Genomic DNA, 57,671 nt, shown 5'->3' on the forward strand with positions numbered 1-57,671 from the left:
GAATAAGGATGAGCAAGATATTAATAATCGAAGATGATGCCGAAATAGCGATGCTGGAGAAGGATTATCTGGAGATCAACGGTTTTGAGACGGAGATTATTGCAGACGGGAAACAGGCGGTCGCCGCTATCCTTGCGCATGCCTATGACTTGATCCTTCTTGATGTCATGCTCCCGGGGCAGAACGGATATGATATTTGCCGTGAAGTGCGAGGCAAGACCGATGTTCCGATTTTAATGGTAACGGCAAGGACGGAGTCGATGGATAAGATTCGTGGTCTAGGACTTGGAGCGGATGATTATATCGCGAAGCCCTTTGATCCCGCTGAGCTTGTCGCGAGGGTTAAAGCGCATTTAGCCCGATATGAACGGCTGGCCGGTTCAGCGAGGAAAGCTGATCTTGATGATGAGATTATCGTGGCCGACTTAATCATTAAGCGAAAAAGCTGGAAGGTCTATAAGGCAGGGCAAGAAATCCGGTTTCCGAACCGTGAGTTCGAGCTGCTGTTGTTTTTGGCGGAGCATCCGAATATCGTGTTTTCGAAGGATGTGCTGTTCGAGAAAATTTGGGGTTATGATTATTCAGGCGACAGCGCTACCGTAACGGTCCATATTAACCGGATCCGCGAGAAGCTTGAGAATGATCCGGCAAACCCGGAAATCATTGAGACGGTTTGGGGAGCGGGCTATAGGTTGAATCGCTGAGAACATACTATGAAACCATGTGGAGCCGTTATGCCGCATGGTTTTTTAATGAATTTATAAATTGTTAATATGTTGTTTGCGGACTTGTTATACCTTTCTGGTATCCTTTAATGGGTACCATACCAAAATAAGGTTTAGGTGTTCCACTAACAGCTCCCTTAAGCAAAATAACAAAAGTGTGGTGATGATCAGTTGTCCTTACGGTTCAGACTGTTGCTTTCTTTTACCTCCGTAGTCATTGTATCGGTCATTCTATTTGTCTTATCGTCTTATTTGCTGTCCGTTGCTGTAACCGGTGATGTGCGCAGTCTTAACAACTTTTATAACATTCATTATTCGCTTCATCCGCTGTCCGAAGAAGAAGAGAGCCTCTTCCTGGACCTCAAGTACCTGGCGAAGAATGATCCGGAACAATTGAAAAATAAACAGCTGCTGGAGCAATACAACATAAAGCTGAAAATGGAGCAGGCTGCTCTTGTTGTCCGTGAGAAGGATTCGATTTTCTATACGGCGCCTTCATTAAGCGGCGTGGATTTCTCGGCTATCCTGCCCGCCTATGATATGGGCAACAACGTCATCCGCAATACGCTTAATGCCGGCAGCCGGTTCTTTTCTTATTCCAAATTTGATTTCTATTTCTCCTCCGACAAAAACGAGAAGGGCAGCATCTTTGTTATTCACGAGAGAAGCCCATTCGCTCAGGTTATCCGCAGGCTGCTTCCGATCCTGATTGGCTTGTTTGCGGTCATTTTATTGTTAACCGGCTTTCTGCTGTATCGTTACGTGACCCGGAAAATCATTAAACCGCTGGAGCAGCTTAGACGTTCTGCCGAGCAGATCAAGGCTGGAGATTTAACTTACGAGCTTAAGGCTGTCTCCAAGGATGAAGTCGGGCAGTTAGTTCAGACCTTTGATCAAATGCGCCAAAGACTGTACGATTCGATACAGCTCCAGCTTCATTATGAAGAGAACCGCAAGCAGCTGATCTCGAACATATCTCATGACTTGAGAACTCCGATCACTACGATTAAAGGTTATGCCGAAGGAATCCGCGACGGGGTTACGAATACGGAGGAAAAGCTGAATAAATACGTGGCCGCTATTCATACCCGAGCATCGGATATGGAACGGCTCGTTAACGAGCTGCTGTTCTTCTCCAAATTGGATTTGAAAAAAGAGCCGTTTTCCTTTCAAAAATTAGAATTAAATTCTTTTCTCTATAACGTTGCAGATGAAATGTCGATTGAGTTTCATAATCAGGAGGTTGAGGTTGTATGGGAGAACAGGCCTGAGCAGCCTTTGTACGTTCTTGCGGACCGCGAGAAGCTGAAGCGGGTCATTATGAATTTGCTGGATAACTGCCTCAAATATATGAATCAACCGCCCAAGCAAATTACAGTTGCCACAGAGCAGCAAGCGGAGTATGCGGTTATTACGATTAAGGACAACGGACCCGGTATTCCTGAGGAAGCACTGCCTTTTATATTTGAACGCTTTTACCGGGCGGAGCCTTCACGTAATCAGACGGTGGCCGGCGGCAGCGGGCTGGGTCTTGCGATTGCCCAGCAAATCGTGGAAGGACACGGAGGCAGGATTTCCGCCAGCAGCGAGCTTGGACGGGGCACCAGCATTGCTTTTACACTCAAATTATTTGAAAACAGGCGGGGCGGTAATAACAATGACACGGATATTAATTGTTGAAGACGATCCTTATATTGCTGAATTGCAGAAAGATTATTTCGCGCTGCACGGATATGAGGCTGAAATATGCCATGACGGGCACGCAGGTCTCAGCCGGGCGTTAAGCGGCGACTTTGACTTGATTATTCTCGATATTCAGCTTCCGGGCATGAATGGCTTCGAGATTTGCAAAACGATCCGGGAACGGCTTGATGTACCGATCCTTATTGTCTCCGCCAAAAATGAAGAGCTGGACAAGATCCGCGGCTTTGGCTTTGGGGCGGATGACTTTGTAACCAAGCCTTTCAGCCCGAATGAGCTTGTTGCCCGAACGAAAGCCCATCTGGCGAGGTATGAACGTTATAAAAACGGTCAAAAGAGTGATCCGGACGAAAGTCTGCATATTCGCGAGCTCACAATCAACCCCTCCTCCCACCGCGTATTTGTCCATGAGCAGGAGGTTTTCCTTACAGCCAAGGAGTTTGAAGTGCTTGTTTTTATGGCAACCCATCCCAACCGGGTGTTTAGCAAGGATCAGCTGTTCGAGAAAATTTGGGGCTATGATTCAAATGGCGATATTGCGACCGTGACCGTTCATATTTCGCGGATCCGGGAGAAGCTGGAGGCCGATCCTTCCAATCCGCAGTTTATCGAAACGGTTTGGGGAGCAGGCTACCGCTTTACGGTCTAAGTGCATGTTGTAAAATGTTATCGAACTATTTATATTTTGTTTATACTTTCTTTTCAGCGAATTTAGAGCGGTCGCCTAAGATAGATTCAGCAACAGCAATCACTCTAAATAACGGGAAGGAAAGATGAAATATGAAGAAGATGCAGCAAAAGGCGGCTATTGCAGCTCTAACGGTACTTATTGGAGGAGGAGCGCTCTTGCCGGTGCAATCGGCCAAGGCAGCCAGCTTCGATCAGCCATTGGAACAAGTCATTCAGCAGCTTGTCAGCCAAAAGGTGCTTCAAGGTTATGAAGACGGAACATTGCGCGCTGAGAAAAAGATCACAAATGCCGAGCTGATCAAAATGATTGTTCTCGCGCTTGATTTGCCCTATACAGCGGAAAGCCAGTCAGGCAAAGATAAATGGTATAGCTCTTATGTCAATTCAGCCGTTGCTTCTGGGCTGCTCGATAACCCGCAAAGCTTCCAGCCTAATCAGCCGGCAGCAGGCAGCGATGCCGCCCTGCTTATTGCAAAAGCCTTGCAGCGCGACGCGAAATCGCTGCAATACTGGATGTCGGAGATGAGCATCGAAGGCAAACAACTGACTCGCGGTGATGCGGCTAAACTTCTCGTTTATTCCGAACAAGCGATCCGTTCGTCGAATGCTGAGATTGTGTCGATCAAGGCGCTTAATAAAATCACTTTTGAAGTTACCTTCTCCGCACCGCTTGCCTTGGAAGATGAAACAACGGATCAAGCCAACATCAATTTCGCTTTCAGCGAAGGGTTAAAGCTGGTTAATCAGCCGCGTCTCAAAACAGGCTCTGTCGCAACCTATGTCATCCCCGTGCAAACGATGAAGCCGGGCACAACCTATTCCTTGAATTATAAAGGCAAACAAAATTTTACGGTTGCGGCAAGCGATGAGATTATCCAGCTCCAAAACGCGCGCCAAGTATCTTTTGATACGTTTGAAGTAGAATCGTTCCGTTCGGACGGCGTCATTGATTACGGTTATCTGATTTCCGCTTATGCCGGCGGCCGGGGTGCCGATGCTGTTGTTGTCGATGAGAATAACAAGCTGAATGGTCAGCCGATGCAGATTATTTCGTCCCTCGCGAGCAGACAAGCCGTTCTCACATCGGAGACAGGAGAGCAGATGACGGTCAATTATGTTGGTTATACGCAATCCACAGACGGCAAGCAAGAGCCGAAATTCCGTCTGCCGGCAGGCAAGACCTTGCAGCCTGGCGTGAAATATTCGGTAACCTCGGACTGGTTTGTGCTTAGCAATAACACATTTACTGCGCAAAGCACGGAGCCGCTTGTGATCGGGGCAGTGGATAAAGTGAATGATACAACCCTGAACGTTACATTAACGGCTGATCCTGGAGACGAGCTCTTTGCATACCGCTCCATTCAGCTCAAAGGCTCTGACGGTACAACCCTTACCGCTCAATATAAAGTGCAGTCCCGTAAAGGTGCGGTCGGCGTATTTGAGCTTCAAAATAACGGCAAGCTTCAAGCCGGCGTTCAATATGACATTGCTCCCGTGGGCAACTGGGCAATCGCAAGCAACGTCAAACTGAGCTCGAACTAAATCTTTGAACGGCAACCATGCCATGCGGATCTTCATTCCGCATGGTTTTTCTTTTTTGTTTAGAAATCGTTTATCTTTTCTCATCCGGATATTTAGCTCTCCTGATTACAATTAGGCTATCTCATCAAACGTAATCGGAGGCGAAACCGTGAAATTGACAGTTGACCGTATCAGCAAAAACTACGGGAAAAAGCAGGCGCTCACCGGCGTCAGCTTTGAAATGGATAACGGAGTATACGGCCTGCTTGGCCCAAATGGGGCAGGGAAGTCCTCTCTTATCCGCATATTGGCCGGCGTGATGGAGGCAAGCGAAGGAGAAATACTCGTGAATGGGGTGAACCGGAAGCGATGTGAACGCGAGTATCGCATGAAATTGGGTTATTTGCCGCAGTCCCTGGATTTCTACCCCGAGTTCACGGGACAGGACTATTTGCGTTATATCGCTGCCCTCAAGGGGCTAAAGGGTGCGGCGGCTGAGTGGAAAATAAAGGACCTGGCGGAGCAGGTGCGTCTGTCAGGTGATTTGGAGCGCAAATGCGTTCATTATTCAGGGGGGATGAAACGCCGTCTCGGAATCGCCCAGAGCCTGCTGAACGATCCGGAAGTTCTCATTCTGGATGAGCCGACAGCCGGACTTGACCCCTATGAACGAATCAAATTCCGGAACCTGATCTCCCTGATCTCCCGCGACAGAACGGTGCTTCTCTCTACCCATATCGTTTCGGATATTGATTCCATTGCCAAAGAGACCGTTATGATTAAAGCCGGGAAGATTGGCAAAATGCAAAGCAACCAGAGCTTTGTGAATGATATGGAAGGCAAGGTATGGCTGGCCCGCATGCCGGTCGACGAGCTGGTTGAATACCAGCATGACCATATTATAAGCAATGTTATTCCGGTAGGCGACCAGCTGGAGGTGCGCATCGTTTGTGAAGACAAGCCTTTTCCGGATGCAATTAAAGCCTTGCCAACGCTTGAAGATGCCTATTTATTTGAATTCCACTCCGAGGTGTACTGATGAAATTATTCCATTATGAGATGAAGAAGCTGCTGTTGAATCGAAACCGGCTTGTCCTGCTTGCTGTCTTGTTTGCCCTTTATTTGATTGTCGCGTGGGTTTCCGCCAAGGGAGTATTTGAGCTAAGCGGAGCAGCAGGGAAGAAGGCCACAAATGAATATGTAAGATTGATCACGGAGAACAGCGGCAAGCTGAATCCGGAGCAGCTCGAGCAATCTAAGACGGTCCTTGATGCTGCGATTGCCCAATACGGAACAGGTGAAGGACTGATGGTAAAGCTTAACCGCGATCCTGTCCTTAAATTCCATAGGCAATATGTCAGCTTTGGAAACAAAGTAGATGAATATTGGAATGGGCCGCAAGGCATTTATGCGCTGCAGGAAAAGCTGAAGCAGCTTGAGGAGTCCGGTCAGACTAAAACCTATGAATACCGAAATGCCTCGAACCGGCTTGATACGGAGCTCTCGATAGGTGAGCCTGTTTTCAAGAATACGGTCTTCTGGAATTTCTTCTTTATCCGCTTTGACGGATTTATGATTATCTTCCTGCTGCTGCTTGTCCTAACTTATTTCATTGCTCCTTTATTTACGCAGGAGGTCAGGACGGAAATGGACAGTATAGTGCTCAGCACGGTTAAGGGGAGAAAGGAAATTGTGACAGCCAAGCTGCTTAGCGCCGGTCTATCAGCGGCAGTTGTTACGGTTGTTTATCTTGCAGGCTCTTTTATAGGCACATGGATGGGATACAGGGATTTGAGCGGCATTCATGCTTCGCTGCGCAGCCTCGATGGCTTTGGGTCTTCCACGCTGCCTATTTCGATTGGAGGTGCCGCTTTATTTGCGGGATTGTGGCTGATTTTTGCTGCTGTCGGGTTTAGTATGGCGCTTGCCCTTATCTCTTCCAAGCTGAAAAGCCAAAGCGCTGCATTTGGGATTGGCATGGTTCTCCTCCTGGCAGGCTCCATGTCCAATTATTTCAGCAGCGCGATTAAGAAGCTCATTTGGCCTATCGTTGATTTCAACTTTGGATCACTTGCCATGTTTTCAAGCATCTTTGGTCAAGCGAGGACTTACAATTTATTTGGATTCCCGTTAACCTACGGACTAGCCGCCAGCATGGTTTGTCTTCTGCTTGCACTTGTTTCGCTGCTGCTCACTTATGCGGCACAGAAGAAGCGATCGGCTGCCTAGCTTCTTCCTTCGACCATTCAAACCGCAGCGTTGGCTTGCCGGTTGGACCGGTCGACATGGAGACCGCCTTCATGCCGAGTCGGAAAAAAAGGGTCAGGCTTGGCACGTTGTCGAGCGCGACCTGGCAGGTCAGTCTTCCGAGCCTGCTCATAATCGCCTCCATCACGGCAAACCCGATCCCGAGGCCTCGCGCCTCGGGATGGGTTACGATGATGCAGCTTTTCTCGCCGGCTTCCGCCGCGTAGCCCAGCCCGACAATCCGGCTGCCTTGCCGCGCTACCGCGATGACCGTATCGCTTGCCGATAGCAATTCGGGCGGCAGACGCCGAAGGGAATGGATAGCTGTAACTGTCAGCCGCTTCTCCCCGAAGCGGACGGCAAAATCAATGAGTCTCTTGCGTTCCTTCGCCCATTGTTCGGGGGTAAGCAGCTGCAGTTCCATCTATCTCATCGCCTCCTGCTTGACTCGCTCATTCCTCATTCTTGCCAGATAGGTGCTGTATTGAAAAATCCGCTCTAGCGACTTTTCCCGGATATGCGGCTCATCAAATTTCATCGGCTTGGAGTTTGCTTCGAAAAACCAGATATGGCCCTCGCTGTCTATGCCAAGATCCATCGACATTTCGCCAAGCATAAAGCCGGAGCCTTTTTCGATCTGTCTGGCGATCATAATCGATGTTTTTTTCGCCTTAATAAGAATCCGCCTTGCCTGATCCGCGTTGAAGGAGCTCTTGAGCAGCTTCTCCGGATCTTCGATGGAGCCGCCTCTAGGGACATGGGTGGTGATGCTGGAGGAACCGGCAACCCGGGCGCCAATGCCGGTCAAATCCCATTTGCCCCGTTCATTTTTTTGCACGAGAGCCCTGAGATCAAATCGCCTGTCATTAAAGGAAGCGAGCTGAATCCCTTGCTGGGCGATATACGGTTCTCCGGAGCATTCCTTTTTGATGCGGTTCCACAGCTTCTGGAAATCCGCACAGCTGAAGGTGGAGCTTTTTTTGTTCTCCTGCACCTTAAGCAGATAGGGAAGCGGTTTGTCTGGCTGCACCCTTAAGGTCATAATGCCTTTGCCCGCTTTGCCGCTTTCCGGCTTCAGGTAGAGGAAGGGATGCTTCTGCAGCATTCTCTCCAGCCTTGCTGCCGTAACCAGCTTGCGAGTAGTCGGGATATAGGGCTTTGTCAATTTGCTGTCGCGCAGCCATTCAAACAGGTACCACTTGTTGAAAAAGGACGGATTGAACAATTTGACTCTCGGATCCCGCATGCAAGCGGCGATTTTGTTCCGTACAGCCGGAAGCATCTCGTCCTCGCGGAGCGGAATTCGGTTATAGATAATATCCGGGAAAGGCAGCAATCGCTGCTGCCATGTATCCTTCTGCTCATTGTAGACAAAGCCCTGCAGGCTGGTACGTCCCAATATCAGGCTTTTGACCGTAAGCACATAAACAAGGAATCCTTTATTCTGACCCATTCGTATCAGGTCGGCAAAGTTATTGCGATTCCCCCGGAATAATTGTTCGTCATTCTCAATCGTGAGTATAGCAAGCACCGGGCGTCCAGCCGGCCGATCATGCACCTCTTCTTTCTTTGATGCTGCCCTAAGATCCATTAGCTGTTCCCTCCTTGAAACTTGCTGAGGTACAAGCAATGATCAACGATACATTCTACGGAAGCGCGGCCTTCTGCCTCAAGAGAAGGGTGCTTGAAAATCGAGCGTCCCGGCTTCGCATTTGCTTCAAACATCCAAATCTCGTTGTCTTTGTCGATGCCGATATCGAGGCCCAGCTCGCCTAGCCGGTGAGGATAATTACGTTCAATGGCCTCAGCCATCTTGATGGAGACCTTCTTCGCATTCTCCAGAATTTCTTTGCCTTTTGAACCGCCGAAAGCACGGCTCAGTGCCTGCTCAGGCGTCATCAGCGAGCCGCCGTTTTTCACATGGGTCGTTACGCTGCCTTTGCCGGCTTTCTTCGCGCCGATGCCGGCAGGCACCCATTCGTTTTTGCCGTTCTTATGCATATGGAAGCGGAAGTCGAGCGGGCAGCCGTCAATCTCAACCAGCCTGATCCCCTGCTGTGCGACATAGCTGCTGAGATTTGCCCCATGACGTGACTGAAGCATCTTGAACAGGCTGTTGAAGGAGGAGAAGCGCAGCAGCACATTGCGTCCGCTCTTCCGGTAACGGGCGAAGTAGCCGCGTTTCGGGTGGTACGTCAGCCGGTATATACCTACGCCTAGACTCCCTGCTGTTGGCTTGAAGTAGACAAAATGATGCTTCTCCAGCAGCTGCTTCAGCTTCTCGCTTGTTGGAGCGGATACCGATTCCGGCAGATGATGGAGTGCCTCCGGATCGTTATCCAGCAGCTTATACACATCTGATTTATTAAAGAAACCCCAGTTGAAGAAAGGAATCTTCTTGCGAAGCAGCCTTTCGCGGAGTGACCCGATATAATTCGACGTCTCTGCCTTGCGGCTCCGCAGTCGGTTATAGATAACGTCCGGCAGCGGAACGGTTTTGCGGTACCAGCCGCCTTGCGAATTGAGGAAGTAGCCGTGTACCGTTTCCTGCTGCCAGTTAATATCCTGCGGGGTGAATCCGAACAGAAAAGCTTTCCGGTCGCCGGTGCGGATAATCTGCTTGATAAAGTTAGTTCTCATGCCAAAGGGCAAATGATCGGAATTGGAGTAGCCCGCGTCGCTTAAGACACCAATGAGCGGACCGATCTGAACCTCATTGTCGCCGTTTGTATGGACGAAGATGCTGCCCGTTTTGGGAATCCGGATATATTGTCTGACCCCGGCGGATAAATAGAGATGGTTGCCCTGGCGCCGGACAGGCCTGACGGCTGTTGTTATCACTTCTTTGCCGAACTTAAGGTGAACGGTTTTTTTGCCGGACAGTTTCAGTTCTTTCAGAAGCGTGTTGGATAAGTAAATGACTTTATCCGATTGTTGAGAGAAATGAACGTTACATGTTGTCAAGCTCATGGATGAACCTCCTGAACGTTATCAGAGCAGATCCTTCTGCCCTGAAAGAAGCTTTGGATCCGGCCTGTTGCAGAGTCGTTAGTTATTAATGGATTGTTGAACCGCTGCGAGAGCAGACGTGCATAACGAAGCGGTCGTTCTACTGACATCTGTTCCGCCGAGCGGTCGTCAGACTGCTGGAAGGAGGAACGTCCCGGCTTGGCGTTAACTTCCAGCAGCCAAATCCGTCCGTCAGGCTCAATGCCAAAATCAATGCCAAGCTCAGCTAATCGTCCGTAGTTGTTCTCCAGCCTCTCAGCTGCATGTAAGCTGGCCTGTTGTATTCTATGAATGATTTGTTCGGCTTTTGCAGCTCCAAACAAACGGGTGAGATATTCTGATGCCTTTGTGGCCGTTCCACCGCCATGCAGATTCGACGTGACAGAGCCGGACCTGCCGGTCCGGATGACGGCGCCGGTAATGCCCCAGCGTCCTTTACCGGTTTTCTGCACAAGTACTCGAAGGTCAAACGGATTGCCTTCCGGATCCGTCAGCTGCAAATAGGGTTGAGCAATATAAGAGGCACGGCCAATGAATCGTCCGATCCATTCGGCGAGCCCGGAGTAATGGTCGAAGCGTTGGCGGAAGGGGCGGTTGTCTCTTGTTCTTCCCGCAGCAATCCATTGTCTCGTTAAGAGAGATTGCTGGAGATGCAGCGCGCCTTTCCCTTGCATGCCCGCAGAGGGCTTAAGGAACAATTCCTTGTTATGGCTCTTAAGCTGCTGCAGGAGAGCATCGGGGCGGTCGAGTCTGGTTGTATGCGGGAGGAGCGGCGCCAGGATGAAATCCTGACGAAGCGTATTATAAACCTCCCACTTTCCAGGCAAGCTGCCGTTTAGAGTCAGAACGGATTTTCGTTCCCGGATAGCTGTCAGTACGGCATTGCAGGCGTTACGCTCCTCGGTATTCCTGTAGAAGCAGCGGTCATAGATGATATCCGGAAGCGGACACAGCTCTTCGGTCCATCCCCCGCTTCGGAGACGGTAGCCGGATAGCTGACCGGTTCGCGGTTCATACCCGGCAGGGGAAAAGACAAACAGGTCCAAATTCAGCCGCCCGGCTGCTTCGCTTAGCATGCGGGCAAATACAGGCTCCGGCAGCTTGATGCTGCAGCCTTTGTCTGATGCATGGCTCTCCGGTGTGGTTTCGACATCTATAGAAGCGACTAACAGCCCTACTCTCGCTAACGTTGCCTTCATAAGGCCCTCCGGTTAGAATCCCGATAAGAACCGGGAGTATTGGATAACATTCCTTACCGACGGCCGGATCTTGTTGTCATTTTCCTGATTAAGCGGTGTATTATCGCTCTTCGAAGGCTTGGAGTTGACCTCCAATAGCCATACACGCCCATTGGTGTCCAGCGCCAAATCGATGCCAAGCTCGCCGAAATGAGCCGGAATATGCTTATCAATGCCTTCGGCAATCGTCAGGGCAGCTGTCCGCAGACGCTTGGCGGCTCCTTCTTTGCCTGCAAATATATTAGAGCGTGCGACAGCTTCGCTAACCGTGCTGAGAGTTCCGCCGCGTGCAAGGTTGGATACGAAATGCTGGCTGCTGGCTGTGCGTGCAACGACCGAAGTTAATGTCCATTTGCCTGTTGCGTTCTTCTGAACCACCGCCCGGAAGTCGACAGGCCGCTTCTGGATTTCGATCAGAGTCAACCCTTGCTGAATTTGATAACGAATCGTCTTCATCTTGGTTGAAATGTTTGAGAACAGCTTCACAAGGTTCGGGTAGACCTGCCGTCTTGTTCCCGTGCCGGTCGTAAACAGGGCTTGATAGGAATCGCCTTCGTGTCTTGAGACTCGGATGATGCCTTTGCCGAGACTGCCTTTGGAGGGCTTGAGGAATACATTGCTGTACCTTGAGCACATGGATTTAAGGGTGGTGTAATTGCGTAAGAAATGCGATTCCGGCAAGTAGCGGCTGACACTGGCGTCTTTCTTCAGCGCGTCGAAAACTTCCATTTTGTCCAGGAACTTTTCGTTAAACACGCTGGCATGATGCGTATTCTTCATCTCTTTGAAAAACTGCTGTACACTGGACCTGCTCTCCAGCTTCCGCGACGTTAAGCGGTTATTCACAACATCGGCAAGCGGAAGCTTTGCCTTTTTCCAGCCGTTCGCAAAAGTCCAGCCCTCGATTTGTTTGTCGCTGCTTCCCGAGATATGGTTCGGGGTGAAAAAATAAACATGTGCTCCCTGATTCGCACAACCGTCGACCAGTTCCTTGCAGAACATCGTAATGGTGCCGAACGGTCTGTCTGGCGTGCTCGCATAATCGCGGCTGATCAGAACGCCGATCAGAGGCCCAAGCCTGAGGGTCTGGGTAGAGGATTCGTAGTTCAGGCGAAGGGCGGTGTTGCTGAGAATTCCCATCTGTCTGGCAAGCGACTGGTTGATACGCATTCCATCGTACTTCGGTACCGGGATAATCTTCACCGTCTTCCGGAATGTCCCGAATCGTAATACGATAGACACGCTGTGAGAAATATGCCATTGCTTCAAGTAGGCTTCACCGAGCATAATCGTATCTTCCGGAAGCATGCCGGAGCTTATGAGCTGAACGGCTACTTTCGATTTGAGCATTGTGTAAATCTCCTTCCAAGCAGGAGGATGACGAAAAGCGGATAAAGGCCCATAGGTGTTTTACACGAATTACTTCATCATATGAGGACATCTATCCCTTGGTGATTGGCCAAAGAAATAAGTGGGGAAGGTTATATCCGGCTGGTTGTCTTCATAGGATAGTGGTACGGACAAGCAAATCGGAAGCGGGAGTTGAGAGGAATGAAGGGAAAAGCTAAGCATGTTATTTATTTGGTCGTTGCTTTGGCGATGCTGTTCATTGGGGTGTCAAGATTGGAGCTTAATGGTCCATGGAACGCCGTGACGATATTCGGGGTAGTGTGGACATTGTTTGCCCTGGTGGTCATTGCCGCTCATTTGAACGCGCTTCTCTGGATGAATGAGCAGAAGAAGAAGGAGCTGGACCGTATTAAGCAGATGAAGAGAAATACCTGGGAGCGCAGGCTGCAGAAGGCTGTGAACAGGGGTTCAAACCGAAGTGCAAGAGGATAAGGAAAGACGAAGCCTGTGCCCCCGTGAGGGGCTTTTTTGTTGTTAATCGATGTCTTTGAATTGAACCAGCTGCTTGACGAATTTGTACACCGCTTCCTGTTCCCTCACGGATAAGCCCTGCAGCTGATAAGCGATCTTATCGGCGTAGCTGCTCTCTTCAGGAGGTGCACCGTCCACATGGACAAGCTGCTCAAGCGGACATTGGAGCGCAAGGGCGATTTTGCTTAAGACATCGATCGTTGGACTCTTCTCGCCGCGTTCCACCTGACCCATATAAGAGCCGTTAATTTCGGCGCGAAGAGCCAGCTGCTCCTGGCTGAAGCCTTTTTGCTTGCGTATTGCCCGTATATTCTCGCCTATATTTCGACTGATTTCGTTCACATTCGTCACCTCAGCCTTAAGATAGAGCTTTCCTATCCCGGCAACAACGTCTTATAGTCCTTATTAAAAATAGTGCCTATAGTCATTGACTAAAAGTTATGCTTTTTATTATAATTGTGTAATAATTAACATGATTTCCTAAATAGGAACTTTTTAACAAGGAGCAACGCTTATGGTTGATGAGTTTGAGTTTTTCCGAAACGTACAAGCTTATTATCAGCATATGCGGTTTCAGGTGCAGTTCACGTACCGCATTTTACATAAGACTAATAAAACAGCAAAAGCGTACGGCAGCTTTAACTGCAGGGTGAATCCTCGCACGCAGCAAGTGGAATATCAAATGAGCTTGAAGTCGGAGACAATCGCAAGACCTTTCAGCGAGAAGGGATCCTTTTTATTTTCCAGCCAATATCCGGAAATCCCTCCGCAGTCTGTCCTTATTGAGCATTATCCGATTCTAAAGCTGCGTTACCCCGTACCTATTAATTATGACTGGTACTCCTTTATATTTAAAGGAACGCAAGAAGCATTTACCGTGCAATCCCTCCAGCAGGTGTTCGACAAATATCGTTGTACCGGCGCAAGCGGCGAAGAGGTGGACGCGGGACTAAAGGTCGCAGCCGTATCCATCGACTGGTATAATGGAATGAGACGGACAAAGGTTTAATAGAGGAGGGCGGTGCCGATGGCATCCGTTTCCGGAATGGATACGAGCACAAAGCGCGAACAAATTTTACAATATATCGAAACGCTTAATATCGGCGAGAAGATCTCCGTCCGGGCGATTGCCAGGGCACTTGGCGTCAGTGAAGGAACGGCTTACAAGGCCATTAAGGAAGCAGAAGCATCCGGGCTTGTCAGCACCAAGGAAAGAATCGGAACCGTCCGGATTGACCGGAAAAGACGCGAAGCGCTGGATCAGCTTACGTTCGGCGAAGTGGCGGAGATTGTGGAAGGGCATTTATTCGGAGGTGCTTCGGGCCTCGACAAGTCTCTTCACAAATTTGTAATTGGCGCGATGGAGCTGGATGCCATGCTCCGATACATTGACGTAGGCAGCCTGCTGATAGTCGGTAACCGGGTTGGCGCACACCGCTGTGCCCTGGAGCAGGGTGCTGGCGTTCTGATTACGGGCGGCTTCGAGCCGAGCCAGGAAGTGAAGGCGCTGGCAGATGAGAACGGCCTGCCTATTATTTCATCCCGGCATGATACCTTTACGGTCGCATCCATGATTAACCGGGCGATGTACGATCGGCTGATCAAGCGTAAAATTATGCTGATCGAGGATCTGATGACGTTCAGCCGGCCCGCTGATGTGCTGCGATCCGGCAATACGCTGCTCGACTTTCATAATTTGAGCCGGGAGACCGGCAATTACCGTTTCCCGGTTATTGATGACCGCGGAAGAGTAGTTGGCATGATGACCTCAAAGGATGCTACCGGTTCGCCGGATGATTATCCCATCGACAAAATCATGACCAGACATCCAATTACCGCCGCGCCTAATATTGCGGTAACCTCGGCCGCGCATACGATGGCGGCAGAAGGCATTGACCTGCTGCCGATCGTGGACCGCCACCGGAAGCTGCTTGGAGTCGTTACGCGCCAACAGCTGCTGGAGGCGCTCCGGTTCGCCGGGAAGCAGCAGGAGAGCGGTGAGACGTTTGATGATCTGATGTGGGCCGGCTTTGAAGCGGTGGAAGTAGATGGCACACCGGTCTACAAGGGGGCCATTACGCCTCAAATGTCCGGCTCTCTTGGCATGGTATCCGAGGGGATCCTGGTCACTTTAATGACCCAGGCCGGCCGGCGGATGATTCGTGATGCCGGCAAGCGGGATTATCTAATAGACGGGATGACGGCGTTCTTCATTAAACCCGTGCAGATCGACAGCCAGATCACCATCGTCCCCCGCGCGCTCGAAATGAGCCGCAAAGCGACCAAGCTCGAGATCGAGCTTATTGATCAGACGGGGCTGGCGGCGAAGGCTATGATGACGGCGCAGATGATTGATTCGTATTAAGGTCGGGCGGGATTACAGAAATGTATCTCCTTACGGCCGCTGTTGTAATCGTGAATTTTGAATCAACTCCCTTAAGCGATAATTCACGATTACAAAGGCGAGCGCTAAAAAGCTTTCTGAAAGAAAGCTGCTTCGGAAGCATACACTTTCCTCCATGAGATACATTTCTTCCATCCCACCCTCCCATACGAATCAATCATCTTTATAGGAGAGAGTTAAAAAAGGCTGCCGTTTGCTTGGCAGCCCTTTTTTTGAACGCACAGAAAATGAGCTATGAGGTGCGAAATGACCTTATATTTGTATCACTATTATGATGAACGGACGGGTCCGTTTCGGAACCTGTCAGATTTGGAAGAGCATGAAGCGGAAAGGGTTCTTGACGAGATAAGACAAGAAAACAAAGGCTTTGCCAGTAAAAGATCGGATGATTATTTGGTCATACGTCGAGGGCTGGAGGAGAAAGCGCGGGAGCTCTTTATAGGAAAAGGCGGTCAGCCTGTTCGTAAGTACCCACACTACATGACTTTCGGAGAATGTCCTTGGTTATTGGATTGGTTTGAAAACGGGAAGCAGCTTTCCATTCCAATTGGTAAATTCGGAAAGAACTCGATTAGCTTTACCTACGGTGATTTGTTTCCGGCGATGAGATACGATGACGGAAAAAAGTACCGAGGCCAAGTATATACCTTAAGTGAAATTGTAGAGGTTATAAGGGAATTTGGTCTTCCTCAGGAGTGGAATCCTCTCGGTGAGCATGGACCGGAAAGGTATATTGAGTTGCAAGTTTGGGACGATGCCCCTTTAAGACATGATTAAGTGGATAGGCCTCCACCGAAATAATTGAAAGCTTCAGCGAAGGCTTAACCCTTATTTTATATTATTCGTTGTCCCATTTTGTTCCGCGTTCGTTTTTGCGGGGCGAAGAGCCGGCTGCTTTTTTCGCTTTTTTCGCAATGCTGTTCTCTTTGCGCGCGATATAGGAGAGCTCTTTGGCCGTCTTCTTATAGTTGTGAAGGCGATTTGCTTCGAGTGTTCCATTTGCAATCGCCTGCCTAACTGCACAGCCGGGATCTGATTCATGGCGGCAATCGCGGTAGCGGCATCCGGCAGCCAGCTCTTCGATATCGGAAAACGTCTGCTCCAAGCCTTCATGCGCATCCCATAATTGAAGCTCGCGCATACCCGGCGTATCCATGACAAGAGCTCCGTCAGGCAGCAGGAACAGCTCCCGGTGCGTTGTGGTATGACGGCCGCGTGCATCGTTTTCGCGGATACCCTGCGTCTCCATGATATTGTCGCCTGCAAGCCAGTTCAAGAGCGTCGACTTTCCGACGCCGGACGAGCCTGTGACGGCAATCGTTTTGCCAGGCTGCAGATAAGGGAGAAGCTGCTCTTTGCCTTGATCTTGCAGGGCGCTGACCAAATGTACTGGCACGCCCGGCGCTGCGCTCTCCATACGCGAGGCGAAAGCTTCGGGGTCCTCGCACAAGTCGGCCTTCGTCAGCAAGATAACCGGAGAAGCGCCGCTTTCCCAGGCTGCAATCAGGAAACGCTCCATTTTGCGGACATTGAAATCCTGGTTTAGCGCGTTTGTAAGGAACAAATAATCCATATTGGCGCCAACAACCTGATCGTCCACCGTGCTTCCGGCCGCTTTGCGGATCATTGCGCTTTGGCGCGGCAGCAGGGAGTGAATGACGGATCGCGTTTCGCCCGGCAGCTTCTCGGCCATGACCCAGTCGCCAACGGCGGGAAAGTCGCTTTTAAGCGCAGCATTAAACTCGTATTTGCCGGTGACTGTAGCGGTGTGCTCGCCTTCCGGAGTCATGATCTGATAGGAGTGGGAATGCTGAGCGATTACGCGTGCAGGAGTAAGCGGGCGCGTGCTAGCCGGCACTTGCGCCAGTTTATGTTCCCAATTAGAGTTCCAGCCGTAAGCTAGATGTTGATTGTGCTGCTGTATATCCGTATTTTTCAAATCGAATGCTCCTCTTTAAGTGTATTGGTTGATTGAAAAAACAAAAAAACCGCAGGGATACCCTGCGGTCGGCACAAAAAAAGCCGCAAGGACCTTTCGGTCCCGCGGCGCGTCTCTAAAGGTTAGAAGGCGGTCCGTAAAGGCCGAAAGAGATAAATAGAATTGATCATTGTTGTATTCGAATGGTTTCTCATTTCACATCAGCCTCCTGTAGTAAGATGTGCTTATTATATGGAGAAGTGGACATTATTCTCAAGGTTATTTTTAATTAAAAGAAAAAATTCCCGCCGATCGGCAGTACGGAGAGGTGCTATGCAAGATACAATAAAAAGATTGCGGCATGTCGCTTTTCTTATTCTGATTATCGTGTCATTAGCGGGATGCAGCTGGAATAAACCCAGCAATGAGCGTGTAGCGAAGCCTACGCCGGATGCAGATGCCGTGTTTTTCGAAACGGCCTCGTCGCTTAGAGAAATCGCGTGGAACCAGCTTAGCGAGCAATCAAAAAAGACGGTCGTAGGGGATTGGAAGGAAGCAAAGGTCACGAATGTGAGATGGGATGATGTTCCAATCAAGGAAACGGAATCTATACCTGAATCCGTTTATAAAATCACATTCAACACCAAGCAAGACGAATTATTAGGCCCGATTGGTATCTATTTCGACCCGGCAGCCAAAACAATTATCGGCCACGACGCAAGAAAATAATCAATAACAAAACAGCCGACCGGCGAAAAGCACCGGTCGGCTATTACTGCTGCCAAAAGGACAGGCAGGAAGGATTTTTTGTAAAAATGCGAACGGAGTGGACAAGTATTTCTGGAGAAGTGAAACGCTCGCCTTTGGTTACCGGATTCCTACCTTCTCCAACTTCAAATGAGAGGAATCCGGAACCAACAGCGATCGGAAGAAATACTTGTCCACGCAGTTCCATCCATTTTTACAATCGAATCACTGCTGCATCGTCCGAAAAATACTATGGTTCCGCAATCCCGCAAACAAATTAAAAAATCCGATAACGAGGAAGATCGCCCCTATCACGATTCGTGCCGTTGAAGTGCCCGAGAGGAACAACTGCACGCCGGCGATAAACATAAGCATAAAGCCCATGCTGATGTTCATGCGAGATGCGTTCAGACCGCGTGTCCGCGTATCCGAAGAACGGCGGGATTTAAAGCTGAAAAAGACGGTGAGGGCCAGGGTGATCATAATACCCGGCGCAAATACCCATTGCAGGAGTGAATTCATGGTGAAGCGACAGCTCCTTTAGTAGTCTCATTTGCATGTTATTGTAGCATGAATTCGCCCAAAACCGGAAATAATTGCGTTTTAAGAAGGAGGTCTCGCATAGAGCCTTACTTTGACCCAAACCTGCAGTTTATTATCGGCAACAAGGATGGTTGTAATATCGATTGAATAATCTTTTCCGAGGACATTGGTATAAATCTTGTTGCTTAATAGTCTTCGGGCGAGCTTGGCATCGGTGTCGATCTCATAGATGCTTTGCCCGAGGAAGACCGAGAGATCCGCTTTAATCCGCTTAATTAACTCTGCCTCGGTTACTTTATCGATTTTGGGCCGATCGTTGTTTTGCCCGGCTTCCTCCTCGATTCGCGGCAGGACACTCTTGATGACGGTGTGCTGGTTTTTGAATTTTGTTAAGCTTTTTATATCGGATTCATATTGCTCGAGCTTGACCTCCAAATCGCTCTTCAGGTTAACCAGCGCCTCGAACTGGGCGTGATAGATGGAATTATAAATAATAGCCCCAAGCAGCATGCCAATCAGCAGCACGCCAAGCATCTGCAGCCCTTTCACATATCGCTCGAATTGGGGAATGCGCATGTTTTAGGAGGCCCCTTTGCATACAAGCTTAACCAATTCTGTTCCCATATGAGCACCAAGAAAGGCAATCGCAATATAACCGATTTGCAGAACGGCAGGCGATAGTTGCCCCTTTGCAATATTGCTCTCTATTACCCGCATGGGATCAATAGAGCCGCCAACTGCAGCGACGATTGCCCATATTTTCAAATTCTCCGCTGTGCTAAGCATCATCGAGGTGGGCGGCAGGAGCAGAAAGACCGAGCCTATCCCAGCCAGCATTGAACCACCAACAACAACGCCAAAAGCGATAAAGAAATCCAGCCCTGCTTTCATAATAATCATATTCATTTGGATTCACCTGCCTTTTTTGAACATAATCCAGCCTGTCCGGCTGCTTTACTACCATTCTATGGGCGGTGTGCGGCCTATTATGATAAAATAGAAGGAACAAGAACGGAAAGAGGGAGCCAATGAACAGCATAGAATCCTCGTTTGTGCATTTGCACGTACATAGCGAATACAGCTTGCTCGACGGCGCCGCCCGGATACGCGACCTGGTGGCAAGAGCCGCAGAGCTCGGGATGAAGGCGCTCGCCCTTACCGATCACGGAGTCATGTACGGAGCAATTCCTTTTTATAGAGCATGCCTGGCGCAAGGCATTAAGCCGATTATCGGCTGCGAAATGTATTTTACGGCCGGATCCCGTTTCGAGAAGGGTAGCCGCAAGGAGAATCCGATCTATCATTTAATTCTTCTTGCCAAGAATGAAACCGGCTACCGCAATCTGATGAAGCTGAACTCGATTGGCCATTTGGAAGGCTTTCATTACAAGCCGCGCATCGACCCTGAAGTGCTGGAGGCTCATTCTGAGGGGCTTATCTGCCTGAGCTCTTGTCTGCACGGCGAAATCTCGCAGCATCTTCTTCATGATCGCCGTGAGGAAGCGTTAGCGGCAGCGCTGCGGTATAAGCGGATTTTCGGAGACGATTTCTATTTGGAGCTGCAAGATCACGGGATGCTGGATCAGAAAAAAGTAGCAGCCGCCATGATCGAACTAGCCAGAGAAACGGGCATTAAACTTACGGCTACCAACGATGTTCATTATTTGACCACCGATGATGCGGCTGTGCAGGATGTTCTGATTTGTATCGGAACCGGCAAGTCCATAGACGATACGGACCGGATGAAGATGCAGACGGATCAGCTATATATGAAAAGCGGAGAAGAGATGGCTCTTTTGTTCCGCCATGTACCGGAAGCAATACACCATACAGCGGAAATAGCCGACAAATGCTCGCTTGAGCTTACGTTTGGGCGGGCGGCGCTGCCTGTATTCCGGCCGGTGCCTGAAGGCATGACATCATCGGTCTATTTGTCGGAGCTATGTCGTAACGGGCTAGCTTCCCGCTATTCAAGTTTGCCGCAATGGGCGGAGGATCCTGAGTATCGGGAGCGGGCCGAAGCAAGGCTTGCTTATGAGTTGTCCGTTATTGAAAATATGGGCTTCAGCGACTATTTCCTGATCGTGTGGGATTTTGTCCGCTTTGCCCATGAGCAGGGCATACGGACCGGCCCGGGACGGGGTTCATCGGCGGGAAGTCTGGTTGCCTATGTACTCCGGATAACGGATGTGGATCCGCTGAAGTACAAGCTGCTCTTCGAGCGGTTTCTGAATCCGGAACGGATTACGATGCCCGATATTGATATTGACTTTAATGACGAACGCCGCGATGAGGTTATCGCTTATGTCTCTGCCAAATACGGCGAGGAGCATGTGGCGCAGATTATCACATTTGGAACGATGGCGGCCAAAGCGGCTGTCCGCGACGTCGGACGCGCGATGAATGTGCCGTTTGCCGAGGTTGACCGGGCGGCGAAGCTGATTCCGAATCAGCTTGGCATTACGCTTGAGGATGCACTGCGGCAAAGCGATGGTCTGCGCGAAGCCTGCGAGCGGCAGCCCAAGACCGATGCCATGATCAAGATGGCGCTGAAGGTGGAAGGCATGCCCCGCCATGCCTCTACCCATGCCGCTGGCGTAGTTATTTCAGGCGGTCCGCTGACCGATTATGTACCGCTCCAAGCGGGCAGTGAACGTACAGCGCTGACTCAATATTCGATGGAGCATCTGGAAGCGGTTGGCTTATTGAAGATGGATTTTCTCGGCCTTCGGACATTATCGATTGTCGAGCGTTCTCTTGCGTGGGTGAAGGGACAGTACGGCAAAGAGATTGATTTCCGCAAAGTACCGGATAATGATCCGGCCACTTACGCAATGCTGGGACGCGGCGAGACGATGGGGATTTTCCAGCTGGAGTCATCCGGTGTAAGACGGGTGCTTAAGGACATGAAACCGTCCGAATTCGAAGATATCGTCTCGGTGCTCGCCTTGTACCGTCCAGGTCCGATGGAGTTTATTCCCAAGTACATTCAGGGCAAGCATGGTCTTGCGCCCGTTGAGTATCCGCATCCTTCTCTCGAGCCGATACTGTCGGATACGTACGGCATTATTGTCTACCAGGAGCAGATCATGCAGATTGCCTCCGCTATGGCCGGATTCTCGCTTGGTGAAGCGGATTTGCTTCGGCGTGCCGTTTCGAAGAAAAAGCGGGAAGTACTGGATGAACAGCGCGCGCATTTTGTAAAAGGCAGTGTAAATGAAGGATATACAAATGATGAAGCGAATTTGGTATACGATATGATTGTACGTTTTGCCGATTACGGCTTCCCTCGCGCCCATGCCGCAGCTTACGGCGTGCTTGCCTTCCAGACGGCATGGCTCAAGGCCCATTATCCGATTCCGTTTATGGCGTCCATGCTCGCATCCGTTACGGGGAATCAGCGGAAGACGGCAGAATACGTGGACGAATGCAGACGGATGGGCATTGGGGTGTTGCCGCCTGATGTGAACGAGAGCGGAGTCACATTTACACCGGTGGAAGGGGCTGTGCGATTCGGTCTTGCTTCTGTCAAAAATGTAGGCACACAAGCCATTGAAGCGTTGGAAAAAGAGCGCAGGGAGCGGCCTTTCGACAGCCTGCTTGATCTATGCCGGCGGGTTGATTTGCGGGTCGTAAACAAGCGTGTGCTGGAATCGCTCATTCAGGCCGGTGCAATGGAGTCTCTGCCCGGACACCGGGCGCAGCAGCTTGCCGCCCTTGAAGAAACGGTAGAAGCTGCGCTCAAATGGCGTAAGGAACGCGAGGAGCTGCAGATTGAGTTATTCGGCTTTGACGAAGTGCAGAACTGGGATGTCGAGTTGCCGGACATAAGACCGTATTCGACTGGCGAGCAGCTTGAGCTGGAACGGGAGCTGCTTGGTCTCTATTTATCCGGTCATCCTCTCGATGCTGTTGAGGAACAGCTCGAGACTCTTGGACTCGACCGGCTTGTGGAGCTTGGAGATGCGGCTGACGGGGCACCGGCCATTATTGGCACCAGAATTGTTTCACTAAAGCCGTTTACGAACAAAAAAGGAAATGCGATGGGCTTTCTTGAAGTAGAAGACCGGGTTATACGGGCAGAAGCGGTTGTATTCCCGGCAGTCTGGAAGAGATGCGGGGACCGGCTTGTAAAAGGCGGTTTGGCGCTTGTCCAGGCAACCGTCCAGCAGCAGGACGAAGACTTCAAGCTGATTGTCGAGGATGTTGTGCCGATTCAGGAAGGCGGCGCTTCAACCGAGCAGCTCGCCGAGCATGTCAAACGCATGCGGAAGCAGGCAAGCGCCCGCGCTGCGAGAAGTGCGGTGGGCAGTTATCAGGCTCAGACTTCACCGCCGCAAGGTGCCGCGGTCCGGACGCCTGCCCAGCAACCAGCCTCCCAGCCAGCTTCAGCCAGAAAGACGCAGCCGGCTGCAAGGCCGGCAGAGTCATCCGAGCGTACAAGCGTACCGGTGGAAAAGAAGCGTCAGCGGATCTATATCAAGATTGCGGCAACGCGCGAGCAGTCTGACGTTCTGGAGCAGCTGAAGACGCTGCTTGCCTCCCATCACGGGCAGTTGGACACCGTGCTGTTCTACGAACGGGAACAGCGCTCACTTGCTCTAAGCGATGCCTATCGGACGAAGCCTTCTCCTCAGTTATTTAGTGCAATTGAGCAGCTTCTTGGGCAAGGAGCGGTAATTGTCAGATAATTTATGCACAACTCTATCACCTCCCGCATACATTTAGTGTTACAAGTGGGATTAAGCGGTACAGCAGCCGCTATATTTCCCCGGCTTACGTTGCATGAAGACGTACAAGCATATGCGGGAGGGATGGACATGACGTCCGGAATCGAAAATTGGTTGCAAAAGCGTGGAGTAAGTGTTGATGATATTGCAGAGATTGTATATACGCTGCAACGTCCCTACAATGCGGATTTGACCATTGAAGAGTGCGAAGTGAGCGTAAGGGCTGTGCTGGAGAAGCGCGAGGTGCAGTATGTGCTGTATACCGGAATCGCTCTTGACGAGTTGGCGGAGCGCCGGCTGCTGCCGGAACCGCTGCAGGCGATCATGGAAACCGATGAGTCTTTGTACGGTGTAGATGAGACTTTAGCGCTAGGAATTACGAATGTTTATGGCATGATTGGCTTGACGAGTTTCGGATATTTGGATAAAGTAAAGCCCGGCATCATTCGTCAGCTCAATCTGAAAGGCGAGAAAATTCACGTATTTCTCGATGACCTTGTTGCAGGATTGGCGGCGGCAGCTTCAGCAAGAATCGCGCACCAGGACCCAAAAGCCATCCGATACCATTTGCCCGATTCGCCATGACTGTGGTATCATTATGACATCATATGGCCTTAAACGGGATTGACTTGTTTGAAGATGCGAACTTTGCCCCGGGCAGAGTTTTCAGGAGGTACCATAATGTGGACGGTCATTTACATCGCTCCAACCGCTAGAATCGCGGACAACATCAAGAAGCGGCTTACGGAAGAAGGCTTTCTCGTAAAAGTCCGTCCAGTTAATCTGTCTAAACAGCAATATGAGATTTTGGTTCCGTCGGGTGAATTGGAGGAAGTACAGGAAGTATTTAACTCCATTATGCAGCCGTAATAACCTTATACTATTGCGCCTTGAGAGGTGTCACACATTGCAAATTAAGGACTTATTTTCAAAGAAGAAGTATGCGACCATCCCTTCTGAGCGGCCTAAACGCGACATACCGGAAGGTCTAATGAATAAGTGCTCCAAATGCGGCACCATTCAGTACAGCAAAGAATTGGATAAGAACTTGAAGGTATGCTCGTCATGCGGGCATCATTACCGTCTGAGCGCTTGGGAACGGATTGGAATGACGCTTGATGACGGGCGTTTGTTTGAATACGATGCTGAAATGGAATCTGTCGATCCAATGGAATTCCCTGGGTACAAAGGGAAGCTGGAGCAGCAACGGCAGAAGAACCCTAGTCTTCGCGAAGCCGTCGTAACCGGTGAAGGCACCATTAACGGCCATCCGGTTGTTGTTGCGGTTATGAGCTTTGACTTTTTCAGCGGAAGCATGGGGTCTGTCGTTGGTGAGAAAATAACACGAGCAATTGAAGCGGCACATGAGAAGAAGCTGCCGCTGCTTATTTTCTCGACATCGGGCGGTGCCCGCATGCAGGAAAGTATACTTAGCCTAATGCAAATGGCGAAGACAAGCGCCGCTCTTTCCATGTTTCAAGGGGCTGGAGGCTTGTTCATTTCGGTGTTTACAGATCCAACGATGGGCGGGGTTTCCGCCAGCTTTGCGAGTCTTGGCGACTACAATTTGGCCGAGCCCGGCGCGCTTGTCGGATTTGCGGGCCGCATTGTAATCGAGCAGACGATTCGCCAGAAGCTGCCGGACAACTTCCAGACAGCAGAGTTCAACATGCAGCATGGACAGCTTGACCTGGTCGTTCACCGCAAGGATATGAAGGTAACGATTGGCAAGCTGCTTGATATGCATACCGTAAGGGAGGGATTATCCCATGGCGGCTGAACAGATGCTTCCATTCGAGAAGCCGATCAGTGATTTGCGCGAGAAGATTGCAACGCTGAAGACGCTGGCTGAGAACAACGGCATGGACTTTTCCGAAGAGATTGCACGACTAGAAGAAAAGTGCAAGGCAATGGAGGAAGAGTTGTACAACGAAATGACTCCGGCGCAGAAGATGCATATTGCGCGTCTTCATCAGCGTCCGACCTCGCTTGATTTCATTCAGGCGGTCTTCACGGATTTCATGGAGCTGCATGGCGACCGTTTGTTTGCTGATGATCTGGCGATTGTCGGCGGTCTGGCCAAATTGAATGGGCTGCCGGTCACGGTTATTGGTCATCAGCGAGGCAAGGATACGAAGGATAATATTGCCCGTTTCTTTGGCAGTCCTCACCCGGAAGGATTCCGGAAAGCGCTGCGTCTTATGCAGCAGGCAAACAAATTTAACCGCCCGATTATTACCTTTATTGATACAAAGGGCGCTTATCCTGGCAACACGGCCGAGGAGCGTGGCCAATCGGAAGCGATTGCCCGTAACTTAAGAGAGATGGCCGGATTTGGCGTGCCGATCGTCTGCATCGTAATTGGTGAAGGCGGCAGCGGCGGAGCTCTTGCTCTTGGCGTCGGCAACCGGGTTCTTATGCTTGAGAATGCGATTTATTCCGCGATTTCGCCTAACGGCGCAGCCTCCATTTTATGGAAGGATGCAACGAAAGCGGATATTGCGGCTGAAGCCATGAAAATTACGGCGAAAGATTTGCTCGAATTCGAGGTTATCGAGGATATCGTAGAGGAGCCGCAAGGCGGCGCTCATCGAGATTTGGCGTTTACCGCGGAACGGCTGAAGGAGAAATTGTGGAAGCATTTGGTGGAACTTCTGCCGATGACGCCTGAGCAACTCATTGAAGACCGTTACCATAAATTCCGTAAGATTGGCCAATTCCGTATGGCTGAAGCTGCATCGCAGGAGACTCCGCAAGCTTCGCAAGAATCGGATGCTCCTGAAATGACGGAATCGGCAAAGGTATAAAAATTTTACAATTGTAGTACAAGCTGCGGCTCAAGAAAATGATTATTGACAATAATGACTATAGCAGGCACTAAACGGAGGATAATTAAACATGCGTAAAGCGAAAATTGTATGTACGATCGGACCTTCCAGCGAATCGTTGGAAAACACAAAGAAATTGATTAAAGCGGGTATGAACGTTGCCCGTCTGAACTTCTCCCACGGCGACTTTGAAGAGCATGGCAACCGTATTAAAAATATCGGTATTGCAAACAAAGAGCTGGGTTCAAACGTAGCGATTCTGCTTGACACGAAAGGCCCGGAGATTCGTCTTGGCAAGCTGAAAGAAGAGCCAATCGAACTGGTACAAGGCGAACGAGTAACGTTGACAACAGAAGAAATTCTGGGCGACATTAACCGCGTGCCTATTACTTACACTGATCTGCCGAAGGACGTTTCCATCGGTTCGACCATTCTGATCGATGACGGCCTGATTGGTCTGACCGTTGAAGAAGTACAAGGAACTGAGATCATTTGCCGTATCGTAAACAGCGGTCAAATCAAGAGCAAGAAGGGCGTTAACGTTCCTGGCGTTGCCATTTCCCTTCCTGGTATTACGGAAAAAGACGCTAACGATATCATCTTCGGTATCGAGATGGGCATCGACTTCATTGCCGCTTCGTTCGTTCGTAAAGCAAGCGACGTGCTTGAAATCCGCGAACTGCTTGAGCGCCACAATGCAAGCCATATCCAAATCATCTCCAAAATCGAGAACCAACAAGGCGTTGACAACCTCGATGAGATTCTGGAAGTATCCGACGGCCTGATGGTTGCCCGCGGCGACCTTGGCGTTGAGATTCCGGCCGAAGAAGTACCGCTGGTACAAAAAACAATGATCGAAAAATGTAACCGTGTAGGTAAACCGGTTATTACAGCTACGCAAATGCTGGATTCGATGCAGCGCAACCCGCGTCCAACCCGCGCAGAAGCAAGTGACGTAGCAAACGCGATCTTCGACGGTACGGATGCAATCATGCTCTCCGGCGAAACGGCTGCTGGTAAATACCCGGTTGAAGCGGTAACAACAATGTCCCGCATCGCTGAGCGTGCAGAAGCAGCTTTGGAATACCGTGAAATCTTCACGAAACAAGCTAACGCTCAACAAACTTCCGTAACAGAAGCAATCAGCCAAGCGGTTGCAGTATCCGCACTGGATCTGAATGCAGCAGCTATCGTGACATCGACACAAAGCGGCTTCACAGCTCGCATGGTAGCTAAATACCGTCCTAAAGCACCAATCATCGCGGTAACAAACGATGAGAAAGTAATGCGCCGTCTGGCTCTGATCTGGGGCGTTAAACCGGTTCTTGGCGAAATCGCCGAAACGACGGACGCTATGTTCGAGAACGCGGTTGCAGGTGCTAGAGGCACTGGCCTGATCAGCCTTGGCGATACTATCGTTATTACAGCGGGTGTTCCGGTTGGCCGAGCAGGTACAACAAACTTGATCAAGATCCACCATGTTGGCGAGCTTCTGGCACAAGGCCAAGGTATCGGCAGCCAAACAACGACTGGCCGCATCGTTGTAGCTCGTACGCCTGAAGAAGCAAACGCACGCGTTACTAAAGGTTCGATCCTCGTAACGGTATCGACTGACAAAGAATATATGCCTGCTTTCGAGAAAGCGGCAGCTGTTATTACGGAACAAGGCGGTATTACAAGCCATGCAGCCGTATGCGGCATTAACTTGGGTATTCCGGTTATTCTGGGTATTTCGAATGCAACTGAATTGCTCATGGACGGTACGGAAGTAACGGTCTACGGCGAAACAGGTGTTGTATACTCCGGACAAGCTAAAGTCCTGTAATACCAAATTTCATATTTCTCTAGCAAGTAGAGAACAGCAGAAGCGAGGGTGAGCTATTCACCGTCGCTTTTGTTTCAAATATATATAGTTTTAACGACTTGCCGCCAATGGTGGCGAAAGCCGATTCGCTTGAAATAGGATTAATTTTTTATTACATAAGTTCGTAATAATATAGGGGGTAGCTTCATGATGCCGTCACAGAAGTGGTTCCTGCATCCTCTGCGCGTTCGTTATCAGGAAACGGATCAAATGGGGGTAGTCTTTCATGGCAATTACATAACATGGTTTGAGATTGGCCGTACAGAGCTGATCCGTTCATCGGGTTATGATTACAAAACAGTCGAACAGCAAGGCTTGCTGCTTCCCGTAGTGGACCTGCAATGCCGTTATGAGCTTCCGGCACGATATGATGATACGGTGTTAATATGTACGCGCATTTCTGATTTTTCCCCGGTACGTCTTTCCTTCGAGTCCGAAATCCGCAGAGTGGGTCTGGATCAATTTCATCAGGCTATCATTGAGAACAGCGAGGAGCTGCCTGGCGAAAGACTGGTTGCAGGCGGCACGAAGCACGTCTGGGTGAATGAGAAGTGGCGGCCGGCAAGACTGGATAAAGCACTGCCGGAATTGTATGCCCTGCTGCAATCCCTGGCATAGCGGTTCTTTGGTAGCGAAGGTTGTTTCGGTCGAGTGCGACTATTGTGTGTTGTTTGTTTCAACCATCAAAGGTTGATCAAGAAACAAACCACAAGGAGCAATCGGCCGAAATAACCGGAGCCCTTAACCTACTCTTTACAAATCGTTAATATTCCAATAATAGTCATCTGTCATAATAGGGGCATGATTGGGAGGCGTGAGGAATGACAAGACAATTGTCCCACTATGTGAACCGGGATTTGAGCTGGATTGAATTTAATCGCAGAGTGCTCCAGGAAGCTCAGGATTTGGATAATCCTCTGCTTGAACGCGCCAAATTTTTGTCCATTGTGTCAAGCAATCTGGATGAATTTATGAGTGTAAGGGTAGCCGGCATACAGGATCAGATCCGTGCAGGCTATACGAAGATGGATTTTACAGGCTATACGCCTGCGGGACTATGGAAGAGACTCATTAAACGGACGACCCAGATGGTCTATGATCAATACAAAACCTATCGGGAAGTATTCCGCAGTCTCGGGCGGGAAGGCATTATCATCACTACCGTCGAGGAGTTAAACGCAAGTCAATCCAATGCGGTATCCCAATATTTTCAGGAAATTGTGTTTCCTGTACTTACACCGATGGCCGTTGACCAAAGCCGTCCTTTTCCGCTGGTTCATACCAAGGAGCTGTATTTGGCTGTGCTTCTCCAGCAGGATAAAATGGACAAGGAAGATGAGCCGTTGTTTGCCATTGTTCAAGTTCCGTCGATACTGCCTAGGTTTGTACCGATACCTGGCCGAACAAACAGCAAGAAGATGGAGTTTGTCCTGCTTGAGGATCTTATCGAGAATCATATTACAACCTTGTTTAACGGATACACGCCATACGCGGTACATCCGTTCCGCCTTACGCGAAACGCCGATCTTACATTAAATGAAGACGGCGCAGAGGACCTTCTGGAGGAGATTGAGAAGGAGCTGCGCAGAAGACGCTGGGGCATTCCTGTCCGGCTTGAGGTGGCCCGGGGCATGCATCCGATGGCTCTTGAGATTCTGAAGGAAGAGCTCGAAATCGAGGATAATCTCATTGAAATTGATGGTCCGCTTGATCTCAGCTTTTTGATGAAGTTTGTACATTCGCTGCCAGGTCATGATAATCTCAGGTATAGCCGGCTTGAGCCTGTCTATCCGTATGAATTTGACGAGACCGATGACATGTTCGAAGTGATTCGTCAGCGTGATGTGCTCATGTATCATCCCTATGAGTCGTTTGACGCGGTGACTGATTTTATCGAGCAGGCGGCAGATGATCCGGATGTTCTGGCTATTAAGATGACCTTATATCGTGTGAGCGGGCAGTCTGTGCTCGTTCAATCCCTGTCGAAGGCAGCGGAGTCCGGCAAGCAGGTAACCGTCGTCGTTGAGCTGAAAGCCAGATTTGATGAAGAACGGAATATTGCCTGGGCTCGCCAGCTGGAGAAGTCGGGTTGTCATGTTGTATACGGGCTTGTTGGCCTCAAGACACATGCCAAGATTTTGTTGGTTGTCCGCAGAGAGCAGGGTACACTCCGCCGCTATGTTCATGTCGGTACGGGGAATTATAATGACAGCACTGCGACTTTATATACGGATATCGGTCTGTTTACATCTCATCCGATAATCGGCAGCGATGCCTCGGCTTTATTTAATGAAGTGACGGGTTATTCTTCGCCGTATGAATGGAAAGCCTTTGGCGTGGCTCCTACCGATCTGAAGGAGAAGCTGTTCCGGTTAATCGAACGTGAGATCGCTAATGCCGTGCAAGGCAAGGGAGCGCGTATAATCGCGAAGATGAACTCTTTGTCCAATCAGGAAATGATTGATAAGCTGTATGAAGCATCTCAAGCAGGGGTCAGGATCGAATTAATAGTCCGAGGCGTTTGCTGCTTACGGCCAGGGGTTGCGGGGCGCAGCGAGAATATTCGTGTGATCAGTATCGTTGACCGGTTCCTGGAGCATGCAAGAGTGATGTACTTCTATAATGGCGGGGAAGAAGAGGTTTACCTGTCGAGCGCGGATTGGATGACGAGGAATCTGACGCGGCGGATCGAACTCATGAGTCCGGTATTTGATGTGAGCCTCCGCAAAACATTAATCAATATGCTGCAGCTGAACCTGGATGATAACGTGAAGGCGAGGGAGCTGCGGGCAAACGGCACCTACGTTCATGTAGAAAACGATATGATGCCGTTCCGCAGTCAATTTGAAGCAAGATCAATTCCGCAATGGAAAAATTACGTGTAGTCGGGTTGTACCAGCTCAGGGATAAGTCCCCAAAGCTTCTTGAAATCGGAGCTCAGCTCTTCCACTTCACGGGCTTCGACGGCTAATGTACCATCGGAACGAACCGGATACAGCAGCAGCTGGCTGCCGGATTGAACGGCTTCAAGCCTGCCGATAGCCTGCGTCTCGCTGCGGTCTAGCGCTGCCGCGAGCTGAAGCAGAATACCAAGCTTATGAATGGTATCAAAATCGGATTCGCCTAGCAGTTCCTTATACTCGAGGAGCTGCTGGCGGGTCCGGTTTTTGCTTTTGTAGGAAGCGATAGCCGCGATCATTAGAGTTTCTCGGTGAGCAAGCCCGTTCAAATGAGAGTTTACGATCAGGTAGAACGTATGCTTCGCGTATTCATAATAATCAATCGAAGCGCCAATCCGGAATAAGGTCGAGGCCGCATCCAGCAGCACCTTGGCACGGTTCGGAAGCAGATGGAAGGGTCTCAGCTCATCATATAGCTGGAGTGCCAGCCGGTTAACCTGCATCACATGCTGCTTGGGAGCGGCAGGGTGCAAGGCGCTAACGTTCCGGAGGCTGAATGCAAGCACATCCTGATGCATCGAACGGCCCGGGAAACGGGTTGCGTGGAACAGACCGTCGCGCAGACCGGAACCGCAAATGCGGTAATGAGAGGTCTTAAGCAGACGGAATAACGTGCGCAGCACGGCTATGCCAGGCACGATAACATCGACGCGGTCCTTGGACAGCCCCGGAAATTTGCGCCGCTTGTCGAACGGGGTTTGAAACAATTCCTGGAATAAGACGTCAGCATCGGTCCCTGTCATAGGATAATTATGGGTTTGGGTGAATGGGTATTTGGTGACGGCTTGATGGATTTTACCCATAGCGCGGGCCGTCCCGCCTACTCCGATAAGCGGCAGAGATGGTGATTTGGTCAGCCAAGGCTGGCTTTTGACCGCCTCGGTAACTAATGCTTCAATACTCTTCAGGCCTTCATCGCTAAGCATCCCTTTCACCGCATACTTTTGGTTCAAGCTGACGCAGCCAAACGGGAAGGATACGGAATGGACGAGCTGGCGGCCTCGGAATAGGGATACTTCCGTACTTCCGCCTCCGATATCAACAAGAAAGCCATCCTGCACATCCATCGCATTAATCATGCCAAGGAAGCCGTAAGAGGCTTCGTCTTCGCCGCTTAGTAATTCAATGGCAAGACCGGTTTCAGATTTAATGGTGTCAAGAATAGCCGATTGATTAGCCGCGTTGCGAATGGCAGCCGTTGCTACCGCCCGGATATGGCCGGTCCGGTTATGAGCGCAGATCATGTTGAAGTGGTTAAGCGTACCAAGAAGCTCGGTTATCGCTTCTTCAGCCAGAAAACCATTGTCATCAACACGTTCAGCCAGGCGGGCTGGACGCTTGCCGCCGTCAATGACCCTGTGCGCGCCGTTCGCAGTCCGCTCATACACGACGAGGCGGACAGAGTTGGAGCCGATGTCGATAATGCCGATTCGTTGTTCCGTCATCGTTGTTCCTCCGTGCAAGTTATTTCTTCTATTCTATCACATTGAAATATGATTGCGAAAAGCGAGTATTTTTGCACATATTAGGGAAAAATGCAGCTGGAGCAATTTGTGCGAAAAATGTGGGAGAAAGGGAATGAAAAAAAACTTTATAGCGCTGATAAAGCATTTCTATGTCCGGTTTTGTTCACTTCGCTGGTAAAATCATTTATGATTAATAGCGACGAGAAAGATTTGTTTACTATTTTTGGCGAAAAATTTTCAAGTTAGAGGAGAGACAACGATGACAGCAACTAAAGGTCTTGAAGGAATTGTGGCCGCTTCTTCATCAATCAGCTCCATTATTGATGGAGTCTTGACATATCGCGGTATCAATATTGATGATCTTGCAGAAAATGCGACATTTGAAGAAGTTGCCTACCTGCTCTGGTACGGCAAGCTGCCTAATCGTTCTGAGCTTGACGGCCTGCAGCAGAAACTGGATCAATATGCGGCTATCCCCAATCAAGTGATTGAACAAATTAAATTGTATCCAAAAGGAACCAACTCGATGGCAGCGCTTCGCACAGCGATCTCGAGTCTGGCCCTGTACGACGAATCCGCAAACGATATGTCTCCTGAGGCGAACCAGCTGAAAGCAATCAAGCTGCAGGCTCAACTGCCGACTGTTGTTGCTGCTTTCGCTCGCATCCGTGACGGTAAAGAGCCAGTTGCCCCGAAACAAGGCGTATCGATCGCTTATAACTTCCTCTATATGCTGACTGGCGAAGAGCCGGCTGAAGTTGCTGTTAAAGCACTGGATCAAGCCCTTGTTCTGCATGCAGACCACGAGCTTAACGCTTCTACATTCGCAGCCCGCGTAACGGTTGCTACACTGTCCGACATCTATTCCGGCGTAACATCCGCAATCGGCGCTTTGAAAGGCCCTCTGCATGGCGGCGCGAACGAAGCGGTTATGGTGATGCTGGAGGAAATCGGTTCGTTAGCTAACGTTGAAGGCTACATCAACAACGCACTTGCGAACAAACAAAAAATCATGGGCTTTGGTCACCGCGTATACAAAGACGGCGACCCTCGCGCGAAGCACCTGCAGCAAATGTCCCGTGAGCTGGGCAAATTGACCGGCAATATGGAACTTTACGAGATGTCTATTAAGATCGAAGATTTGGTTACCGGCCAAAAAGGTTTGAAACCAAATGTTGATTTCTACTCGGCATCGGTATACACTACATTGGGCATTCCACGCGATCTCTTCACGCCGATCTTCGCGATCAGCCGCGTATCGGGATGGAGCGCGCATATTCTTGAGCAATACCAAGACAACCGTTTGATTCGCCCTCGTGCTGATTATGTCGGCCCGGTTAACGCGAAATATATCCCAATCGAGCAGCGCTAATTAGGCGCATGCTTACATACCCTTAAGGAGGATTTATACTAATGGCACAATTCGAGAAATACGCCCTTCCAACAGAAGGCGAGCAAATTACAATTGATAACGGTTTGCTGCAAGTACCTAACAACCCGATTATTCCTTTCATCGAAGGCGACGGCACTGGCCGCGACATCTGGCGCGCATCCAAACGCGTTCTTGACGCAGCTGTAGAGAAAGCATACGGCGGCAGCAAAAAAATCGCTTGGTACGAAGTATTTGCCGGCGAAAAAGCATTCAACGAATTCGGCGAGTGGCTGCCAGCTGACACGCTGACTGCAATCCGTGAATACATCGTTGCTATTAAAGGTCCTTTGACTACGCCAATCGGCGGCGGTATCCGTTCCCTGAACGTTGCGCTTCGCCAAGAGCTTGACCTGTACACTTGCCTTCGTCCAGTTCGTTATTTCGCTGGCGTACCTTCCCCGGTAAAACGTCCTGAACTGGTTGACATGGTTATCTTCCGTGAGAATACAGAAGACATCTATGCTGGTATCGAGTACCAAGAAGGTTCTGAAGAAGTGAAGAAAGTAATCGCGTTCTTGCAAAACGAAATGGGCGTTAACAAAATCCGTTTCCCTGAAACTTCCGGTATCGGCATTAAGCCAGTATCCAAAGAAGGCTCCCAACGTCTTGCTCGCGCTGCAATCGAATATGCGATCAAACATGGCAAGAAAACTGTTACACTCGTTCATAAAGGCAACATCATGAAATATACAGAAGGCGCGTTCAAGAACTGGGGCTACGAAGTGGCTGAGCAAGAGTTCGCTAACAAAACCTTCACTTGGGGTCAATACGACCGCATTAAAGAAGCAGAAGGCACAGACGCTGCTAACAAAGCACAAGCAGAAGCTGAAGCAGCTGGCAAAATCATCGTAAAAGACGCGATTGCCGACATCGCTCTTCAACAAGTTCTGACTCGTCCTACTGACTTCGACGTAATCGCAACTTTGAACCTGAACGGCGACTACCTGTCCGACGCTCTGGCTGCACAAGTTGGCGGTATCGGTATCGCTCCAGGCGCGAACATCAATTACCTGACTGGACATGCAATCTTCGAAGCAACTCATGGTACTGCTCCTAAATATGCAGACAAAGACGTTGTTAACCCAGGTTCCGTAATCCTCTCCGGCGTTATGATGCTTGAGCATCTGGGCTGGCAAGAAGCGGCTGACCTGATCTATAAAGGTATGGAAGCTTCGATCAACAACAAAACCGTTACTTATGACTTCGCACGTCTGATGGACGGCGCTACTGAAGTGAAATGTTCGGAGTTTGCTAATGAAGTAATTAAAAACATGTAGTTATAAAAAAGTGGGGGCATTGTGCCCCCTCTTTTTTTCCATAAGCGGTCATCTTCAAAAACCCTCGATAATAAGGATGACTTACGGCAATAACGGCAATAATGCAGATGTTAAACAAGGAATGCTTACGAAGCACGTTTACTTTATGACCAAGAACGAACTTGGTCAAAAGAACTAAACGTTTCAGCTAATGCTTACGAAGCAAGAATCACCGAATAGCCTGAACCAGGCCATTTGTGTGGTTATTCTTTTCAGGAGGTAATCTCAATGCCTATTAAACGCAGAAAAATTACAGTTGTAGGTGCGGGCTTCACTGGCGCGACTACGGCTCTGATGGCAGCACAAAAGGAACTGGGTGACATTGTTCTTGTCGACATTCCCCAGCTGGAAAACCCGACAAAAGGCAAAGCGCTTGATATGCTGGAATCGACTCCTGTTCAAGGTCTGGACGTCAACATTACGGGTACTTCCAATTATGAGGACACGAAAGACTCTGACGTCGTTATTATCACTGCCGGTATTGCCCGTAAGCCGGGGATGAGCCGGGATGATCTGGTTAACACCAATGCCGGAATTGTAAAATCGGTATGCGAGAACGTGAAAGCGACCAGTCCAAACGCTTATGTGATCATTCTCTCCAACCCTGTGGACGCCATGACTTACGTGGCATATCAGACGCTGGGCTTTCCTAAAAACCGCGTCATCGGCCAATCCGGCGTTCTGGATACCGCCCGTTATTGCACCTTTATCGCACAGGAGCTGAATGTGTCGGTAGAGGACGTACGCGGCTTTGTGCTTGGCGGACATGGCGATGATATGGTACCGCTCGTTCGTTACTCGAATGTTGGCGGTATTCCGATCGAGAAGCTAATTCCGGCAGAACGTATTGAAGCGATCGTGCAGCGTTCCCGCGTTGGCGGCGGCGAGATCGTTAATCTGCTCGGCAATGGCTCGGCCTACTATGCGCCGGCAGCATCACTCGTTCAAATGACAGAAGCGATTCTGAAGGACAAGAAACGGATTCTGCCAGTCATTGCTCTGCTTGAAGGCGAATACGGGTATAACCATTTGTTCATGGGCGTTCCTACAATTATCGGGGGCGACGGCATTGAGAAGGTGATTGAGCTGGAACTGACCGCGGAAGAAAAAGCGGCTCTGGACAAATCAGCCGAATCCGTTCAAAATGTAATTAAAGTAGTAACGGGCTGACCAACAGGCCAACAACTCATAAAAGTTTCGTTTGGGAGGACCCTGACACTTAGCTGCCAGGGTCCTCGTTTTGATTTTAGGAAGGGGGAATAAACGTGCTGCAGCAAGCACGAAACGAGCTGAAAAGGGTATACGGGTATGATACATTTCGTCCCGGGCAAGAAGATATAATCGAGGGAATATTGGAAGGACGCGATACGCTTGCGATTTTGCCGACGGGCGGAGGGAAGTCGATCTGCTTTCAAATTCCTTCCCTGCTGTTGCCGGGAACCTCGATTGTTATTTCTCCATTAATCTCTCTGATGAAGGATCAGGTTGATACGCTGAACCGGCTTGGCGTTCCCGCAGCCTTTCTGAACAGCTCCCTTGGTGCGGAGGAATATCGGGTTACCCTTCGGAATGCGCTGAGAGGCGAGTATAAAATGCTGTATGTGGCTCCTGAACGATTGGATGCGCCGATGTTTACGTCCCTGTCGGAACAGTTGCATATCCCGATGATAGCCATTGACGAGGCCCACTGCGTCTCGCAATGGGGTCATGATTTCCGTCCCAGTTACCGGCAGCTGGCGGGCTGGATCGGCAAGATGCCGAACCGTCCGCTTGTAGCCGCATTTACAGCGACAGCAACCCAGGAGGTAGCGGCGGACATTACGGTTATGCTTGGTCTTCGTGAGCCTAATGTATTCGTTACCGGCTTTGCAAGACCTAATCTGTCCCTGTCAGTTGTAAGCGGAGGAGACAAGAAAAACTTCCTGCAGCAGTTCCTGCGTGAGCGGGAGGATCAATCCGGCATCATCTACACGGCGACGAGAAAAGAAGCGGAGCAGGTTCAGGAGCTGTTGATTCGAAAAGGGATCTCGGCGGGTAAATATCATGGGGGGCTGTCCGATACGGAACGAGCGGATACGCAAGAGCGGTTCCGGTTTGACGAAATCCGTGTCATGGTAGCCACTAACGCATTTGGAATGGGGATCGATAAGCCCAATGTCCGGTATGTCATCCATTGGCAGATGCCGGGCGATATCGAATCTTACTATCAGGAAGCTGGCCGTGCCGGCCGGGATGGTGAGGAAAGTGAATGCGTGCTTCTGTTTGAACCGCAGGATGTGCAGGTGCAGCGTTTCCTGATTGAGCAAGGCATGGGAGACGAATACCGAAAGTCGGTTCAGCTGTCCAAGCTTCATAACATGATGAATTACAGTCGTACCCAGCGCTGTCTCCAGCAATATATCGTTGATTATTTCGGCGAAAAGGGAGTAGAGCCTTGCGGTAAATGCAGCAACTGTCTCGATAAAAGCGAGCTGGTTGACCGGACGGCGGAAGCACAGAAGGCACTCTCCTGCGTGGGACGGATGAAAGGACGTTTTGGCGTCACGATGGCAGCTAAGGTTCTGAAAGGCTCCAGAGATAAACGCCTGCTAGAGTTTGGGCTGGATCGTCTGACGACCTATGGTCTGTTTAACAATTGGCCGGAGAAAGAGATCGCCGATTGGCTCTATTGGCTTGTGGCAGAAGGTTATCTGCGGATGAGCGAAGGACAGTACCCGACCGTATCGCTTACAACGAGCGCCCTGCCAGTGCTGGAGGGCAAAGAAACGGTGAAGCAGCGGCTTCGCACCAGTGTTCGCAGAAGTGCTTCAGGAGATAGCGGAGCAGCCTCTTCACCACTATTCGATGCGCTCAAGCAATGGCGTAAAGAAGCCGCAGCAAGAGAAAATGTTCCTCCGTTTATGCTGTTCTTTGATGCTACGCTGAAGGAACTGGCTGATGTCCGGCCGGTAACCGAGGAGCAGCTGCTGCAAACCAAGGGAATTGGTGCGGCTAAAGCTGATAAATACGGGGCAGAGGTCCTCGCCATTATTCAGGCACACGCCGGAAGCGAGGGGAATACGGGGACAGCCGGCATCAGTTCTGTGCCCAGAAGGCCGGCCGCACGTCCTTCTGCATCTTCGGAGGATACGCCAAGTCATGTAATGACGCTGGAGCGCTTTAACACCGGGATGACGACATCCGACATCGCGGATGAACGCGGATTAAGCCGGGTTACAATTGAAGGCCATCTGATCCGCTGCGCGGAAGAGGGGCATGAGCTTGACTGGGGCAGAGTAATTCCGGAGCAGTATGAAGACCAGATTGTGCAGGTTATTCAGGAGCTTGGAGCGGACAAGCTGAGGCCAATCAAGGATGCTTTGCCAGAGGAAGTGGACTATTTCGCGATCCATGGCGTAATCGCCAAGCACGGCTTTAAGACGAAATCTTGAACATTGCCGAAAATGCTTGTGAAATGCCGGAAACCTAAAGGTTGTTCTTTGTGTTTCAGACAGGCATTTAGTATACTTATTGGTAGATTACGCATATGCAGGAGGTTTTTTTAATGAATGATGTATTTTTCTTTTTACACTTGTTAGGGGCAGTCGGGATGGGCTTTTATATCGTTCTGCCAATCATGATCGGTAAAGCAACGAAGCTTGCCGGCCTTGGACAAGGTGGACTTGCTGACGGTCTTGTGTCGGCGAACCGCATCGTGCAATATGCGCTTGTCATTCAGCTGCTTACAGGCGGCTACATGATGTCGCAGGCTGACTATTCCGTAGCCTGGATGATTATCATCACGCTTCTGTTCCTGGCTATTGCAGCGATCTCAGGCATTATGTCGAAGCCGCTGAAGCGTATCGTATCGTCGATTCAGGACGGACAAAGCGCAACGGGCCATATTGCCAAAGCTCGTACATTCAGCCTGATCGTATTGATTCTTTATGTGGTTGTCATTTATTTCATGGCCTTCCCGATGTACGAATAATAATCATACTAATTTTTTGCATTCGCCATTTAGGTAAAGCTTAGCTTAAGAATTACCACTGCGTGTTAATTCTTAAGCTAAAGCTTACGAAGCAAGAATGACCACTGCGTGTTAATTCTTAAGTTAGCGCTTACGAAGCAAGAATGACCACTGCGTATTAATTCTTAAGTTAGCGCTTACGAAGCAAGAATTACCACTGCGTGTTAATTCTTTTTAGGGGGAGAAGAACGTGCATTCACCAGACGTAGTAACCTTTGGAGAAACGATGGCATTGTTTATGCCGCAGGAGCACAAAGCTCTGGAGCGCGCGACAACACTGGAGCAGGGCTTTGGCGGTGCAGAAAGTAATGTGGCAATCGGGCTGGCAAGACTGGGATGCTCGGTAGGGTGGTTCGGATCACTTGGTAATGATCCGTTCGGCCGCATGATTGTGAAAACGCTTCGAGGAGAAGGCGTTGATGTATCACGCGTCCGGCATAGCGACGAAGCTCCTACGGGGATGATGTTCCGTGAGCAGGTGGCGGGTCGTCTCGCCGTCCATTATTACCGCAAGCATTCCGCGGCAAGCAAGATGACTCCTGAAGAGCTGGATGAGGAATATATCCGCGGGGCCAAGCTGCTTCATGTAACGGGTATTACGACGGCTCTGAGCGAGAACGCGAAGCAAACGGTGCTCCGCGCGGTCCAGGTCGCCAAGGAAGCAGGCGTTAAGATCTGCTTTGATCCAAATCTGCGGCTTAAGCTATGGTCGATTGAAGAAGCACGGGAGGTACTCCTTCCTCTTGCGGAAGCAGCGGACTACTTTATGCCAGGCTGGGACGAGCTGAAGCTTCTGTACCAGACGGATGATTATGAAGAAGTAAAGGCCAAGCTGCTGCAGCTCAAAGCTGTGACGGTCATAAAAGGCTTTGACGATACAACAATTGTGCTGGACAAAGAAGAGGAAGTCAGCGTTCCATTCTATCCGGCAGAAAAAGTGGTGGATACCGTTGGCGCAGGGGACGGCTTCTGTGCGGGCTTCCTGGCCGGACTGATGAAAGGCATGACACCGGTTGAAGCAGTTGGGCTTGCAAGCATCAATGGTTCGCTGGTCGTACAAATGCGCGGTGACTGGGAGGCGCTTCCGGAGTGGACGGCAGTCGAACAGCGAATGTCCGCTAAAGCGTGGGTGGAGCGATAATAATGATTGATTCGAACGTATCTGGATCCAAGGGGCAGCGCCGCCGCGAAGCAATCCTGCAGCTGCTGAAGCAGCAAGGACGCATTACGATTCAAGAGCTGGTGGAACGCTTTGATTGCTCGGAGGCAACGGCAAGGCGTGATTTGGAGCAAATGGAAGCTGCTTTTCCGATCATCCGGACTATCGGCGGCGCGATGTATGACGGCATGAATACGGTCCGGGACACAGCGTTTGCGGAACGGGAAGGGCTGTCCTATTTGGAGAAGGAGCGTATCGCTGCCAAAGCGGCATCGCTTATTGAAGAAGGCGATGTCATTGGTTTGTCGGGCGGAACAACGAACTATTTGCTTGCCAAGCTGCTTAAGCTGAGAAGCGGGATTACCGTTGTTACCAATGCCGTCAATATCGCGATGGAGCTTGCGGGCAGCAGTGTTCAGGTAGTGGTTACAGGCGGCATTATGCGGCATAACAGCTTTGAGCTGTGTGGTCCGCTTGGCGAAGGGATGGTCGCGCATCTGAATATCGGCAAGATGTTCATCGGGGTTGACGGAGTCTCAGCTGCGGGGGGCATAACGACTTATTCCGAGCAGGAAGCCCAAATTGCGAAAGCACTTATCAAGCGCTCGCATACAACGTTCGCAGTCTTCGACCAGACGAAGGTGGGCAAAACCTCGCTGTTCTCGATAGCGGCATTATCCGAGCTCCAGGCCTTCATTACCGATCTGCCTCTAACCGGGGATCTGGCGGACGAAGCCGAGCAGCATCATATCGTGGTACATGTGGCAGACAAGCCGGAATAAAAAAGAGCGGTTGAAGGGGAGAGCCTCTCCCTTTCAACCGCTTTTTTGCGTTCACTCAGCATCCGCCGTATAAACCTGTCTGCCGTTTACCCAAGTAGCATTTACCTTGCCGAAATCAGGTTCGGCCAGCACAAGGTCTGCTCGTTTGCCTGCTGCAATCGAACCTGTGTGCTCGGAGATGCCAAGCTGTCTGGCCGGATTGCCGCTTGCATACCGGCTGATGTCGGTTACGCTAAGTCCGGAATGCTGGACCATATACCGGAATGCATTAATCATCGTTAAGCTGCTGCCGGCCAGATTGCCTTCCTGAAGCCTCGCTACGCCGCCTTCTACGATAACGGGCAGTCCGCCAAGATCGTAGAGGCCATCCGGTCTGCCTGCCGCCGAGATCGCATCCGTAATTAGAATAAGCCTGTCTGCCGGTTTGGAGGAGGCGAGCAGTCTGATAGCACCGGGATGAACATGATGACCGTCAGCAATAAGCTCGGCATAGATCCGGTTATCGGTCAGAACAGCGCCTACCGTACCGGGCTCGCGATGATGAAGCGGGCGCATAGCGTTATAGGTGTGCACGGCATGAGATAGTCCGGCATCGGCTGCTTGAGTCATCACTTCGAATGTGGCATCGGTATGGCCGCATGCGACTACAACGTTTTGGTCAGACAGCCATTTGATCGTGTCGATAGCTCCTTCGTTCTCAGGGGCTAAAGTGAGCAGCTTCAGGATGCCCGGGTAGCGCTCAGTCCAATCCTCGAGCCACTCAATCCGCGGAGGCGACAGATAAGCTGGGTTCTGGGCTCCAATCCATTTCAAGCTGATAAATGGTCCTTCGAGATGGATGCCGAGAAGCTCTGTGTAAGGCATCTCCTGCTTCATATAAGAGCTGGTTGCCTGGAATACGGCCTCGATCGCTTCCTGAGAAGCGGTTACTGTCGTTGCGAGCATCCCTGTTGTGCCTTGGGAAGCGTGGAACTTCGTTATCGTATCGTAGCTTTCACGGCTGGCATCCATAAAGTCTCCGCCAAATCCGCCGTGCACATGGACGTCGATAAAGCCCGGAAGCAGCCATGCTCCTTGTCCGTTCAAGACTTTATCCGCATCGGTTGACTGTTCTTCCTTGCCTTCCAGAACTTGAGCAATAATGCCGTCCTTAATCAACACACTGCCTTCTGTTATCCGTTCTTCCAGAACGATTCTTACATTCTGGATAAGCAGCGATCTGCCGCCATGTTGTTCCATTACCCCAACATCCTTCCTGCCTCGCGGTCAAGAAGCACGGTTACACGCGGATGCGTCTGCAACAGGGATGCCGGTACCTCCGTTGTAATGGGTCCCGTCAACGCTTGTTTAACGATATCTGCTTTATCCGCGCCACGTACCGCAAGGACGATCGAATTTGCTTTTAATATCGAGCCTACGCCCATCGTAATGGCATATTCAGGTACTTCGTCCATGCTATCGAAAAATCTCGCATTGGCTTCGCGGGTTTCTTCCTTCAGCTTGACCATATGGGTTCCGCCCGACAAAGCATGATCGGGCTCATTAAAGCCGATATGGCCGTTATGGCCAAGACCAAGAAGCTGCACATCAATCTGGCGCTCCAGCAGCATATGGTCGTAACGTGCGCATTCAGCTTCCAGATCTTCAGCCATCCCGTTCGGGAGGAAGGTCTGCGTATCAGGAATATCAATATGAGCGAATAAATGCTTGTTCATATAGTAAGCATAACTTTGATCATTATAAGGCTTGAGCCCGACATATTCATCGAGATTAAACGTTGTTACTTCCGCGAAGGATACTTCGCCTTTACGGTATTTCTCTACCATTTTGGCATAAATGCCTATAGGTGTCGATCCTGTTGCAAGTCCTAATACAGCGTTTGGTTTCGCTTTAATCCTATCGATAAAAAGATTGGCCGCGTAAGCGTCCAGTTCTAACTGGTTATCAAAAATTTGTACGTTCATGGAAGCTGCCCCCTCATTCACATTTGATTCTATTTTAAATTATATTATTCATTTTAACAACAAAATTGATTGTAAAAATCATTTTAATGATTGTAAACGTCAAAAATAAAAGGAGAGCTTGTTCCATCCTTGCTCCATTCCTGATCACTGGGTTATGATGAACAAAAGTATTCTCGCAAAGCTTGAAGCTTATGCTAAAATGCCACAAGCATTCGTGCATAAGCCGGAAGGTTGGCTATACAAATAGGAGGATTGCCCTATATGACAGTAGAGCAAATATCGGGGGCAAGCGCTTCCACATCGAAACGTAAAAGCGAGCATATTCGCATATGCCTGCAGGAGAACGTGGCTGGAGAAGGCATTGATACGGGGCTTGCGCGGCTGCGCTTCCGCCATAATGCACTTCCGGAAATTGCGTTCGACGACATCAGGCTCGATACGGAATGGCTGGGGCGGCCTATGCGTACGCCGCTGCTGGTCAGTTCGATGACGGGAGGCACCAGTGAGGCCGGCGCGATTAACCGCCGCTTGGCGGAGGCTGCAGAAAACAAAGGCTGGGCAATTGGCCTTGGATCCATGCGTGCTGCAATTGAACAGGAAGACCTGGCAGCTTCCTTTTATATAAGAGACATCGCACCTTCCGTGCCCGTTATCGCAAATATCGGGGCGGTTCAGCTTAATTATGGTTTTGGCGTAGACGCCTGCCGCAGAGCAGTGGAAATCGCGGAAGCCGATGCGCTGGTTCTGCATCTGAACAGCATGCAGGAAGTGTTCCAGCCTGAGGGGGACACCAACTTCCGTGATCTGCTGCCACGCATTGAGGAAGTATGCCGGGCGCTGCCCGTGCCCGTTGGCATCAAGGAGGTTGGTTGGGGAATTGATGCCGATACGGCTGCATTACTATCCTCTGCGGGGGCAGCCTTTATTGACGTTGCGGGAGCGGGAGGCACATCCTGGAGCCAGGTAGAGAAGTATCGTCAGAACGATCCGATGCGCAGATTAGCTGCTGAGGCCTTCTCTGGTTGGGGGATCCCGACCGCGCAAAGCATCTCCGAAGTCAAAGAACGGCTGCCGCACATGCCGGTTATTGCTAGCGGCGGACTGCAGCATGGCGTCGATGCAGCTAAATCCATTGCTCTGGGAGCCGATATCGCTGGTTTTGGGAGGGTGCTTCTTTCTCGTGCAGCAAACGAAGAGACACGATTATCCGTTGAGCAGTTAATGGAGCAATTCGATCGTATAGAGTTTGAGCTGCGTGCGGCCATGTTTGGGATTGGCGCGGCAACAATTACCGATCTTCAGCAGACGAACCGGCTTATTCCAGCCCGCTAACCAAGTAAGACCGGCAGGTTCAGCGAATACTAGACTGTCGGGTATAACGATGGTCGAAAGGGAATGATTGGGAGGGCAGAGCATTCATGACAGTGGAAACAAAAGTGTGGGACGGCGGATGGATTCAAGTGAAGATTCCGCTTCCTTTTTCATTAAAGTGGGTTAACAGTTATTTGATTCCGGAGAACGGCGGGAGCTACACCCTTATTGATCCCGGTCTGCACACGGATGAGGCACTTGAAGCCTGGGACGAGGCGTTTCTTAATCATGGAGTTACCATAGAGCAAATTACCCGGATCGTACTTACGCATCAGCATCCTGACCATTATGGTTTGGCCGGGTATTTCCAGGATCGGACTGGCGCACCTGTCTTTATCTCGGAACGTTCTCATCAGTACACACAACGGCTTTGGGGAAGCAGCAGCACCTATGCGGAAGAGCTGCGTGCCCATTTCGCCATCCATGGCATGCCTGATGAACTGACGCTTGAAATCAAGAGTAATCTGGACGGGTTTGTCCGGAAAGTATCTCCTCAGCCTCGCGTGACTTATCTGACTGCCGGCGACACGATTCAGCTTGGCGGATTGGACTGGCGGATGATTGATGCACCTGGGCATGCTTTTGGCCAGCTGTGTTTCTACGAGCCGTTTAACGGGTATATGCTCTGCGGTGATCAAGTGCTTCCTCATATTACGCCTAACATTGCCTTTAACCCTGGTGAGGAAGAGGATCCGCTGGGCTGCTTCCTGAATAGCCTGGACGAGTTGTATGAGTATAAGGTGAAGCTGGCTTTCCCCGGGCACCGTGAGCCGTTTACAGACTTTGCCAACCGGATCATCGAAATCAAGCAGCATCATGACCGCCGTTTGAACAAAATGTGGGAAATGCTGAGAGAACCGAGCAGCGCATTTGAGCTTTGCGAGCATTTATTTGGCGGTCATCTGCGGACGAATCCCCATAATCTTCGTTTTGCCATGTCGGAGACGATCGCCCATCTTCATTATTTGGAGAAGCGGGGCAAGATCATTCGAACCGGAACAATGGATACCGTTATGTTTCGTACAGCTGAATAAGGGATAACGAGCTAAGGCTTCACGGATGTGGGGCCTTTTTTCACATTCTGGCCGCTCTTAAATAAGCTTTGAGCTGTTTTTCTTGTTTAGAAGACAAATCTAATACATGCTCGTTAAACCGCTGGCAGGCGTGTTCATACAGATTCCGGTCAATTTCATTTTTTTGTATGACATTACTGACCGCTTCGCTGGATAGCGAACGGTATGAAGGGCGATTAGGTGTTACGTTTACTTTTGGGTAATGCGTCAGCTTCCAGTTCAATCGTTGCATAAGTAAAAACAAGGAAATATCATATAACTCCGTCAAGCCGACAAAAGCAAATTGATTGTCTAGAAGATCACGGGCTTTCTGGTAATTCGGATACGGATTATTGAGCTCGCCTGTGATCATTCGGGCTTGCAGATTGCAGTACTCGATATCATAGTAAGGATTAAGCACGTACTCCTCAAAGGTTAGATCTTCATCATAAGAAACGTCATATTCGGGATTTTTATATTTGAAATAAAAGTGGGAGAGTGTTCGTTCGAGAGGATGGCGAAGCATCGTAATATACTGGTAAGGCCGGTCCGTAAATTGGTGTATGCCATATATGAAATGTCCGCATAAGGCATCCGCGTTGACAAGCCGTTCACTTAATTGAATACCGTCAACAAGCGTATGGAAATGAACGATATTCGGGCAGTTTTCGTTAATCGCCTGAGTAAAGGAAGACCCGCCAGTTTTCGGAATATGCAAATAAAGCAGCAGCTTGTCGTTCAAAATTCCTCCCCTTCTTCCTTGATGGGATGGATAAGGCCGCGGTGCCGGATGTAAGACATAACGTCGTGCACAGAATCGGACACCGTTTGTTTGGCAGTCTCGAGAACAAGCTCCGGATGGAGAGGGGGCTCATATGGCGCCGAAATGCCAGTAAAATGTGTGATCTCTCCAGATCTTGCTTTCTTGTAAAGCCCCTTGGGATCCCTTTTCTCGCAATGCTCCATGCTGCAATTGACATAAATCTCGATAAATTCACCAGGCTGGACAGAAGCCCGCAGCCGGTCGCGGTCCTGTCTATAAGGGGAGATCGCCGCTACGAGGGTGATCATTCCGGCATCGGCAAACAGCTTGGCTATTTCACCGATTCTGCGGATATTCTCCGACCGGTCCTCCGGAAGAAAGCCCAGATCCCGGTTTATGCCATTACGGAGATTATCGCCATCGAGCAAATAGCTGCGGCAATTCAGCTTATAGAGCTCATGTTCAACAGCTGCCGCTACCGTTGATTTACCGGAGCCCGATAGACCTGTGTAAACCATAGAATGCAGCTTTGGTGATCATTGAGGAGCTGTCTGTCTTCCCGCGTCATGCAGGATTTTTGCCATTTCATATGCTTCTCGTTCAACTTCTCCGATCACTCCTCTCTTTTATTTATTACTAAAATATTCGAAAAATAGAGAAAAGGTTCAGAGGAAGAAAGCGGGAATGGAAAAGGCTGCCCTACAAGTGTAGGACAGCCTTTTCTGCCAGTTTCTATTCCTTTAACCGTGTTGCTTCTTCTTCACGGCTGGCTTGCTTGCGATGCGCCAGACGGCTTGCAGCGGAAGCGGCAATGGCTCCAACGATATCATCCAGGAAGGTATGGATCTGACCATCGTTCTTGTCATTAAGCTTCTTCAGGATGCCGGGCTTCAGCTTGTCAATGTAGCCAAAGTTGGTAAATCCGATACTGCCATAAACATTAACAATAGATAAAGCTAATATTTCATCGCAGCCATACAGGCTTTCGTCATTTCTGACCATCTCTTGAAGAGGTGCCATCAGCTTGCCTTCCTCTGCCAGAAGATCAAGCTGGATGCCGGTAAGTACGGCATTCTGCACTTCTCTTTTGGACAGGACGGATTCGACATGATTGATGCAATCGTCCAGTGTCAGTTCAGGATAATAATCCTTCTGCAGAAAATGAACGAGCTGCGCAATGGATGTTTTGGACACGCCTCGTTTTTCGAGCCATTCGTTTGTTGCGTCCGCAACCTCGCGGCTGTTCAAGCTGTAAGTGACTTGATTAAACAATTTGTTACCCCCTCAGATTTTGTGGACAAAACTGGTCTAAAAAAGGGAAGGGCTCGTATACATAGTACTACAAATCAACAAATGTACAAAGCCGCCGAACAGGCAATACCAAAATTTGGGGAGGAAAAAGTAATGACTCAAACAAAATGGATCCGCCGTGCAGCAATTTGCGGTGTGCTGGTATTTCCCATCCTTGCAACAGGATGCGGTTTGATCTCGCAGGATACAAAAGGGGAGATCGACCCGCCGCAGCAGACGGAATCAACAGGTAGTGTAGATGGCACAAACACCGGACAGGCTGTATTGCCTGGACAAGATGATGATTCCAATCTGACGGTTTATCTGGAAGATCGCAACGGTTACTTGGCACCAGTATCATTGAAAGCTGCGCTTACCGAGAATGCAGTGGAAGAAGCCGGCAAAAAAGCGCTTGAAATTATGGTGGACGGCGGAAGCTTCGCCAACCAGCTGCCGGAAGATTTCCGTGCGGTACTTCCAAAAGGCACTGAGGTGAAGTCGCTTACCATCGATCCAAAAAGCCAACTCGCAACCGTTGAATTTGGCGGAACATTCAGCGACTATCCGGCTACGGATGAGCGCACAATCGTAGAAGCCATTACTTGGACGTTGACGGCAATGGGCGCAAAAGGCGTGGAACTATGGTATGACGGTGCCAAGCTGCCGGAGATGCCGCAAGACGGATTCCCGCTTGATGAGCCGCTTACACGTTCTGTAGGGATTAATTTGGAAGCCGCTGACGGAGTCAACTATTTGAACTCGACACCGGTTACACTGTACTTCTCTTCCCAAACTTCGAACGATGAACAATATTATGTACCAGTTACCCGCTTGATTAACCGTACAGATGAGTCGGCTGCCAAAGCTGCACTTGAACAGCTGATTACCGGTCCGCTGAATGCGAAAAACCTGACAGCTGTACTGACCAATGACGTGGAAGTGACCAGCATTGATCAGAAGGATGATACGGTTACCGTTGACCTGAAGGATCAGGCGTTTGAACAAGGGCTTCCTGCTCCTGCCGAGATGCTCGAAGCAATCGTTCTGTCGGTGACGGAGAACACGGGCGCTTCCAAAGTTCAAATTACGCTTAACGGCCAAGCAGTCACAGATGAGAACAATGTATCCTACAGCGAGCCGGTATCCCGTCCTCACCATGTGAATGCGATTAAAAGCTAAGACAACTTTACCAATGACAGAAACAAGTGCAGCTCCGCTTGGTCTAAAAGACCTGGCGGGGCTGCTTTTTTTGTCCGGGAACATAAAAGATGCTTTTCATAAGTCACTTTGGTAAAATAGGAAAGATTGCAAAGCCAATACACACATAAGCTAAAGCGAAAGATGCAGGAGGAACATAAGGATGCGAACAGACGGTCGGCAACCGAACCAGCTTCGGCCGGTTACGATAACGACAGGCGTTAATAAATATGCGGAGGGCTCCGTTCTTATCGAAGTTGGCGAGACAAAGGTTATTTGTACGGCCAGCGTTGAGGAGCGGGTACCGCCATTCATGAAAGGGCAAGGCAAGGGCTGGATTACCGCTGAATACGCGATGCTGCCTCGCGCAACGCATTCCCGCAACCATCGGGAGGCGGCTAAAGGCAAGCTGTCGGGCCGTACGATGGAAATACAGCGTTTGATTGGACGTGCGCTGCGTTCGATCGTCGATCTGCAGGCGCTTGGCGAACGTACGATTACACTTGATTGCGATGTAATCCAGGCTGACGGCGGCACACGAACCACGTCCATTACAGGTGCATTTGTAGCCCTCTGCCTTGCGGTTAACAAGCTGTCGAAAACAACGCAGTTTGCAAAATATCCGATTACCGATTTTCTTGCCTCGGTAAGCGTTGGCGTTATTCAGGAACGGGCGCTGCTTGATTTGAATTACGAAGAAGACTCCAAGGCGAAGGTCGATATGAATGTGGTAATGACCGGAAACGGTAAATTTGTCGAGCTGCAGGGCACTGGCGAAGATTCTCCGTTCTCGCGCGAGGAGCTGAACAAGCTTTTGGAATTGGCAGAAGGCGGTATCGAGGAACTGATCGAGATGCAGCGTGCTGCATTAGGAGAGTTTGCGGACCGGATCGGAGGGTGAACAAGTGACGCAGCCTATATTAATCGCGACCAAAAATGAGGGCAAGGTGAAGGAATTCGCCCATGCTTTTGCGAAGCTTGGGCGAACGGTTGTCAGCCTGAACGAATACCCAGCCTTCCCCGATATTGTGGAAGACGGGGATACGTTCTCTGCCAATGCCCGCATTAAAGCAAAAGCGGCCGGCGATGCGTTTCAGGTACCGGTGCTTGCGGATGATTCCGGCCTGCGTGTCGCTGCGCTTGGCGGCGCTCCCGGAGTTTACTCAGCCCGTTATTCGGGCGAAGGCGCCACGGATGCCTCTAACAACGCCAAGCTGCTGGAAGAACTCAAGCGCTTGAACGCTACGGATGCCGCAGAGCCGCTTGCCGACGGTACGCGTCTGCTTAGTCCTGCTCAATTCGTCTGCGTGCTGGCTTTGTATGATCCAGCCACCGGCGAGTTTATGGAGTCGGAAGGCACAGTAGACGGCTTTATTGCCGAGCGTCCGCGCGGCGAAGGCGGATTCGGCTATGATCCGTTATTCTGGCTTCCTCAGCTTAGCCGCTCCATGGCGGAATTGTCCAAGGAAGAAAAGCAGGCGATCAGCCACCGCGGCAATGCTCTCGCGAAGCTTGTTGAGAAGCTGGAGACAAACGAGTAACGCAAAAAAGCGTCACAGGAAAATCACCTGTGACGCTTTTTTTTTCAATAAAGAGTTGGGTGAGCGGAGCAATCGAATGTGCAGCGATTAAACAGCTTCTATCTGCACATTCATTTAACGCTTACTCCATACTCTTTCAGCCATGTGTTCACCTGATACAAATAAGCAAACAGCTGCGGCCCCGACATCAGCTGACCAAACCAAGGAATATTCGATTTGGCCGAATCCGACTCCGCCAGCTCTCTTACTTTGCTCACGTTAATGAGCGGAAGAAGAGGGGAGGACGGATCGTTTAATATATCCAGCAGCAGGCCTTTGACGGCCGATAGATAATTCGGGTTATGCGTTTTTGGATACGGGCTTTTCTTGCGAGTCAGTACATCCTCGGGAAGCACGCCTTTTAACGCTCGGCGAAGGATGCCCTTCTCGCGGTCGCCAGCCGTCTTGATCTCCCACGGGATATTCCAGACGTACTGCACAAGCCGGTGGTCGCAGAACGGGACCCTGACCTCAAGGCCGGCCGCCATGCTCATCCGGTCCTTCCGGTCAAGCAGAGTCGGCATGAAGCGGGTAATGTTCAAATAAGACATTTTGCGCATTTTGCGAACCGTTTCGGATTCCCCATCCAGATGCGGCACTTCGGCAATAGCCTGCGCATAACGGTCACCGATATAATCAAGCGGCTTGATCCATGCAGCCACATCGGGCGCAAGCAGATCCGCACGCATGGAAGATGCGAGGGACCATGGGAACGTATTGGCGCTCAGCGCCTCCTCGCGGTGGAACCAAGGATAACCGCCAAAGATCTCATCTGCTGCTTCACCGGATATCGCAACCGTAGCGCCTTTTTTGATCTCCCGGCAAAACAGCAGGAGGGAGGCGTCTACGTCGGCCATGCCGGGCAAATCACGAGCTAATGTAGCGTCCCTAAGCGCACCAACCAGCTCCGGCGTATCGAACTGAATGGGGTGATGGATCGTGCTTAAATGACTGGTCATCCGCTCGATCCATGGCGCATCGCTGTTCGGCTGGAAGGCATGCGCCTTGAAATGCTTATCGTTATCCCTGTAATCGACGGAATACGTATGAACATTGCCTTGGCCGGTCTGCTCGTAATACCGCACGGCAAGCGTGGTTAATGCGCTGGAGTCAAGCCCTCCGGAGAGCAGCGTTCCAACTGGCACATCCGATACAAGCTGGCGTTCCGTTGTATCTTTAAGGAGCTCGCGGACATGCTCGGCTGTAGTGTCTGCATCCTCCTCATGAGGAAAGCTCTCGAGGCTCCAATATTTTGTTTTTCGGCTGCCGGTACGGTTAACCGTCATACATTGACCCGGAAGCAGCTCGGTAATATTCTTATAAACCCCTTGGCCGGGGGTACGGGCCGGGCCGATAATAAAAATTTCCGCTATTCCTTCCGCCCCTACTTCGGCTTTCACGGACGGATGGGCGAGGATCGCCTTTGGCTCCGAGCCAAAAATAAAAAGTCCATCCGCAAAGCTGATGAACAACGGTTTTACTCCCAGTCGGTCGCGGGCCAAGAACAGCTCCTGCTCGGTAACGTCCCATATCGCAAAAGCGAAGATGCCGTTAAACCGTTCCACGCATGCTTTTCCCCATTCCATAAAAGACACAAGCAGCACTTCCGTATCGCAATGGGTCATAAAGGTTCTGCCGCGGTCCTCCAGTTCCTTCCTTAATTCAAGCGCGTTGTAAAGCTCGCCGTTATAGACAACGACATATGTGTCATCGCCCGAGCGCCGAATCATCGGCTGAGCGCCATTCTCGGGATCAATAACGCTGAGCCTGCGGTGGCCAAGCGCACAATTGGGCGAAATCCATGTACCCGACGCATCAGGACCGCGCAGCGATAATGTTTCTGTCATTTTAATCAGGCTGCTGCTGTCTTGGGTTAAATCCCGGGTCCAATCAATCCAGCCGGTTATTCCACACATAGTCTCATTCCTCTCTTCTGCTGGACTCCTGTAGCGATAATATCCGTTATATGCGGAAAAAAGGGATAAAATGTCTGTCCGCCGGGGGATGCTAGAAGAGCATGTTTGTAAAAAGGAGCTGAAGATACACCTATGTCAGGCGATGAGCGTAAAAAATACTATGTTTCGGTCCAGGCCGGACAAATTTTGCAGGATCAGGGAGCGGCTTCCTACGAGCTTGAGATTACGGCAAATGATGAGGAATTTAACCAGCTGCAGGTCATGTTCGAGGATTTATCCAGCATGGATAATGCGATAACCGGTCATTACAATTATGTGGTCGGTCTTCTGCAGGATGAACCCAACGACAGCCGGATGAACGCCGGGTATGACGCGATTCTCCGCGATATCTATCTGTTTATTCATGAGCATGGGACTGCTGCAACCCGTATGCATGTGGAGTCTATGGGCTTCCTGGATCCAGGCCGATTATAAGGATGAACTCCCGAGGATAATGAACTCTCCGGAAGCGGCTCGAGCGCTTGGAGGTTATTATCCTTTTTTTGTAAGCCGCGTGTCGGAATGTAACGTTTTTTGTAACCTTTGTGATACCTTTATTAGTAAAGGAGTGGTACAATGGGAGGATAAAACTAGTTATATGTTGGAGGCATCAGGCATTGCAAAAGTTAGTGTTTTTCGTAGGTGTTGCGGGTACAGGCAAAACAACCGTGGCGAGAAAGCTCTCGGAACGTATTCCGGCTGCTTTTCTGGATCGTGATACGGTAGGAGGCAGATTTGTTGAGGCGATGCTGGAGCGCAACGGACTCGACAAAAATGACCGTGATTCGGATTTTTACAAACAAAACCTTCGTGATTTGGAATATGACACAACCAAAGATATTTGTATCGAGAATCTGTCAGCCGGTCAAAACGTCTTTATGATCTCTCCTTTTACGGCAGAGCTTAAAAATAAAGCTTGGATTGAAGAAGTGCTTAGCGCTGCAGGGCTGACAAAAGAACAAGTCGATGTCAAGGTGATCGTGGTTACTCTCGACAACATCGAGCTGCAGAAGAATCGCATTATCGGACGTCATACCGATCGCGACCAATGGAAGCTCGATAACTGGTCGCACTTCGAGAAACGCGTGGCGTTTGTTCCTGATATCAACTGGGATATCCCGCAATCATCCATTCTTATTTATGATAACAGCGGCGAGATGACGGCAGAGCAGGTCGAAAATCTGTATCAATTTGTAGCTAATAAAACCGCTACAACCGTATAAGAGCTGGCAAGACGATGCCTTTTTCAGGGGCTTCGTCTTTTTTTATGCGATTTTCGAAGATGAACAAAAACAAAGGAGATGAACGATTTATTCTAAATAAATCCAATTTGGCGGGGGCGAAGACAGCAAACACCCGCAAACCCTTGATGAATCAAGGGTTGTGGGTGTTCCTATTGCCGCCTTCTTAATGTACCCATTCCACGACTTCATCTATAGGACGTCGAGCTTGTGGATGTTTAGGATCAGCTGCGCGATAGCCGAAAGTCACCATGACGGACAAATCGTACACCTCATCATCCAGAACGCCCGCATCCTTCAACACTTTTGTCACTTTTTCTTTATTGAATCCTTCCATTGGACAGGAATCGATGCCAATTTGCGCAGCAGCCGTCATCATATTTGCAAGCGGAATATACGTTTGCTTGGAAGCCCAATCAATTAACGTTCTCTCATTGTCAAGAATGTGAAGATCATTTTCCTGAAATTCTTTGTACACAACCGGTATTGTCTTAAAGGCTTCATCAGACAGGCCCTTAACTTTCTTATAAATGTATTCTACATATTTGGAATCATATCTTACATCTTTACGGGCAAGAAGAATAACAAGGTGACTCGCTGTTGGAAGTTGTCCTTTACCGCCGAATGCAACTTCACGAATTTTTGTTCTGATTTCTTCGTTTTGAACAACCAGGAACTTCCAAGCCTCAAACCCTACTGAACTTGGGGAGAGTCTTCCCGTCTCCAGTATAAACTGAAAATCCTCATCCGGAATTTTTCGATTGGGATCAAATTCTTTTGTTGCATGCCGAAAGGCGAAAGCATCCAGAATTTCTTTCTTTTTTAGTGCAGTATTCATCGTTAAAGTCTTCCTTCCTTGTTTAAAGAATAGACATTGCTATTCAACGCGTTGACAGTTTAGATATTACATTCAAGCATAAATTCCAACAAGTACGCACAATTTTGTAGTATAATATCAATATTGTTATATAGTATTAAAAATGATACTAATAGAACGGCTAGGATAATGCAGGTACAGTTTCAATACAAAGGAGTCTTCTAGTCATGGACAATAAAACGGATATCATTAATTTTGGATGCCCGGTGACAGTCACAGTAGATGTTATCGGAGGTAAATGGAAAGGCGTTATCTTGTATCATTTAACGGATGGGCCTAAACGGTTCAACGAGCTGCGGAGACTATTTCCCAAAATAACGCAGCGCATGCTTACGCTGCAGTTGAGGGAATTAGAAAGTGACGGCGTTATACACAGAGAAATTTACAAGGAAATACCGCCAAGGGTAGAGTACTCGCTTACGGCTTTTGGAGAAACTTTAATGCCGCTAATCGTTCTTATGAGGAACTGGGGCGAGACATATGAGAAGACCGTTTTATCAAATCGTGAATCAAATAACATAATGACGAGAAATAGTACGGCTATAAGCAGCTGTGTGGTTGAAGCTTGACGTCTGGGATCAGCTGTGAGTATACGTGGCCTGCAAAAAAGATCAGCTCTATCCGACAGCAAGCAAAAAACCCGCAACACCTTGATAAATCAAGGGTTTGCGGGTTTGTTATTTGTAGGTAAATGGCGTCCCAGGAGGGATTCGAACCCCCGACCGCACGCTTAGAAGGCGTGTGCTCTATCCGGCTGAGCTACTGGGACACGTAAGAATGAGTATAGCATGTAACTTCTAGTCTTGGCAATAGCTAATTTGAAAAAGTTTGACGCAAGTGACGGGAAGCGATTCCTTGCCGAGGGGTATCGGAATCTGGCGTTCTGCCATTAACTGCGCCCGTTAATAAAATTCGCTTGGTAAATATAGCATACACTCATCCGGAAAATCAAGACTGGAGGTTGGTAGTTTTTATATTAGCGGGTTCCGTGATATAATCGAACGCAAGCAATAGGCAGACGAATGATGCGGTTTGACCGACAAGGCGGTGATACCATAACTACACCAGATAACGTATATTTATTTCCGAAGATGCTGGATCATTATCAGATTCAGCTCACCCGGATGCTGGAATCCGAGCAATATGGCGAAGCCAAGAATCTGCTTCGTTTCCTGCTCCAGTGCCGCGGTGAGGATGAACGACATTATGAGGAATGGACAAGTCTTCTTTCCTGGCTGGAAATGGCTTTTCCGGGCACGGAAGAGACCGGCATGATTACCGGCAAAGAGGATGAAGAGGAAGTCAATGAAGACAGCTTCCGGGAGCAGCTCCTGAACCCGCCCGAGCAAGATGAAGCTTACATCAAGCAAGTGCTCTATATCATGGAGCATCATCCTATGATTGACCAGCAGATTCTGGCGCTGGAACGAGCGGTATACATACAATCTCCGGAAGTGGACCAGACCATGCTGGAGTGGCTTTCAAGCGGGAAGCCGATTCATCCGGTTGTGCAATTCAAGGCTTTGCAGTGTTTGCGGAAGCGGGATATATCCGGCCAGCTGCTGCTTGAACGCATGGGTGAGAGGGTGGAGCTCGATATCGAAGCAACGCCGCTTGCGCTTGATGATTTTCCGCAGCCCGTCATCCGGATTTTGGAAAGAGTGGAAGCTGTAACTGAAGTAGACGACCCTACTCTTCCTCATTTTGCCAGAGAATTGTGGAAGGAAAGTCTCCAATTTCTGTATGGCACATCCGCCTATCAGTGGATGCAGAGAGAAGATGACGAGACGGTGGACAGCTACGCAGCAGCGCTCCATTTGACCTTGCTGCTCACGGTTTACGGCACTGCGAATGATGATGATATCCGGGAAGCCTACGGCATAACAGAGCCATTGCGATTCCGTTATGAGCAGGCGTGCAGGACACTTCGGCAGGTAGCTGCAATGCAGCAATCTACCGAAGATGATCATCAGCCTTGAAATGATGGCCAAGGTTGATTATAATAGAGTGGTTTATGAAGCGAATACTAATTGGCGTGATGCGTATTTTGGAGGGGAAAGCATAAAATGAAAGCAACTTGGGAAAAAATAGACAAGAACCTCGTCTCGATCGACGTTGAGGTTGATGCTGAGAAAGTCGCTGCAGCACTTGATCAAGCATTTAAGAAAGTCGTGCAAAAGGTAAACGTACCTGGCTTCCGTAAAGGCAAAGTGCCTCGCGGAATGTTCGAATCCCGTTTCGGCGTGGAAAGCCTGTACCAGGATGCCATTGACATCCTGCTGCCGCAAGCTTACGAAGAAGCCGTTAAGGTTACGGAGCAACGTCCTGTTGACCGTCCTGAAATCGATGTTGAACAATTCGCTAAAGGCCAAACGTTCAAATTCAAAGCTAAAGTTATCGTTCGCCCGGAAGTAACTCTTGGCGAATACAAAGGCCTGGAAATTCCTTCCTTTGAAGCGACAGTAAGCGACGAAGAAGTTAACGCTGAACTGGAGCGTCTGCAACAACGCCATGCTGAGCTGACTGTAGTTGAAGAAGGTCCTGCTCAAAACGGCGATATCGCTGTACTTGACTTTGACGGTTATGTAGACGGCGAAGCATTCGACGGCGGCAAAGCAGAGAACTATTCCCTTGAACTGGGTTCCGGCTCGTTCATCCCTGGCTTTGAAGATCAAGTTGTTGGCATGCAAACAGGCGACTTCAAGGATGTCGAAGTAACATTCCCTGAATCCTACCATGCTGAGAACCTGGCTGGTAAACCAGCTGTGTTCAAAGTGAAACTGCATGAAATCAAACGTAAAAACCTGCCGGCTCTTGACGATGAGTTCGCGAAAGATATCAGCGAATTCGACACTCTTGAAGAGTACAAGCAGGATCTTGTCTCCAAGCTGAAAGAAAGCAAAGAGGGCGAAGCAGAACGTAACCTGCAAAACGCTGTAATCGAAAAAGCGGCTGAAGCTGCTGAAGTAGAAGTTCCACAGCCAATGATCGCTACTGAAGTTGACTTTATGCTCCGCGATTTCGAGAACCGTCTTCGTTCGCAAGGCATGAACATGGACCTGTACTATCAATTCTCGGGTCAAAGCGAAGCCGTACTGCGCGAGCAAATGCAAGGCGATGCAGAGAAACGCGTTCGCAACAACCTTGTTCTGAATGCAATCGCGAAAGCGGAAAACATTCAGATTTCCGAAGAAGACGTGAACGAAGAACT

General features: G+C 49.9%; 54 protein-coding genes, 1 tRNA gene and 1 pseudogene (2 of these 56 cut by a window edge). 37 read left to right on the plus strand and 19 right to left on the minus strand.

What is annotated here, in order from left to right; genetic code table 11:
• The 7 genes from BM200_RS12815 to BM200_RS12845 form a co-directional block, all read left to right on the plus strand.
• Positions 1-37 carry the 3' portion of a HAMP domain-containing sensor histidine kinase gene (locus tag BM200_RS12815; RefSeq protein ID WP_091185799.1) on the plus strand. It extends 1,388 nt beyond the left edge of the window, so the window shows 37 of its 1,425 coding nt (coding positions 1,389-1,425); its start codon lies off the left edge, out of view; it ends in the stop codon at positions 35-37.
• Complete coding sequence (locus BM200_RS12820; RefSeq protein ID WP_091185801.1) at positions 9-704, plus strand: response regulator transcription factor; 696 nt, start codon at positions 9-11, stop codon at positions 702-704. Before BM200_RS12815 ends, BM200_RS12820 begins: the two co-directional genes overlap by 29 nt.
• A 192-nt stretch (positions 705-896) precedes the next feature.
• The gene (locus BM200_RS12825) at positions 897-2,405 is read left to right on the plus strand and encodes a sensor histidine kinase (RefSeq protein ID WP_091185804.1); all 1,509 of its coding nucleotides are present in this window, start codon (positions 897-899) and stop codon (positions 2,403-2,405) included.
• Positions 2,383-3,075 (plus strand): response regulator transcription factor, encoded by a 693-nt coding sequence (locus BM200_RS12830; RefSeq protein WP_091185806.1) that lies wholly within the window; start codon positions 2,383-2,385, stop codon positions 3,073-3,075. Before BM200_RS12825 ends, BM200_RS12830 begins: the two co-directional genes overlap by 23 nt.
• 131 nt (positions 3,076-3,206) lie before the next feature.
• A complete protein-coding gene (locus tag BM200_RS12835; protein ID WP_091185808.1) occupies positions 3,207-4,658 on the plus strand; it encodes an S-layer homology domain-containing protein in 1,452 nt (483 codons plus the stop codon).
• A gap of 148 nt (positions 4,659-4,806) precedes the next feature.
• On the plus strand, positions 4,807-5,676 hold the full coding sequence (locus tag BM200_RS12840) for an ATP-binding cassette domain-containing protein (RefSeq protein WP_091185809.1): 870 nt from the start codon (positions 4,807-4,809) through the stop codon (positions 5,674-5,676).
• Complete coding sequence (locus tag BM200_RS12845; protein WP_091185812.1) at positions 5,676-6,866, plus strand: ABC transporter permease; 1,191 nt, start codon at positions 5,676-5,678, stop codon at positions 6,864-6,866. Before BM200_RS12840 ends, BM200_RS12845 begins: the two co-directional genes overlap by 1 nt.
• Here the strand turns inward: BM200_RS12845 and BM200_RS12850 are convergent.
• The 5 genes from BM200_RS12850 to BM200_RS12870 are packed head-to-tail and all read right to left on the minus strand — an operon-like array spanning position 6,829 to position 12,481.
• Positions 6,829-7,308, minus strand: coding sequence for a GNAT family N-acetyltransferase (locus BM200_RS12850; protein WP_091185813.1), 480 nt, complete (start codon positions 7,306-7,308; stop codon positions 6,829-6,831). The genes BM200_RS12845 and BM200_RS12850 overlap by 38 nt on opposite strands.
• Positions 7,309-8,475, minus strand: coding sequence for a YheC/YheD family endospore coat-associated protein (locus BM200_RS12855; RefSeq protein WP_091185816.1), 1,167 nt, complete (start codon positions 8,473-8,475; stop codon positions 7,309-7,311). It abuts the gene before it with no gap.
• Entirely contained in the window at positions 8,475-9,854 is a 1,380-nt protein-coding gene (locus BM200_RS12860) for a YheC/YheD family endospore coat-associated protein (RefSeq protein ID WP_091185817.1), read from the minus strand. The genes BM200_RS12855 and BM200_RS12860 overlap by 1 nt, the downstream gene beginning before the upstream one ends.
• Entirely contained in the window at positions 9,851-11,092 is a 1,242-nt protein-coding gene (locus BM200_RS12865; RefSeq protein ID WP_091185820.1) for a YheC/YheD family endospore coat-associated protein, read from the minus strand. Before BM200_RS12865 ends, BM200_RS12860 begins: the two co-directional genes overlap by 4 nt.
• 12 nt (positions 11,093-11,104) lie before the next feature.
• Positions 11,105-12,481 (minus strand): YheC/YheD family endospore coat-associated protein, encoded by a 1,377-nt coding sequence (locus BM200_RS12870; RefSeq protein WP_091185821.1) that lies wholly within the window; start codon positions 12,479-12,481, stop codon positions 11,105-11,107.
• Positions 12,482-12,682: 201 nt separating this feature from the next.
• On the opposite strand from BM200_RS12870, the gene BM200_RS12875 reads away from it, so the two are divergent.
• A complete protein-coding gene (locus BM200_RS12875) occupies positions 12,683-12,973 on the plus strand; it encodes a hypothetical protein (protein ID WP_091185823.1) in 291 nt (96 codons plus the stop codon).
• A gap of 42 nt (positions 12,974-13,015) precedes the next feature.
• Here the strand turns inward: BM200_RS12875 and BM200_RS12880 are convergent, their stop codons facing one another.
• Complete coding sequence (locus BM200_RS12880) at positions 13,016-13,354, minus strand: helix-turn-helix domain-containing protein (protein WP_175532847.1); 339 nt, start codon at positions 13,352-13,354, stop codon at positions 13,016-13,018.
• A 172-nt stretch (positions 13,355-13,526) separates the two neighbouring features.
• Between BM200_RS12880 and BM200_RS12885 the strand changes: the two genes are divergently transcribed.
• From BM200_RS12885 to BM200_RS12895, 3 genes are all read left to right on the plus strand, one after another.
• Positions 13,527-14,021, plus strand: coding sequence for a hypothetical protein (locus BM200_RS12885; RefSeq protein ID WP_091185827.1), 495 nt, complete (start codon positions 13,527-13,529; stop codon positions 14,019-14,021).
• 18 nt (positions 14,022-14,039) lie between these two features.
• Positions 14,040-15,377, plus strand: coding sequence for a DRTGG domain-containing protein (locus tag BM200_RS12890; RefSeq protein WP_091185829.1), 1,338 nt, complete (start codon positions 14,040-14,042; stop codon positions 15,375-15,377).
• Positions 15,378-15,662: 285 nt separating this feature from the next.
• Positions 15,663-16,193 carry a hypothetical protein gene (locus BM200_RS12895; RefSeq protein WP_091185832.1) on the plus strand — a complete coding sequence of 177 codons (531 nt, stop codon included), beginning with the start codon at positions 15,663-15,665 and terminating at the stop codon, positions 16,191-16,193.
• Between the two features lie 61 nt (positions 16,194-16,254).
• On the opposite strand, the gene rsgA is transcribed toward BM200_RS12895, so the two are convergent.
• Positions 16,255-17,355, minus strand: a complete 1,101-nt coding sequence (gene rsgA, locus BM200_RS12900) for a ribosome small subunit-dependent GTPase A (RefSeq protein ID WP_091185834.1) — start codon at positions 17,353-17,355, stop codon at positions 16,255-16,257.
• A 312-nt stretch (positions 17,356-17,667) separates the two neighbouring features.
• Between rsgA and BM200_RS12905 the strand changes: the two genes are divergently transcribed.
• Positions 17,668-18,063, plus strand: coding sequence for a hypothetical protein (locus tag BM200_RS12905; protein ID WP_091185837.1), 396 nt, complete (start codon positions 17,668-17,670; stop codon positions 18,061-18,063).
• A gap of 243 nt (positions 18,064-18,306) precedes the next feature.
• Here the strand turns inward: BM200_RS12905 and BM200_RS12910 are convergent, their stop codons facing one another.
• The 3 genes from BM200_RS12910 to BM200_RS12920 form a co-directional block, all read right to left on the minus strand.
• Complete coding sequence (locus tag BM200_RS12910; protein ID WP_091185839.1) at positions 18,307-18,603, minus strand: YtpI family protein; 297 nt, start codon at positions 18,601-18,603, stop codon at positions 18,307-18,309.
• 81 nt (positions 18,604-18,684) lie between these two features.
• Entirely contained in the window at positions 18,685-19,200 is a 516-nt protein-coding gene (locus tag BM200_RS12915) for a sporulation membrane protein YtrI (RefSeq protein WP_091185841.1), read from the minus strand.
• 3 nt (positions 19,201-19,203) lie between these two features.
• Positions 19,204-19,530 carry a YtrH family sporulation protein gene (locus tag BM200_RS12920; protein WP_091185843.1) on the minus strand — a complete coding sequence of 109 codons (327 nt, stop codon included), beginning with the start codon at positions 19,528-19,530 and terminating at the stop codon, positions 19,204-19,206.
• 122 nt (positions 19,531-19,652) lie between these two features.
• On the opposite strand from BM200_RS12920, the gene BM200_RS12925 reads away from it, so the two are divergent.
• The 8 genes from BM200_RS12925 to BM200_RS12960 all read left to right on the plus strand — a co-directional run bounded on the left by BM200_RS12925 (position 19,653) and on the right by BM200_RS12960 (position 30,931).
• Positions 19,653-23,315 (plus strand): DNA polymerase III subunit alpha, encoded by a 3,663-nt coding sequence (locus BM200_RS12925; RefSeq protein ID WP_091185844.1) that lies wholly within the window; start codon positions 19,653-19,655, stop codon positions 23,313-23,315.
• Between the two features lie 129 nt (positions 23,316-23,444).
• Complete coding sequence (locus tag BM200_RS12930; protein ID WP_091185847.1) at positions 23,445-23,939, plus strand: phosphatidylglycerophosphatase A family protein; 495 nt, start codon at positions 23,445-23,447, stop codon at positions 23,937-23,939.
• 96 nt (positions 23,940-24,035) lie between these two features.
• Positions 24,036-24,224 carry a hypothetical protein gene (locus BM200_RS12935; protein ID WP_015846041.1) on the plus strand — a complete coding sequence of 63 codons (189 nt, stop codon included), beginning with the start codon at positions 24,036-24,038 and terminating at the stop codon, positions 24,222-24,224.
• 37 nt (positions 24,225-24,261) lie between these two features.
• Positions 24,262-25,134, plus strand: a complete 873-nt coding sequence (gene accD / locus BM200_RS12940) for an acetyl-CoA carboxylase, carboxyltransferase subunit beta (RefSeq protein WP_091185850.1) — start codon at positions 24,262-24,264, stop codon at positions 25,132-25,134.
• Positions 25,124-26,161 (plus strand): acetyl-CoA carboxylase carboxyltransferase subunit alpha, encoded by a 1,038-nt coding sequence (locus BM200_RS12945; RefSeq protein ID WP_091185853.1) that lies wholly within the window; start codon positions 25,124-25,126, stop codon positions 26,159-26,161. Before accD ends, BM200_RS12945 begins: the two co-directional genes overlap by 11 nt.
• Before the next feature lie 91 nt (positions 26,162-26,252).
• Positions 26,253-28,007, plus strand: coding sequence for a pyruvate kinase (gene pyk / locus BM200_RS12950; protein WP_091185855.1), 1,755 nt, complete (start codon positions 26,253-26,255; stop codon positions 28,005-28,007).
• A 189-nt stretch (positions 28,008-28,196) separates the two neighbouring features.
• Complete coding sequence (locus BM200_RS12955) at positions 28,197-28,664, plus strand: acyl-CoA thioesterase (RefSeq protein ID WP_091186324.1); 468 nt, start codon at positions 28,197-28,199, stop codon at positions 28,662-28,664.
• Positions 28,665-28,867: 203 nt separating this feature from the next.
• Positions 28,868-30,931 (plus strand): RNA degradosome polyphosphate kinase, encoded by a 2,064-nt coding sequence (locus BM200_RS12960; RefSeq protein WP_091185857.1) that lies wholly within the window; start codon positions 28,868-28,870, stop codon positions 30,929-30,931.
• Here BM200_RS12960 and BM200_RS12965 read toward each other — a convergent pair.
• Positions 30,922-32,451: a Ppx/GppA phosphatase family protein gene (locus tag BM200_RS12965; RefSeq protein ID WP_091185860.1), complete on the minus strand. Its 1,530-nt coding sequence runs from the start codon at positions 32,449-32,451 to the stop codon at positions 30,922-30,924. The genes BM200_RS12960 and BM200_RS12965 overlap by 10 nt on opposite strands.
• Before the next feature lie 280 nt (positions 32,452-32,731).
• Between BM200_RS12965 and citZ the strand changes: the two genes are divergently transcribed.
• The 7 genes from citZ (at position 32,732) to BM200_RS13000 (ending at position 41,170) form a co-directional block, all read left to right on the plus strand.
• Positions 32,732-33,844 (plus strand): citrate synthase, encoded by a 1,113-nt coding sequence (citZ, locus tag BM200_RS12970; RefSeq protein WP_091185861.1) that lies wholly within the window; start codon positions 32,732-32,734, stop codon positions 33,842-33,844.
• A gap of 41 nt (positions 33,845-33,885) precedes the next feature.
• Positions 33,886-35,181: an NADP-dependent isocitrate dehydrogenase gene (gene icd / locus BM200_RS12975; protein WP_091185864.1), complete on the plus strand. Its 1,296-nt coding sequence runs from the start codon at positions 33,886-33,888 to the stop codon at positions 35,179-35,181.
• Between the two features lie 267 nt (positions 35,182-35,448).
• Entirely contained in the window at positions 35,449-36,390 is a 942-nt protein-coding gene (gene mdh, locus BM200_RS12980) for a malate dehydrogenase (protein ID WP_091185866.1), read from the plus strand.
• 95 nt (positions 36,391-36,485) lie between these two features.
• Entirely contained in the window at positions 36,486-38,651 is a 2,166-nt protein-coding gene (recQ, locus tag BM200_RS12985) for a DNA helicase RecQ (protein ID WP_091185868.1), read from the plus strand.
• Positions 38,652-38,764: 113 nt separating this feature from the next.
• Positions 38,765-39,190, plus strand: coding sequence for a hypothetical protein (locus BM200_RS12990; RefSeq protein WP_091185870.1), 426 nt, complete (start codon positions 38,765-38,767; stop codon positions 39,188-39,190).
• Positions 39,191-39,419: 229 nt separating this feature from the next.
• Entirely contained in the window at positions 39,420-40,370 is a 951-nt protein-coding gene (locus BM200_RS12995) for a sugar kinase (RefSeq protein WP_091185873.1), read from the plus strand.
• Positions 40,371-40,372: 2 nt separating this feature from the next.
• Entirely contained in the window at positions 40,373-41,170 is a 798-nt protein-coding gene (locus tag BM200_RS13000; RefSeq protein WP_091185876.1) for a DeoR/GlpR family DNA-binding transcription regulator, read from the plus strand.
• Positions 41,171-41,221: 51 nt separating this feature from the next.
• Here BM200_RS13000 and nagA read toward each other — a convergent pair whose 3' ends face one another.
• Together nagA and nagB are read right to left on the minus strand one after the other, a co-directional pair.
• Positions 41,222-42,409 (minus strand): N-acetylglucosamine-6-phosphate deacetylase, encoded by a 1,188-nt coding sequence (gene nagA / locus BM200_RS13005; protein WP_091185879.1) that lies wholly within the window; start codon positions 42,407-42,409, stop codon positions 41,222-41,224.
• Positions 42,409-43,134 carry a glucosamine-6-phosphate deaminase gene (nagB, locus tag BM200_RS13010; RefSeq protein WP_091185881.1) on the minus strand — a complete coding sequence of 242 codons (726 nt, stop codon included), beginning with the start codon at positions 43,132-43,134 and terminating at the stop codon, positions 42,409-42,411. Before nagB ends, nagA begins: the two co-directional genes overlap by 1 nt.
• 261 nt (positions 43,135-43,395) lie before the next feature.
• Here nagB and fni point away from each other — a divergent pair, with 261 nt between their 5' ends.
• Together fni and BM200_RS13020 are read left to right on the plus strand one after the other, a co-directional pair.
• The gene (gene fni / locus BM200_RS13015; protein WP_091185886.1) at positions 43,396-44,466 is read left to right on the plus strand and encodes a type 2 isopentenyl-diphosphate Delta-isomerase; all 1,071 of its coding nucleotides are present in this window, start codon (positions 43,396-43,398) and stop codon (positions 44,464-44,466) included.
• A gap of 86 nt (positions 44,467-44,552) precedes the next feature.
• Positions 44,553-45,539: an MBL fold metallo-hydrolase gene (locus BM200_RS13020; protein ID WP_091185887.1), complete on the plus strand. Its 987-nt coding sequence runs from the start codon at positions 44,553-44,555 to the stop codon at positions 45,537-45,539.
• Between the two features lie 40 nt (positions 45,540-45,579).
• Here BM200_RS13020 and BM200_RS13025 read toward each other — a convergent pair whose 3' ends face one another.
• The 3 genes and pseudogenes from BM200_RS13025 to BM200_RS13035 all read right to left on the minus strand — a co-directional run bounded on the left by BM200_RS13025 (position 45,580) and on the right by BM200_RS13035 (position 47,592).
• On the minus strand, positions 45,580-46,299 hold the full coding sequence (locus tag BM200_RS13025; RefSeq protein WP_175532848.1) for a sulfotransferase family 2 domain-containing protein: 720 nt from the start codon (positions 46,297-46,299) through the stop codon (positions 45,580-45,582).
• Positions 46,296-46,909: pseudogene (cysC, locus tag BM200_RS13030) on the minus strand (adenylyl-sulfate kinase). The gene BM200_RS13025 and the pseudogene cysC overlap by 4 nt, the downstream one beginning before the upstream one ends.
• Before the next feature lie 143 nt (positions 46,910-47,052).
• Complete coding sequence (locus tag BM200_RS13035; RefSeq protein ID WP_091185893.1) at positions 47,053-47,592, minus strand: phosphatidylglycerophosphatase A family protein; 540 nt, start codon at positions 47,590-47,592, stop codon at positions 47,053-47,055.
• Positions 47,593-47,724: 132 nt separating this feature from the next.
• Between BM200_RS13035 and BM200_RS13040 the strand changes: the two genes are divergently transcribed.
• The 3 genes from BM200_RS13040 to rdgB all read left to right on the plus strand — a co-directional run bounded on the left by BM200_RS13040 (position 47,725) and on the right by rdgB (position 50,348).
• A complete protein-coding gene (locus BM200_RS13040; RefSeq protein ID WP_091185895.1) occupies positions 47,725-48,789 on the plus strand; it encodes a GerMN domain-containing protein in 1,065 nt (354 codons plus the stop codon).
• 181 nt (positions 48,790-48,970) lie between these two features.
• A complete protein-coding gene (gene rph / locus BM200_RS13045; RefSeq protein ID WP_091185897.1) occupies positions 48,971-49,708 on the plus strand; it encodes a ribonuclease PH in 738 nt (245 codons plus the stop codon).
• A gap of 4 nt (positions 49,709-49,712) precedes the next feature.
• Positions 49,713-50,348 (plus strand): RdgB/HAM1 family non-canonical purine NTP pyrophosphatase, encoded by a 636-nt coding sequence (gene rdgB, locus BM200_RS13050; protein ID WP_091185899.1) that lies wholly within the window; start codon positions 49,713-49,715, stop codon positions 50,346-50,348.
• A gap of 110 nt (positions 50,349-50,458) precedes the next feature.
• On the opposite strand, the gene asnB is transcribed toward rdgB, so the two are convergent.
• A complete protein-coding gene (gene asnB, locus BM200_RS13055; RefSeq protein ID WP_091185901.1) occupies positions 50,459-52,303 on the minus strand; it encodes an asparagine synthase (glutamine-hydrolyzing) in 1,845 nt (614 codons plus the stop codon).
• A gap of 132 nt (positions 52,304-52,435) precedes the next feature.
• Here asnB and BM200_RS13060 point away from each other — a divergent pair, with 132 nt between their 5' ends.
• Positions 52,436-52,777: a hypothetical protein gene (locus BM200_RS13060; protein WP_091185903.1), complete on the plus strand. Its 342-nt coding sequence runs from the start codon at positions 52,436-52,438 to the stop codon at positions 52,775-52,777.
• A gap of 182 nt (positions 52,778-52,959) precedes the next feature.
• Positions 52,960-53,565: a P-loop nucleotide/nucleoside kinase family protein gene (locus tag BM200_RS13065; protein WP_091185905.1), complete on the plus strand. Its 606-nt coding sequence runs from the start codon at positions 52,960-52,962 to the stop codon at positions 53,563-53,565.
• A gap of 184 nt (positions 53,566-53,749) precedes the next feature.
• Here BM200_RS13065 and BM200_RS13070 read toward each other — a convergent pair whose 3' ends face one another.
• The gene (locus tag BM200_RS13070; RefSeq protein ID WP_091185907.1) at positions 53,750-54,421 is read right to left on the minus strand and encodes an NAD(P)H-dependent oxidoreductase; all 672 of its coding nucleotides are present in this window, start codon (positions 54,419-54,421) and stop codon (positions 53,750-53,752) included.
• A 206-nt stretch (positions 54,422-54,627) separates the two neighbouring features.
• On the opposite strand from BM200_RS13070, the gene BM200_RS13075 reads away from it, so the two are divergent.
• Complete coding sequence (locus tag BM200_RS13075; protein ID WP_091185909.1) at positions 54,628-55,029, plus strand: winged helix-turn-helix transcriptional regulator; 402 nt, start codon at positions 54,628-54,630, stop codon at positions 55,027-55,029.
• Positions 55,030-55,152: 123 nt separating this feature from the next.
• Here BM200_RS13075 and BM200_RS13080 read toward each other — a convergent pair.
• Positions 55,153-55,229: transfer RNA gene (locus BM200_RS13080), tRNA-Arg, on the minus strand.
• 253 nt (positions 55,230-55,482) lie between these two features.
• On the opposite strand from BM200_RS13080, the gene BM200_RS13085 reads away from it, so the two are divergent.
• Together BM200_RS13085 and tig are read left to right on the plus strand one after the other, a co-directional pair.
• A complete protein-coding gene (locus tag BM200_RS13085; protein ID WP_245772994.1) occupies positions 55,483-56,439 on the plus strand; it encodes a hypothetical protein in 957 nt (318 codons plus the stop codon).
• Between the two features lie 87 nt (positions 56,440-56,526).
• On the plus strand, positions 56,527-57,671 hold the 5' portion of the coding sequence (tig, locus tag BM200_RS13090) for a trigger factor (protein ID WP_091185911.1). 160 nt of this gene lie beyond the right edge of the window; 1,145 of the gene's 1,305 nt are visible here — the first part of the coding sequence; it begins with the start codon at positions 56,527-56,529; its stop codon lies beyond the right edge, outside the window.

It is taken from the genome of Paenibacillus catalpae, from assembly GCF_900112695.1.
Classification (GTDB): Bacteria; Bacillota; Bacilli; order Paenibacillales; family Paenibacillaceae; genus Pristimantibacillus; species Pristimantibacillus catalpae.

Bases quoted from the DNA above. Each gene is read 5' to 3' on its own strand.
- BM200_RS12820 (WP_091185801.1), top strand. From the start codon at position 9: ATGAGCAAGATATTAATAATCGAAGATGATGCCGAAATAGCGATGCTG.
- BM200_RS12830 (WP_091185806.1), top strand. From the start codon at position 2,383: ATGACACGGATATTAATTGTTGAAGACGATCCTTATATTGCTGAATTG.
- BM200_RS12835 (WP_091185808.1), top strand. From the start codon at position 3,207: ATGAAGAAGATGCAGCAAAAGGCGGCTATTGCAGCTCTAACGGTACTT.
- BM200_RS12845 (WP_091185812.1), top strand. From the start codon at position 5,676: ATGAAATTATTCCATTATGAGATGAAGAAGCTGCTGTTGAATCGAAAC.
- BM200_RS12850 (WP_091185813.1), bottom strand. From the start codon at position 7,308: ATGGAACTGCAGCTGCTTACCCCCGAACAATGGGCGAAGGAACGCAAG.
- BM200_RS12855 (WP_091185816.1), bottom strand. From the start codon at position 8,475: ATGGATCTTAGGGCAGCATCAAAGAAAGAAGAGGTGCATGATCGGCCG.
- BM200_RS12860 (WP_091185817.1), bottom strand. From the start codon at position 9,854: ATGAGCTTGACAACATGTAACGTTCATTTCTCTCAACAATCGGATAAA.
- BM200_RS12865 (WP_091185820.1), bottom strand. From the start codon at position 11,092: ATGAAGGCAACGTTAGCGAGAGTAGGGCTGTTAGTCGCTTCTATAGAT.
- BM200_RS12870 (WP_091185821.1), bottom strand. From the start codon at position 12,481: ATGCTCAAATCGAAAGTAGCCGTTCAGCTCATAAGCTCCGGCATGCTT.
- BM200_RS12875 (WP_091185823.1), top strand. From the start codon at position 12,683: ATGAAGGGAAAAGCTAAGCATGTTATTTATTTGGTCGTTGCTTTGGCG.
- BM200_RS12885 (WP_091185827.1), top strand. From the start codon at position 13,527: ATGGTTGATGAGTTTGAGTTTTTCCGAAACGTACAAGCTTATTATCAG.
- BM200_RS12890 (WP_091185829.1), top strand. From the start codon at position 14,040: ATGGCATCCGTTTCCGGAATGGATACGAGCACAAAGCGCGAACAAATT.
- BM200_RS12895 (WP_091185832.1), top strand. From the start codon at position 15,663: ATGACCTTATATTTGTATCACTATTATGATGAACGGACGGGTCCGTTT.
- BM200_RS12905 (WP_091185837.1), top strand. From the start codon at position 17,668: ATGCAAGATACAATAAAAAGATTGCGGCATGTCGCTTTTCTTATTCTG.
- BM200_RS12910 (WP_091185839.1), bottom strand. From the start codon at position 18,603: ATGAATTCACTCCTGCAATGGGTATTTGCGCCGGGTATTATGATCACC.
- BM200_RS12915 (WP_091185841.1), bottom strand. From the start codon at position 19,200: ATGCGCATTCCCCAATTCGAGCGATATGTGAAAGGGCTGCAGATGCTT.
- BM200_RS12920 (WP_091185843.1), bottom strand. From the start codon at position 19,530: ATGAATATGATTATTATGAAAGCAGGGCTGGATTTCTTTATCGCTTTT.
- BM200_RS12925 (WP_091185844.1), top strand. From the start codon at position 19,653: ATGAACAGCATAGAATCCTCGTTTGTGCATTTGCACGTACATAGCGAA.
- BM200_RS12930 (WP_091185847.1), top strand. From the start codon at position 23,445: ATGACGTCCGGAATCGAAAATTGGTTGCAAAAGCGTGGAGTAAGTGTT.
- BM200_RS12935 (WP_015846041.1), top strand. From the start codon at position 24,036: ATGTGGACGGTCATTTACATCGCTCCAACCGCTAGAATCGCGGACAAC.
- BM200_RS12945 (WP_091185853.1), top strand. From the start codon at position 25,124: ATGGCGGCTGAACAGATGCTTCCATTCGAGAAGCCGATCAGTGATTTG.
- pyk (WP_091185855.1), top strand. From the start codon at position 26,253: ATGCGTAAAGCGAAAATTGTATGTACGATCGGACCTTCCAGCGAATCG.
- BM200_RS12955 (WP_091186324.1), top strand. From the start codon at position 28,197: ATGCCGTCACAGAAGTGGTTCCTGCATCCTCTGCGCGTTCGTTATCAG.
- BM200_RS12960 (WP_091185857.1), top strand. From the start codon at position 28,868: ATGACAAGACAATTGTCCCACTATGTGAACCGGGATTTGAGCTGGATT.
- BM200_RS12965 (WP_091185860.1), bottom strand. From the start codon at position 32,451: ATGACGGAACAACGAATCGGCATTATCGACATCGGCTCCAACTCTGTC.
- citZ (WP_091185861.1), top strand. From the start codon at position 32,732: ATGACAGCAACTAAAGGTCTTGAAGGAATTGTGGCCGCTTCTTCATCA.
- icd (WP_091185864.1), top strand. From the start codon at position 33,886: ATGGCACAATTCGAGAAATACGCCCTTCCAACAGAAGGCGAGCAAATT.
- mdh (WP_091185866.1), top strand. From the start codon at position 35,449: ATGCCTATTAAACGCAGAAAAATTACAGTTGTAGGTGCGGGCTTCACT.
- BM200_RS12990 (WP_091185870.1), top strand. From the start codon at position 38,765: ATGAATGATGTATTTTTCTTTTTACACTTGTTAGGGGCAGTCGGGATG.
- BM200_RS13000 (WP_091185876.1), top strand. From the start codon at position 40,373: ATGATTGATTCGAACGTATCTGGATCCAAGGGGCAGCGCCGCCGCGAA.
- nagA (WP_091185879.1), bottom strand. From the start codon at position 42,409: ATGGAACAACATGGCGGCAGATCGCTGCTTATCCAGAATGTAAGAATC.
- nagB (WP_091185881.1), bottom strand. From the start codon at position 43,134: ATGAACGTACAAATTTTTGATAACCAGTTAGAACTGGACGCTTACGCG.
- fni (WP_091185886.1), top strand. From the start codon at position 43,396: ATGACAGTAGAGCAAATATCGGGGGCAAGCGCTTCCACATCGAAACGT.
- BM200_RS13020 (WP_091185887.1), top strand. From the start codon at position 44,553: ATGACAGTGGAAACAAAAGTGTGGGACGGCGGATGGATTCAAGTGAAG.
- BM200_RS13040 (WP_091185895.1), top strand. From the start codon at position 47,725: ATGACTCAAACAAAATGGATCCGCCGTGCAGCAATTTGCGGTGTGCTG.
- rph (WP_091185897.1), top strand. From the start codon at position 48,971: ATGCGAACAGACGGTCGGCAACCGAACCAGCTTCGGCCGGTTACGATA.
- asnB (WP_091185901.1), bottom strand. From the start codon at position 52,303: ATGTGTGGAATAACCGGCTGGATTGATTGGACCCGGGATTTAACCCAA.
- BM200_RS13060 (WP_091185903.1), top strand. From the start codon at position 52,436: ATGTCAGGCGATGAGCGTAAAAAATACTATGTTTCGGTCCAGGCCGGA.
- BM200_RS13070 (WP_091185907.1), bottom strand. From the start codon at position 54,421: ATGAATACTGCACTAAAAAAGAAAGAAATTCTGGATGCTTTCGCCTTT.
- BM200_RS13075 (WP_091185909.1), top strand. From the start codon at position 54,628: ATGGACAATAAAACGGATATCATTAATTTTGGATGCCCGGTGACAGTC.
- BM200_RS13085 (WP_245772994.1), top strand. From the start codon at position 55,483: ATGATGCGGTTTGACCGACAAGGCGGTGATACCATAACTACACCAGAT.